The 42,917-nt window shown below is 28.6% G+C and carries 44 protein-coding genes, 1 tRNA gene and 1 pseudogene (1 of these 46 only partly in view); 33 read left to right on the forward strand and 13 right to left on the reverse strand.

The window, feature by feature from the left end; translation table 11 throughout:
* The 25 genes from rplN to EPJ72_RS12005 all read left to right on the forward strand — a co-directional run.
* Nucleotides 1-202, forward strand: the 3' portion of a protein-coding gene (gene rplN, locus EPJ72_RS11885; RefSeq protein WP_014933895.1) for a 50S ribosomal protein L14. 167 nt of this gene lie to the left of the window's left edge; 202 of the gene's 369 nt are visible here — the last part of the coding sequence; its start codon lies beyond the left edge, outside the window; the stop codon is at nucleotides 200-202.
* 2 nt (nucleotides 203-204) lie between these two features.
* Nucleotides 205-546, forward strand: a complete 342-nt coding sequence (rplX, locus tag EPJ72_RS11890) for a 50S ribosomal protein L24 (protein ID WP_013243959.1) — start codon at nucleotides 205-207, stop codon at nucleotides 544-546.
* A gap of 16 nt (nucleotides 547-562) precedes the next feature.
* Complete coding sequence (rplE, locus tag EPJ72_RS11895) at nucleotides 563-1,126, forward strand: 50S ribosomal protein L5 (protein WP_147732341.1); 564 nt, start codon at nucleotides 563-565, stop codon at nucleotides 1,124-1,126.
* Nucleotides 1,126-1,311: a type Z 30S ribosomal protein S14 gene (locus EPJ72_RS11900; protein WP_008723403.1), complete on the forward strand. Its 186-nt coding sequence runs from the start codon at nucleotides 1,126-1,128 to the stop codon at nucleotides 1,309-1,311. Before rplE ends, EPJ72_RS11900 begins: the two co-directional genes overlap by 1 nt.
* An 18-nt stretch (nucleotides 1,312-1,329) precedes the next feature.
* Nucleotides 1,330-1,731, forward strand: a complete 402-nt coding sequence (rpsH, locus tag EPJ72_RS11905; RefSeq protein WP_147732342.1) for a 30S ribosomal protein S8 — start codon at nucleotides 1,330-1,332, stop codon at nucleotides 1,729-1,731.
* Nucleotides 1,732-1,756: 25 nt separating this feature from the next.
* Nucleotides 1,757-2,329 (forward strand): 50S ribosomal protein L6, encoded by a 573-nt coding sequence (gene rplF / locus EPJ72_RS11910; protein ID WP_147732343.1) that lies wholly within the window; start codon nucleotides 1,757-1,759, stop codon nucleotides 2,327-2,329.
* Nucleotides 2,330-2,341: 12 nt separating this feature from the next.
* On the forward strand, nucleotides 2,342-2,698 hold the full coding sequence (rplR, locus tag EPJ72_RS11915; protein WP_147732344.1) for a 50S ribosomal protein L18: 357 nt from the start codon (nucleotides 2,342-2,344) through the stop codon (nucleotides 2,696-2,698).
* Nucleotides 2,699-2,709: 11 nt separating this feature from the next.
* Entirely contained in the window at nucleotides 2,710-3,222 is a 513-nt protein-coding gene (gene rpsE, locus EPJ72_RS11920; RefSeq protein ID WP_147732345.1) for a 30S ribosomal protein S5, read from the forward strand.
* Nucleotides 3,222-3,401 (forward strand): 50S ribosomal protein L30, encoded by a 180-nt coding sequence (gene rpmD / locus EPJ72_RS11925; protein ID WP_013243953.1) that lies wholly within the window; start codon nucleotides 3,222-3,224, stop codon nucleotides 3,399-3,401. The genes rpsE and rpmD overlap by 1 nt, the downstream gene beginning before the upstream one ends.
* Nucleotides 3,402-3,411: 10 nt before the next feature.
* Nucleotides 3,412-3,891 carry a 50S ribosomal protein L15 gene (gene rplO / locus EPJ72_RS11930; RefSeq protein ID WP_147732346.1) on the forward strand — a complete coding sequence of 160 codons (480 nt, stop codon included), beginning with the start codon at nucleotides 3,412-3,414 and terminating at the stop codon, nucleotides 3,889-3,891.
* 12 nt (nucleotides 3,892-3,903) lie between these two features.
* Nucleotides 3,904-5,244: a preprotein translocase subunit SecY gene (gene secY, locus EPJ72_RS11935; RefSeq protein WP_147732347.1), complete on the forward strand. Its 1,341-nt coding sequence runs from the start codon at nucleotides 3,904-3,906 to the stop codon at nucleotides 5,242-5,244.
* Nucleotides 5,245-5,249: 5 nt separating this feature from the next.
* Nucleotides 5,250-5,468: a translation initiation factor IF-1 gene (gene infA / locus EPJ72_RS11940; protein WP_013243950.1), complete on the forward strand. Its 219-nt coding sequence runs from the start codon at nucleotides 5,250-5,252 to the stop codon at nucleotides 5,466-5,468.
* A 20-nt stretch (nucleotides 5,469-5,488) separates the two neighbouring features.
* Complete coding sequence (rpmJ, locus tag EPJ72_RS11945; RefSeq protein ID WP_014933892.1) at nucleotides 5,489-5,605, forward strand: 50S ribosomal protein L36; 117 nt, start codon at nucleotides 5,489-5,491, stop codon at nucleotides 5,603-5,605.
* Nucleotides 5,606-5,627: 22 nt separating this feature from the next.
* Entirely contained in the window at nucleotides 5,628-6,017 is a 390-nt protein-coding gene (rpsM, locus tag EPJ72_RS11950; RefSeq protein WP_013243949.1) for a 30S ribosomal protein S13, read from the forward strand.
* A 26-nt stretch (nucleotides 6,018-6,043) separates the two neighbouring features.
* The gene (gene rpsK / locus EPJ72_RS11955; RefSeq protein ID WP_013243948.1) at nucleotides 6,044-6,454 is read left to right on the forward strand and encodes a 30S ribosomal protein S11; all 411 of its coding nucleotides are present in this window, start codon (nucleotides 6,044-6,046) and stop codon (nucleotides 6,452-6,454) included.
* 21 nt (nucleotides 6,455-6,475) lie between these two features.
* Nucleotides 6,476-7,102, forward strand: coding sequence for a 30S ribosomal protein S4 (rpsD, locus tag EPJ72_RS11960; RefSeq protein WP_147732348.1), 627 nt, complete (start codon nucleotides 6,476-6,478; stop codon nucleotides 7,100-7,102).
* Nucleotides 7,103-7,133: 31 nt separating this feature from the next.
* Nucleotides 7,134-8,111: a DNA-directed RNA polymerase subunit alpha gene (locus EPJ72_RS11965; RefSeq protein ID WP_147732349.1), complete on the forward strand. Its 978-nt coding sequence runs from the start codon at nucleotides 7,134-7,136 to the stop codon at nucleotides 8,109-8,111.
* An 18-nt stretch (nucleotides 8,112-8,129) separates the two neighbouring features.
* Complete coding sequence (rplQ, locus tag EPJ72_RS11970) at nucleotides 8,130-8,519, forward strand: 50S ribosomal protein L17 (protein ID WP_147732350.1); 390 nt, start codon at nucleotides 8,130-8,132, stop codon at nucleotides 8,517-8,519.
* A gap of 126 nt (nucleotides 8,520-8,645) precedes the next feature.
* Nucleotides 8,646-10,118: a transcription termination factor Rho gene (gene rho / locus EPJ72_RS11975; RefSeq protein WP_147732351.1), complete on the forward strand. Its 1,473-nt coding sequence runs from the start codon at nucleotides 8,646-8,648 to the stop codon at nucleotides 10,116-10,118.
* Nucleotides 10,119-10,131: 13 nt separating this feature from the next.
* Entirely contained in the window at nucleotides 10,132-10,716 is a 585-nt protein-coding gene (locus EPJ72_RS11980; protein ID WP_147732352.1) for a Smr/MutS family protein, read from the forward strand.
* Nucleotides 10,717-11,465: 749 nt separating this feature from the next.
* A complete protein-coding gene (dnaX, locus tag EPJ72_RS11985; RefSeq protein WP_147732353.1) occupies nucleotides 11,466-13,031 on the forward strand; it encodes a DNA polymerase III subunit gamma/tau in 1,566 nt (521 codons plus the stop codon).
* A 395-nt stretch (nucleotides 13,032-13,426) separates the two neighbouring features.
* Nucleotides 13,427-14,971 (forward strand): acyl-CoA carboxylase subunit beta, encoded by a 1,545-nt coding sequence (locus EPJ72_RS11990; protein ID WP_147732354.1) that lies wholly within the window; start codon nucleotides 13,427-13,429, stop codon nucleotides 14,969-14,971.
* A gap of 30 nt (nucleotides 14,972-15,001) precedes the next feature.
* A complete protein-coding gene (locus EPJ72_RS11995) occupies nucleotides 15,002-15,307 on the forward strand; it encodes an OadG family protein (RefSeq protein WP_147732355.1) in 306 nt (101 codons plus the stop codon).
* A 37-nt stretch (nucleotides 15,308-15,344) separates the two neighbouring features.
* Nucleotides 15,345-15,749 carry a biotin/lipoyl-containing protein gene (locus EPJ72_RS12000; RefSeq protein WP_147732356.1) on the forward strand — a complete coding sequence of 135 codons (405 nt, stop codon included), beginning with the start codon at nucleotides 15,345-15,347 and terminating at the stop codon, nucleotides 15,747-15,749.
* Nucleotides 15,750-15,769: 20 nt separating this feature from the next.
* Nucleotides 15,770-16,897 carry a sodium ion-translocating decarboxylase subunit beta gene (locus EPJ72_RS12005; protein ID WP_147732357.1) on the forward strand — a complete coding sequence of 376 codons (1,128 nt, stop codon included), beginning with the start codon at nucleotides 15,770-15,772 and terminating at the stop codon, nucleotides 16,895-16,897.
* A gap of 64 nt (nucleotides 16,898-16,961) precedes the next feature.
* On the opposite strand, the gene EPJ72_RS12010 is transcribed toward EPJ72_RS12005, so the two are convergent.
* From EPJ72_RS12010 to EPJ72_RS12045, 8 genes are all read right to left on the reverse strand, one after another.
* Nucleotides 16,962-17,774 carry an amino acid ABC transporter substrate-binding protein gene (locus EPJ72_RS12010; RefSeq protein ID WP_147732358.1) on the reverse strand — a complete coding sequence of 271 codons (813 nt, stop codon included), beginning with the start codon at nucleotides 17,772-17,774 and terminating at the stop codon, nucleotides 16,962-16,964.
* A 67-nt stretch (nucleotides 17,775-17,841) separates the two neighbouring features.
* Nucleotides 17,842-18,663: an amino acid ABC transporter substrate-binding protein gene (locus tag EPJ72_RS12015; RefSeq protein WP_147732359.1), complete on the reverse strand. Its 822-nt coding sequence runs from the start codon at nucleotides 18,661-18,663 to the stop codon at nucleotides 17,842-17,844.
* Nucleotides 18,664-18,953: 290 nt separating this feature from the next.
* Nucleotides 18,954-19,760, reverse strand: coding sequence for an amino acid ABC transporter substrate-binding protein (locus EPJ72_RS12020; RefSeq protein ID WP_147732360.1), 807 nt, complete (start codon nucleotides 19,758-19,760; stop codon nucleotides 18,954-18,956).
* Nucleotides 19,761-20,057: 297 nt separating this feature from the next.
* Nucleotides 20,058-20,879 carry a tetratricopeptide repeat protein gene (locus tag EPJ72_RS12025; protein ID WP_147732361.1) on the reverse strand — a complete coding sequence of 274 codons (822 nt, stop codon included), beginning with the start codon at nucleotides 20,877-20,879 and terminating at the stop codon, nucleotides 20,058-20,060.
* A gap of 35 nt (nucleotides 20,880-20,914) precedes the next feature.
* Nucleotides 20,915-22,042, reverse strand: a complete 1,128-nt coding sequence (gene tgt / locus EPJ72_RS12030) for a tRNA guanosine(34) transglycosylase Tgt (RefSeq protein WP_147732362.1) — start codon at nucleotides 22,040-22,042, stop codon at nucleotides 20,915-20,917.
* 31 nt (nucleotides 22,043-22,073) lie between these two features.
* Complete coding sequence (lgt, locus tag EPJ72_RS12035; protein ID WP_147732363.1) at nucleotides 22,074-22,988, reverse strand: prolipoprotein diacylglyceryl transferase; 915 nt, start codon at nucleotides 22,986-22,988, stop codon at nucleotides 22,074-22,076.
* A gap of 113 nt (nucleotides 22,989-23,101) precedes the next feature.
* Nucleotides 23,102-23,995, reverse strand: a complete 894-nt coding sequence (locus EPJ72_RS12040; RefSeq protein ID WP_147732364.1) for a glycosyltransferase family 2 protein — start codon at nucleotides 23,993-23,995, stop codon at nucleotides 23,102-23,104.
* Complete coding sequence (locus EPJ72_RS12045) at nucleotides 23,992-26,799, reverse strand: hypothetical protein (RefSeq protein ID WP_147732365.1); 2,808 nt, start codon at nucleotides 26,797-26,799, stop codon at nucleotides 23,992-23,994. The genes EPJ72_RS12040 and EPJ72_RS12045 overlap by 4 nt, the downstream gene beginning before the upstream one ends.
* Nucleotides 26,800-27,175: 376 nt before the next feature.
* On the opposite strand from EPJ72_RS12045, the gene EPJ72_RS12050 reads away from it, so the two are divergent.
* A complete protein-coding gene (locus tag EPJ72_RS12050) occupies nucleotides 27,176-28,081 on the forward strand; it encodes an integrase core domain-containing protein (protein WP_147732366.1) in 906 nt (301 codons plus the stop codon).
* 106 nt (nucleotides 28,082-28,187) lie between these two features.
* Here the strand turns inward: EPJ72_RS12050 and gpmA are convergent, their stop codons facing one another.
* On the reverse strand, nucleotides 28,188-28,934 hold the full coding sequence (gene gpmA, locus EPJ72_RS12055; RefSeq protein WP_147732367.1) for a 2,3-diphosphoglycerate-dependent phosphoglycerate mutase: 747 nt from the start codon (nucleotides 28,932-28,934) through the stop codon (nucleotides 28,188-28,190).
* A gap of 234 nt (nucleotides 28,935-29,168) precedes the next feature.
* Here gpmA and EPJ72_RS12060 point away from each other — a divergent pair.
* The 3 genes and pseudogenes from EPJ72_RS12060 to EPJ72_RS12070 all read left to right on the forward strand — a co-directional run bounded on the left by EPJ72_RS12060 (nucleotide 29,169) and on the right by EPJ72_RS12070 (nucleotide 31,489).
* Nucleotides 29,169-29,818 (forward strand): annotated as a pseudogene (locus EPJ72_RS12060) (IS1595 family transposase).
* A gap of 41 nt (nucleotides 29,819-29,859) precedes the next feature.
* Nucleotides 29,860-30,975: a chorismate mutase gene (locus EPJ72_RS12065; protein WP_147732368.1), complete on the forward strand. Its 1,116-nt coding sequence runs from the start codon at nucleotides 29,860-29,862 to the stop codon at nucleotides 30,973-30,975.
* A complete protein-coding gene (locus EPJ72_RS12070; RefSeq protein ID WP_147732369.1) occupies nucleotides 30,968-31,489 on the forward strand; it encodes a shikimate kinase in 522 nt (173 codons plus the stop codon). Before EPJ72_RS12065 ends, EPJ72_RS12070 begins: the two co-directional genes overlap by 8 nt.
* A gap of 454 nt (nucleotides 31,490-31,943) precedes the next feature.
* Here EPJ72_RS12070 and EPJ72_RS12075 read toward each other — a convergent pair whose 3' ends face one another.
* Entirely contained in the window at nucleotides 31,944-32,849 is a 906-nt protein-coding gene (locus EPJ72_RS12075; RefSeq protein ID WP_147732370.1) for an integrase core domain-containing protein, read from the reverse strand.
* Between the two features lie 77 nt (nucleotides 32,850-32,926).
* Here EPJ72_RS12075 and EPJ72_RS12080 point away from each other — a divergent pair, with 77 nt between their 5' ends.
* Both EPJ72_RS12080 and EPJ72_RS12085 read left to right on the forward strand, forming a co-directional pair.
* Nucleotides 32,927-33,583 (forward strand): IS1595 family transposase, encoded by a 657-nt coding sequence (locus EPJ72_RS12080; protein ID WP_147732371.1) that lies wholly within the window; start codon nucleotides 32,927-32,929, stop codon nucleotides 33,581-33,583.
* A gap of 160 nt (nucleotides 33,584-33,743) precedes the next feature.
* A tRNA-Ile gene (locus EPJ72_RS12085) sits at nucleotides 33,744-33,817 on the forward strand.
* 30 nt (nucleotides 33,818-33,847) lie between these two features.
* Here the strand turns inward: EPJ72_RS12085 and EPJ72_RS12090 are convergent.
* Nucleotides 33,848-34,804 (reverse strand): hypothetical protein, encoded by a 957-nt coding sequence (locus EPJ72_RS12090; protein ID WP_242005013.1) that lies wholly within the window; start codon nucleotides 34,802-34,804, stop codon nucleotides 33,848-33,850.
* Between the two features lie 1,253 nt (nucleotides 34,805-36,057).
* On the opposite strand from EPJ72_RS12090, the gene EPJ72_RS12100 reads away from it, so the two are divergent.
* Nucleotides 36,058-38,217: a peptidase U32 family protein gene (locus EPJ72_RS12100; protein ID WP_147732373.1), complete on the forward strand. Its 2,160-nt coding sequence runs from the start codon at nucleotides 36,058-36,060 to the stop codon at nucleotides 38,215-38,217.
* Between the two features lie 57 nt (nucleotides 38,218-38,274).
* On the opposite strand, the gene celB is transcribed toward EPJ72_RS12100, so the two are convergent.
* Complete coding sequence (gene celB / locus EPJ72_RS12105; protein WP_147732374.1) at nucleotides 38,275-39,618, reverse strand: PTS cellobiose transporter subunit IIC; 1,344 nt, start codon at nucleotides 39,616-39,618, stop codon at nucleotides 38,275-38,277.
* A gap of 230 nt (nucleotides 39,619-39,848) precedes the next feature.
* On the opposite strand from celB, the gene EPJ72_RS12110 reads away from it, so the two are divergent.
* The gene (locus EPJ72_RS12110; protein WP_147732375.1) at nucleotides 39,849-41,276 is read left to right on the forward strand and encodes a 6-phospho-beta-glucosidase; all 1,428 of its coding nucleotides are present in this window, start codon (nucleotides 39,849-39,851) and stop codon (nucleotides 41,274-41,276) included.
* Nucleotides 41,277-41,416: 140 nt separating this feature from the next.
* On the opposite strand, the gene EPJ72_RS12115 is transcribed toward EPJ72_RS12110, so the two are convergent.
* Nucleotides 41,417-42,700 carry a galactokinase gene (locus EPJ72_RS12115; protein ID WP_147732376.1) on the reverse strand — a complete coding sequence of 428 codons (1,284 nt, stop codon included), beginning with the start codon at nucleotides 42,698-42,700 and terminating at the stop codon, nucleotides 41,417-41,419.
* Nucleotides 42,701-42,917: the final 217 nt, after the last annotated feature.

Below are 42,917 nucleotides of genomic sequence, written 5' to 3' on the forward strand. Positions count from 1 at the left end.
AGTTGTAAAAGCTGTAATAGTGAGAGTAAAGAAAGAAGTTAGACGCCCTGACGGTTCATACATACGTTTTGATGAGAATGCTGCTGTTATAGTAGACGATAAAAAAGAGCCTCGCGGTAAACGTATATTCGGACCTGTAGCTCGTGAACTTAGGGATAAAGGCTTTATGAAAATCGTATCACTTGCACCAGAGGTAATATAATTATGATAAAGAAAAAAGATTTTAGTAATACAAAATACAAAATAAAAAAAGGCGATACTGTTGAAGTGATAGCTGGAGAGCAGAGCGGAGAACGCGGTGAGGTATTGTCTATAGACAGAGCAAAGGGAAGAGCTTTCGTAAAGAATATTAACATGATTAAAAAAACTATGCCTAAAAGTCAAGAGAATCAAAAAGGCGGTATAGTTGAGAAAGAGGCTTCTATACATATATCTAATCTTATGTTGGTTGACAAAGGCGGTAAAACTACTAGGGTTGGAAGAAAAGAAGTTGATGGAAAATTAAAAAGATATGCTAAAAAATCAGGCGAAGTTCTTGATAAGTAAGTAGGAGTTATTAAATATGTCAGTATTGAAAGATAGATATAAAAATGAAATAAGACAATCTTTATTAAAAGATATGAATTTAAGCTCCTCTATGGCTATACCTAAAATAGAGAAAATTATTATCAATATGGGTATTACTCAAGCTGTAACAGACAAAAAATATGTTGATTCTGCTGTAGAAGAACTAAGTCAAATAGCAGGTCAAAGAGCTGTTATCACTAGAGCTAAAAAGTCTATAGCTAACTTCAAATTAAGACAAGGTATGCCTATAGGTTGTAGAGTAACTTTGAGAGGAGAAAGAATGTATGACTTCTTGGAAAGGTTAATTTTTATAGCTTTACCAAGAGTAAGAGACTTCCAAGGTATTCCTAGAAGAGGTTTTGACGGAAGAGGTAATTACAATTTAGGTATAAAAGAGCATATTATATTCCCAGAAATAAGTTTCGACAAAACAGATGCTGTTAAGGGATTAAATATAACAATAGTAACAACTGCAGATAATGACGATATGGCCCGCACTTTATTAGAACGTATAGGTTTGCCATTTCGTGCTGCACCTAAAAGTCAGGAGAATAAATAATGGCTAGATTGGCACTTAAAGTTAAAGCTACAAAAAAACAAAAATATAAAACAAGACAATATAATCGCTGCCCTATATGTGGAAGACCTCGTGCTTATATAAGACAGTATAAAATGTGTAGAATCTGTTTTAGAGATTTAGCAAATAAAGGTTTAATTCCGGGCGTAACTAAGTCTAGTTGGTAATTTAAGGAGAGTATATAAATGAGCGTACATGATCCAATAGCAGATGCTTTAACTGTGATTAGAAATGGTTGTAGAGCAAAAAAAGAGAATGTAACTATACCTTTTTCTACAAAAATGGAAAATATACTTGCAATTTTGAAAAAAGAAGGGTATATTAATGACTTCAAAAAAATAGAAGTAAAAGATAAAAATTTCTTCCGCATAGAAATAGATTTGAAATATTATGAGGGAAATTCTGTTATAGAAGGTATTCAAAGAGTATCAACTCCTGGTCTTAGAGTTTATACATCAGTAGATACTATTCCTCAAGTAAAAAATGGTTTCGGTATATCTGTAATCTCTACTAGCAAAGGCGTTATGACTGATAAAGAAGCTAGAAAAGAGAAAGTCGGCGGCGAAATTTTATGTTATGTATGGTAATATAAATTGAGAGAGGGTATTTACAATGAGTAGATTATCAAATAAGCCTATGGCGATTCCTCAAGGCGTTGAAGTAAAAATTGACGGTCATAAAGTAATCGTAAAAGGTAAAAGAGGGGAGTTGACAAGAGAGTTTTTTGATTATATAATACTTGAACTTGAAAATAATTCTCTTTGGGTTAAACCTCCTAAGATTGATAGCACTGATGAAAAAGCTATAAAAGAAAATAAAGCTAAGTATTCTGCTAAATTAGGTTTAGTTTGGAAACTTATTTCTAATATGATTGAGGGTGTTAATACTGGTTATAAAAAAGTATTGCAGTTAGAAGGTACAGGTTACCGTTCTAATGTTCAGGGAGATACTTTAACATTACAATTAGGTTTTTCTAGTGATGTAAAAATGAAAATCCCTGAAGGCATCAAAGTAACAGTAGAAAAAGACACTAAAATCATTATAGAAGGTAATGATAAAGAGAAAGTAGGCGAACTCGCTATGAATATTAAAAAGAAAAGACCTGTTGAGCCATATAAAGGTAAAGGTGTAAGATTTGAAGGCGAGTATGTTAAAATGAAAGAAAGTAAAAAAGCTGCTAAGTAAGGGGTAAGCTATATGAGTTTAAGAGAAAAAATTAAAGCTCAACGCGAAAGAAGAAAGAGAAGCATACGTATAAAAATAGAAGGAAGTTCAAAGCGTCCTAGACTTACAGTTTATAAAAGTCTTAAATATGTATCTGCTCAAATAATAGATGATAGTAAAGGTGTAACTTTAGTATCAGCATCTTCTCAAGAGAAAGATTTAAAAAGCGGTAAGAATGTAGATGTAGCTAAAGAGATAGGTAAAGTATTAGCTACAAGAGCGAAAGAAAAAAATATTAGTGAGGTAGTGTTTGATAGAAACGGCTATATATATCATGGAAAAATAAAATCCTTAGCTGACGGTGTTCGTGAAGCAGGATTGAAATTTTAAGGAGTATAACCTTGGCACACGATAATAACGAAGAAAAAAGTATGTTTGAAGAGCGTCTAATAACTCTAAACAGAGTAGCTAAAGTTATGAAAGGTGGCAGACGTTTTAGATTTGCAGCTTTAATGGTTTTAGGTGATAAGAACGGACATGTTGGTTTAGGTTACGGTAAAGCAAACGAAGTACCTGATGCTATAAGAAAAGCTATAGAACAGGCTAAAAAGAATATGATAGAAGTGAACCTTAAAGGTGAAACTATTCCTCATAATACAGTTGGCGTATTTAGAAGCAGCAGAATAATAATGAAACCAGCTTCTAAAGGTACAGGAGTTATTTCAGGCGGTCCTGCTCGTGCTGTATTAGAGTTAGCAGGAGTTAAAAATATTCTTTCAAAATCTTTAGGTAATAACAATTCTATGAACTTAGCTAAAGCTGCTTTTGAAGGTTTAAAATCTTTACAAACAGTTCAAGATATGGCTAACAAAAGAGGACTTAGTGTTGACCAGATTTATGGGAGGGCTGAATAATGGCTAAAGTTGTAATAACATTAGTTAAATCTCCTATAGGCTATGAGAAGTCTCAAAGAGATACTGTTGTAGCTTTAGGTTTCAAAAAGAGAAGAAGAGTTGTAGAACATGAAGCAACTCCTCAAATAAATGGAATGATTAATAAAATATCACATCTTTTAAAAGTAGAGTATAAGTGAGGGCTAGAGAATGGCACAGGAAAATACAAAAATATTAAGAGCTCCAAAAGGATCGAGCAAGAATCGTCATAGAGTAGGACGCGGACAAGGTTCTGGTTGGGGTTGTACTGCAGGAAGAGGTGATAAAGGTGCTCAGTCTCGTGCAGGTTACAGCAGAAGAGCTGGTTTTGAAGGCGGACAGATGCCTTTACATAGAAGAATTCCTAAAAGCGGTTTCACTAATGCTACTTTCAAAAAGTCTGTAGATGTTATCAATGTTGGAGATTTAGATTCATTAGGTTCTAACGAAATATCGAGAGAGGCTTTGGTTAAATTAGGTTATTTATCTTCTACTAAAGATTATATAAAACTTCTTTCTATGGGTGAAGTTAAAGGTGCTATCACTATTACCGTTGATCTTGCTAGCAAAAAAGCTATAGAAAAGATTGAAAAATCTGGCGGTAAAGTTATAATACATGAACGTAAAAAATATATTAGAGAAAAGAAATAAGGTTGTTTATAAATGTTTAAGTCATTAACTAATATATTTAGAGTACCAGAATTAAGAAGCAGGATACTGTTTACAGTTCTTGCTATTTTGGTATATAGAATAGGCAGTCATATTCCAACTCCGGGTATAGACCCAACTGCTCTTTTGGGCTTTTTATCATCAGCTCAAGGCGGCGGCGGTCTTTTAACTATTATGGACTTATTTTCCGGCGGTGCTTTGTTTAGATTTTCTGTATTAGCACTTGGAATTATGCCTTATATATCCGCTTCTATCATCATGCAGCTTTTAGGTGTTGTTATACCTGCACTTGAGAGAATGCAAAAAGAAGGTGAAAGCGGCCGTAAAAAAATTAACCAATATGTTAGATATCTAACACTTGGTCTTTGTGTGGTTCAATCTGCAGCTATGGCTAGCTGGATTCAAAGTATAAATGAAGGTGCTATGATATTTATGAGACCTGGTTTGGGTTTTATACTTCTCGTAGTGATTACAGCTACTACTGGTACCATGTTCTTAATGTGGCTAGGTGACCAAATTACAGAACGCGGCCTTGGTAATGGTATATCTGTAATAATATTCGCTGGTATTGTTGCCCGCATTCCTGCAGGATTCTATGATGTTATACAGAAAAAAGATACTGATTACTTGAACTCATTAGTAATAGTTCTTTTCTTTATAATATTTGCTATAGTTATATTCTGCGTAGTTTATGAAGAAAGCGGACAGAGAAGAATACCAGTTCAATATGCTAAGAGAGTTGTAGGAAGAAGGGTTTTTGGTGCACAATCAACTCATATACCTTTCAAAATTAACCCATCTGGTGTTATACCTATAATATTCGCATCAGCTTTGATGGCTATTCCAGCACAGATTGCTAGTTTAACAAGAGGTGTTCAATGGAGATGGTTGGATGCTTTGCTTAGATTTTTCTCTTATGGAAGTTGGGCTTATATAATTCTTTATTGTCTTTTAGTTATTATGTTTGCCTATGTTTATACATCTGTACAATTTAACCCAGATGATATAGCAGAGAATCTTAAAAAACAAGGCGGATTTATCCCCGGTTACAGACCCGGCACACAAACTGCTGAATATTTAAGAACTGTATTAAGCAGAATAACAATAGGCGGTTCATTATTCTTGGCTGCTATTGCAGTGTTTCCAGATTTAATGTCTAAGATTCCTGTTTTTGCTCCTTTCAAAGGAACTAATAATTCTTTAGTTTATTTGATGGGCGGTACATCTGTAATGATTAGTGTAAGTGTTGCTGTTGAGTTATTAAAGCAAATAGAGTCTTACTTACAGATGCATAATTATGATGGTATATTGAAGAAGTCTAAGGTGAGAAGGTAATTAATATGGCAGAGAAAGAAAATATAGAGGTAGAAGGTACAGTAGTAGAGCCTCTTCCTAATGCTACTTTTAGAGTAGAGTTAGAGAATGGTCATAAGATATTGGCACATATTTCTGGAAAGATGCGTATGAACTTTATTCGTATACTTCCCGGAGATAAAGTAACTATAGAAATGTCGCCCTATGATTTAACAAAGGGTAGAATAATTTATCGTTATAAGTAAAATAATGGAGAACATTTAATATGAAAGTAAAAAGTTCGGTAAAAAAACGTTGTAATGACTGTCAAATAGTAAGAAGAAAAGGCGTAGTTAGAGTCATATGTAAGAAAAACCCAAGACATAAACAAAAACAGAAGTAATTAATTTAAGGAGATAATTAGTATGGCACGTTTAATGGGTGTTGAAATAAGAAATAATAAAAGAATAGAAATCGCCCTAACAGATATATATGGTATAGGACGTACTTTAGCACATGTAATTTGTGATAAGGCTAATATAGATTATTCTATTAAAGCTAAAGACCTTACAGATGCTCAAATTACAGCTTTAAGAGATGCAATAGAAGCCACAACTAAAGTGGAAGGAGATTTGCGTACAGAGCTTTTTAATAATATTAAACGTTTAAAAGATATTCACTCATATCGCGGAATGCGTCATATAAAAAGACTTCCAGTACGCGGACAAAGAACAAGAACTAACTCTCGTAACGCTAGAGGCGGCGGAGCAAGAAAAGCTATAGCTGGTAAGAAAAAAGCACCAGGTAAGAAGTAAAAAATAAACTTTAATGGGGGAGAATAGTGGCTACTCAAAAAGGTAAAAAAACACTAAAAGATAAAAAAATAAAAAAAGATAGAAAAGTAGAAGCTTTTGGTATAGTGCATATAAAAGCTAGCTTTAATAATACAATAGTTACTATCACTGACAGAAACGGTGATACTTTATCTTGGGCTAGTGCTGGCTTAGATGGAGAATATAAAAGCAGTAAGAAATCTACTCCATTTGCTGCACAGGTTGCTAGTGAGAAGGCATCTAAAAAAGCTTATGAGATGGGTGTAAGAGAAGTTGAAGTTTATGTAAAAGGTCCTGGTATGGGCAGAGAAAGCTCAATCAGAGCTGTAGAAGCTGCAGGATTAAAAGTAAAACTTATTAAGGATGTTACACCAATGCCTCATAATGGTTGCCGTCCTCAAAAAAGAAGAAGAATATAATTAATTGGGAGATAAATAATTATGGCTAGATATAGAGATGCAAGCTGCAGATTATGCCGCCGTGAAAAAATGAAACTTATGCTTAAAGGTGATAGATGTCTTACGGCTAAATGTGCTATAACAAAAAAAAGAGAAGTACCGGGTCCTACTAACCGTAAAATGAAACAATTATCAGAATACGGTATTCAGATGAGAGAAAAACAAAAAGTTAAACGTATTTATGGAATATTAGAAAAACAATTCAGAAACTATTATCATGAAGCAAACCGCGTAGCTGGTGTTACTGGTGAAAACTTGCTCAGATTATTAGAACTTCGTCTTGATAATGTAGTTTATAGACTTGGTCTTGCTAGAAGCAGAGCTCAGGCTAGACAATTTGTACAACATGGTTTTATTAATGTTAATGGAAAAACTATGTCTGTGCCTTCTTATAGTATGAAAGTTGGAGATAAGGTTTCTTTCTCTCAGAGAGGAAATTCTATTTCACAAGTGAAAGAAATTCTTGATGGTTTAAAAAGTGAATATGTTCCTGCTTGGTTAAGTTTGGACTTGTCAGCTAAACAAGGCGAGATAGTAACTTTACCAATAAGAGAGCATATAGAGTATCCTATTAATGAACAGCTCATTATTGAGTATTATTCTAAGTAATGGAACTCTTTGATAAGGGAGTATTGAAAGAATGGCATTAAAAGAAATATTAGAATCTATTAGACATCCGCATAGAGTTACATTTGAAGCTAGAGATTTAACTCCTAATTATGGTAAATTTGTAGCACAGCCTTTTGAGAGAGGATATGCCACTACTATTGGAAATGCTCTAAGAAGAGTATTATTATCATCTATACCTGGATATGCTATTACTGCTATTAAAATAGATGGCGTTACTAATGAATTTGAAAATGTTCCAGGTATGAAAGAAGACACAATAGTGATGATTATGCATCTTAAAAATGTTGTGGTAGCCCTTCCTGAAAATGTTGATGCTAAAACTATGCATATTAAAAAAGAAGGTCCTTGTACAGTTACTGCTGGCGACTTTGCTCAAGCTGATTCTGATGTAACAATATTTAATCCAGAACATCATATTGCTACTATAGCTGAGGGTTATACTTTTGAAATGGATGTTCAGATAGAATCAGGTTATAATTATGTGCCTGCTGAAGTGAATATGGAGTTGCTTGAAGATGTGAATGCTATAGCTATAGATGCTATATATTCGCCTATAGTAAGTGTAAAATTTGCTGTTGATGATGTTAGAGTGGGTCAGTGTATAAATTATTATGGTAAACTTACTTTAGAAATAGAAACTAAAGGTAATATTGCCCCTGAAAAAGCTCTATCTTGGGCAGCTAAATTACTTAGAGATAATATTACTCCTTTTATGCTTCCTGAAGAGGCTAATGGAGATGATGAAAAAATAGAAGAAACTCCTAAGGATTCTGTACTTGATTCTTTAAAAGATAAGCATGTTGAGGAAGTTGAGTTTTCTGTTAGAACTGCTAATTTCCTAATATCTTCTGATCTTAAAACTTTAGATAAGGTTGCTCTTAAAACTGATGCTGATTTATTAAGATTAATTGGTGCTAATGAAATGATTATAGAAGAAATTAAAGAAAAGCTTGCAGAATACAATGCTCATCTTGGTATGAGAGGCTAATAAAATTAAGGATAATGTATGAGACATAGAGTTACTGTTAAAAAATTTAATAAAACTACTGCCCACAAAAAGGCTATGTTTAATAATATGATAACTTCTCTTTTTAAATATGAGAAAATTGAAACTACTAAAGAGAAAGGTAGAGCTTTAAAACAATTGGCTGATAAGTTAATTTATAGAGCTAAAGTTGATAATGTTCATAATAGAAGATTAGTTTCTAAACATGTAAAAGATAAAGCAATACTTGCCAAACTTTTTAAATATATTGCTCCTAAGTATGCTAATAAAAATGGCGGATTTGTAAGAAAAATCTTATCATATAAAAGATTTGGTGATGGAGCTGATATGTGTATTGTAATGTTATGCGATTCTGATAGCTCATCTGCTAATAAAACTGAAGCAAAATAATACTGATAATTTAAAATAATAATAAATCGTTTATTAATCTAATTATATATAAACAAAAGTAAATTTTATGTGTTAGTTATAGTTTTATTGACTATAACTTACATATAAGGTTTATGGAGGTTACTTATGTCTGAAGATAACAATTTAGAGTTTTCTGCTGATGAAAATGTTGTGCCTTTGAAAAAGGTAATAAAAGTAAGAAAAGTTGTTAGAAAGGTAGTTGCTAAAGCTCAAGAAGAAGAAAAAGAAGAAATTACTGCTGCTAATAATGAAGATAATAATAAAGAAGAAGAGAATAATAATAAAATTCAAAGACCTTTTGATGTACTTTACATTAGTCAATTAAGTACTTTAACTTTTGATGAATTAATAGATTTTGCTGAAAACTATGGAATTAAAAAAGATACTAATTCTAATTTAAGAAGACAGGAATTAATGCACTTAATAGTAAAATCTCATATTAATTTAGAAGGTAAGGTTATTGCTGAGGGTACATTAGAAACTTTGCAAGATGGGTTTGGTTTTTTACGTTCTAAAAACACAAATTATTTGGCAGGTTCTGATGACATATATATCTCTCCTGCACAAATTAGACTTTTTGGACTTAGAACAGGGGATGTTATTAGCGGGGAGGTAAGACCTCCTAAAGATAATGCAGGCGAGAAGTTTTTTGCTTTGCTTAGAATAGAATCTGTGAATGGCGAGAAACCTGATAATTTACATAGAAGACCTTTATTTGATAAACTTACTCCAATATTTCCTAATGAAAGAATTAATTTAGAGTTTGCTCCGAATAAAATTTCTACTCGTATTATAAACTTAGTATCTCCTATAGGTAAAGGTCAGAGGGGATTAATAGTAGCACCTCCTAAAGCTGGTAAAACTATGATGCTTCAAGAAATTGCTAATGCTATATGTAAAAACTATCCTGATATAAAATTATTCATACTTCTTATAGACGAGCGTCCTGAAGAGGTTACTGATATGAAAAGGCAAGTTCCAGAGGCTGAAGTTATAGCTTCTACTTTTGATGAACTTCCAGAGAAGCACTGTCAAGTTTCAGAGATGGTATTAGAGAAGGCTAAGAGATTAGTTGAAAATAAACATGATGTTGTAATTATATTAGATTCTATAACAAGACTTTCAAGGGCTTATAACTTAGTTGTACCAGCAAGCGGTAAAGTATTAACAGGCGGTGTAGATTCTAATGCACTTCATAAACCTAAAAAATTCTTCGGTGCTGCTCGTAATATAGAAGAGGGCGGTTCTCTAACAATTATTGCTTCTGCTTTGGTTGATACTGGAAGTAAAATGGACGATTATATTTACGAAGAGTTTAAGGGTACTGGTAATATGGAGCTTCATTTAGATAGAAAATTTGCTAATAGAAGACTTTTCCCTGCTATTGATATTGATTCTTCTTCTACTAGAAGAGATGATTTACTTCTTAATGAGGAAGAGCTTGCTAAGATGAATCTTGTTAGAAGTGCTCAGGGTCAGGGTATCAACATTGATGAATATGACTTTATTGAGAAGATGATAGCTAAAATGAAAAATACTAAAGATAATTCTGAGTTTTTAAAATTATTAAACTCATAAGGTTTTAGTATCAATGTCTGACAAATATGATGATGAGAAGTTGTTTAAATTTTTTATAGAGCATGGATATTTTCCTAGAGATTATGAAGAAAGTAAAGTTCTAAAAAAAGAAAGAGAAACATCAAATAAAAATACTCTCAATCATTCAGCTAAAAACGAAGAATATAAAGAAATCACTAAAGATAATATAACTGATAATTATACTGTAAGTGAAGAAGAAAAACTTTTATTTATAAATGCTGTTAAAAATCTTGATTGCAGTAATCATTCAAAAAAAGAGCTTCCAAAAAAGAATATAAAGTTTAAGCCAAATATAAAAAATGCTAATCCAAAAGAAAGAATAGATTTGCATGGTCTTACAGCTGATAGGGCTTTAATTGAGGTAAAGCATTTTATTGGTGAATGCAAAAAAAATAAAATAAGCCCAATACTTATAATACATGGAAAAGGTTTTGGAAGCGAAAATAAAATACCAGTATTAAAAAACATAGTTGAATATTATATTGCTACAGAAGGAAAGCCTTATATAAAATATGCTGATGATGCTCCGAGGGAATTAGGAGGCTCTGGAGCTAAAATAATTTATTTGAATTTGTAATTACTAGTATATACCTAAACAATTATAATTTCTCAAAAAATAAAGTTATATATTATTTTTGATACTGGGCTTTGCCCACCACTCTGTATGCTTACGCAAGACCCCATTTCTTTTATTGGTATAAAAGAAGCAAAAGAACTGCATTGACGAAGTCCACAGCATGTAATACTAAATTCAGGTTTTATACTACATTTAATATATATCCCTAATATATAAAACCAAAAAACTTGCACTTTCGCGAAGCGTGTCCGGAGGGCAAAAACTTTGACGAAGTCCACACCGTGTAGCGGCGGGAAAAAGTTGATAAAACTTTTATAAAAATATATAAATTGACAAATTATAATTATTTAGATATATACTGAAAATTTTTAAATTTGTCAAAATATTGTTTTTATGTTTTTATTTGTGGTGGCTTTGCCCCCACACCCCCACTTCTTTTATTGGTATAAAAGAAGCAAAAGAACTGCATTGACGAAGTCCACAACATGTAATACTAAATTCAGGTTTTATACTACATTTAACATATATCCCTAATATATAAAACCAAAAAACTTGCACTTTCGCGAAGCGTGCCCGAAGGGCGAAAACTTTGACGAAGTCCACACAGTGTAGTGCGGGAAAAAGTTGATAAAACTTTTATAAAAATATATAAATTGATAAAATATAGTTGTTTAGATATATACTAATAAATTGACAAACTAACTCTATTTTGTTAAAATATAAAAACATACATTAATTTGGATTTTTTGATGGATAAAAATTATAAAGTAATAGCAAGAAAATATCGTCCTCAAACTTTTGAAGAGGTAATAGGGCAGGAACATATCACAAAAACAATATCTAAAAGTATAGCACAAAAAAAAATAGCACATGCTTATCTTTTTTCTGGAGCTCATGGTGTAGGTAAAACATCTCTTGCAAGAATTATAGCAAAAGCCTTAAACTGTGTTAATGGTCCTACAGATAAACCATGCGGAGTTTGCCCTTCTTGTACACAAATAGAAAACGGTACTCCTTTAGATGTTATTGAAATAGATGGTGCTAGCAACAGAGGTATAGAAAATATAAGAACAATAATAGAAAATGTGCGTATATCACCTGTTGCAGGTAAATATAAAGTATATATTATAGACGAAGTTCACCAGATTACTAACGAGGCTTTTAATGCTTTACTTAAAACATTAGAAGAACCTCCTTCTCATGTTGTGTTTATACTTGCTACAACTGAAGCAGATAGAGTACTTCCCACAATAAGAAGCCGTTGTCAGCAGTATATTTTTAAGTCTTTAGGTATAGAAGATTTAGAGAAGATTCTTAAAAGTATATTAGACAAAGAAAATATTGCTTATGATGATGAGGCTATATTTTTGATAGCAAAGCAGGCGAGGGGTTCAGTACGCGATAGTGAAACAATATTAGAGAAGATGATAGCCTATACTGCAGACAAAAAGCATATTACTAGTGCCGATGTTATAGCTGTAGTTGGGGGTAATAATTTTTCTTTTGTTAAAGAGTTTTTTGACGTAATGATTTCAAAAGACAAAAAAAATTATTTTCAATTTGTTAAAAAGCTATTTGAAGAGTCTGTTGATCCTAGAACATTTATTAATAATTTAATTGAATATATGCGTGTTGTGCTTATGATAAAGAGCAGTATTGATGATATTAAATTATTAGAGATAACAGAAAATGAGAGAGATGATTTAAAAACTTTTGCCAGCAATTATAGTGATGATGAGATAGAGAGAATACTTGATTATATATTAAATGTAGAAGAGCGTATAAGAAATGCTTCTAATGCGAGAGTTATATTTGAGATGCGTATGCTTTTGCTTCTTGATACAGACAATTTAATTCGCCCTGTAGACATTATCTCTTCAAACAATGTTCAAACTGTTTCTGAGCCTAACGAAGACTATGGTCTTAGTAATGATAATGTTTCAAAACCAAAAGAGAATAATAACGCTCCTAAACCAGCATATGATGTGCCTCTTAGCCCAAATGATAAAAGACACATATTCTACAATAAAATTCTTTCATATGTTGAAACAGAAAGCCCGACAATATATTCTTTATTATCTCAAGGAAACCCAATAGAAAGTAAAGGTGCCACATTAATAGTAGCTATTCCAGAGCATATTTATGATATGGTTCAATCTGACAAAAGAATATCAGCCTTAATAGCAAGTGCCATACCAAGATTCACCAAAAATAAAGATGTAGCAATACAGTTTCAAAAGGCAGTAGAAGGAAATGTTATAGATAAACTAAAAACACGTCTTCAGGCAACAGAAGTGGACGAGAGTTCTTTATAAATAATTTTTAAATTATATATCTTAGTGCATAATATAAAAATATCATAATATAAAAAAATTTAGTTTTATAATTTTGTTCTTTTTCCCGCCTTCGCGGTGCGGACTTCGTCAAAGAACCAAAAAGTGCTAATTATACTAAATTTCTATATACTTATTAATGATTTTATTATATCCATTTTTATTCGATAATTTTAATCCTTTAATTTTTATGATTTTTAGCGATATTTGTTATATTTTTTAGTATAATTAAAAATTAAACTTTCGACTATTTTATTAAAATATACAAAAATGATAAAATATGATTGCAATAAATACTAATTAGTTATATGTTTTAATTTAGCGGAATTAACTTTTAATAAAAAAATACAATCAAATACAAATAAAAGGTTTCAAATATGCAAGAAAAAATAAATGAACTTAAAAAAAGAAAAGAAAAGATAGAGGAAGCTGGCGGCAAAGAAAAAATAGAAGAACGTCATGCTAAAGGCAAATTAACAGCGAGAGAACGTATATTGCATCTTTTAGATGAAGGCACTTTTTGCGAAATTGATGCTTTCATAGAACATAGATGTAGCGATTTTGGTATGGAAAAAAATAAAGTAGCGGGCGAAGGTGTAGTTACAGGATACGGTAAGATTAACGGCAGACAAGTATGCGTATATGCTCAAGATTTTACTGTTATAGGCGGTTCATTAGGACAAATGCATGCTGCTAAAATTTGTAAAGTACAAGATATGGCTATAAAATTAGGCTGCCCTTGTATCGGTATTAATGATTCAGGCGGAGCTAGAATACAAGAGGGTATTGATTCATTAAGAGGCTATGGAGATATTTTTTATAGAAATGTACAGGCTTCTGGAGTAATACCTCAAATATGCGTAATAATGGGACCTTGTGCGGGGGGAGCTGTTTATTCTCCTGCTTTGATGGACTTTATATTTATGACTGATAAAAGTTCAAATATGTTTATTACAGGTCCTCAGGTTGTAAAGGCTGTAACAGGTGAGCAAGTTTCTGCCGAAGATTTGGGGGGGGCTTTTGTTCATAGCAAAACTTCTGGTGTTGCTTCTTTAATGTTCCCTGATGAGATTTCTACTTTAGAAGGTGTTAAAAAACTACTTTCTTATATACCTCAAAATAATTTGGAAGATGTGCCTTTAGAAAATACTAATGATGACCCTAATAGAAATGATGAGGAGTTATCAAACATACTTCCAGACAGTCCTAATAAGCCTTATGATATAAAAGAGATTATAAAAAGAGTAGTTGATAATGGAGAATTTTTTGAGCTTCAGCCTTTATTTGCTACTAATATAGTTATATGTTTTGCTCGTCTTGACGGAAAATCTGTTGGTATAATAGCTAATCAGCCTAATTCTATGGCAGGAGTACTTGATATTAATGCAGCTGACAAAGCTGCTCGTTTCATTCGTTTCTGTGATAGTTTTAATATTCCTTTGGTTACATTAGTTGATACTGCAGGATATTTACCTGGGGTTGGTCAGGAGCATAATGGGGTTATTAGACATGGTGCTAAACTTTTATATGCTTATTCTGAGGCTACTGCTCCAAAGATTACTCTTATAATAAGAAAGTCTTATGGCGGAGCTTATATAGCTATGTGTTCTAAGCATTTAGGTGCTGATATGGTTTATGCTTGGCCTTCTGCTGAGATTGCTGTTATGGGACCTGATGGGGCAGCGAACATTATATTTAAAAAAGACATAGAGAAAGCTGAAGACCCTAAGAAAATGAGAGCTGAAAAAATAGAAGAATATAAAAGAGAGTTTGCTAATCCTTATAGAGCTGCTGTTAGAGGTTATGTTGATGATGTAATAGAGCCTGAATATACTAGAAGCTATCTTATTAATGCACTTCATTTGTTGGTAAGCAAAAGAGAAACTAGACTTCCTCGTAAACATGGTAATATACCTTTGTGATTTTGTATTATAATAAAAGGAGTGAGAATTATGGATCATAATGCTGCTATTACAATATTTGGTATAATATCTGTTTTAATTGTTGCTTTAGTTTTTTATGTTTTGGCTTTAGTTTTAGGTATTATTTTTAAGCCAAGAAACATAAAGAAAGAAGAAGAGATTAGCAAGGTTGTTGAAGAGAGTAAAACTAAAGAAGAGGATTTATTAGATGACAGTGAGCTTGTAGCGGCTATTACTGCTTGTATTACTGCTTATAGCGGTAATTCTAAATTTGTGATAACTTCAATAAAAGAGTCTAAAACTCCTGTATGGGGTATGGCTGATAGAATTAAATAAAATAATAGAAAATAAAAAATAATTTAGGAGATAAATGATGATTAAAAATTATAAAGTAACTGTTAATGGAAAAAGTTATGATGTATCTGTTGAAGAGATAAGAAATGAGTCTGTTGCTTCAAATAAAGTTTTATCTACTCTTGTAAATACTCAAGCAGTTAATGCAAAAGTTTCTGCACCAGCAAAAGAAGCTGCTCCTGCTTTTAAAGCTCCTGCTATAGATGAAAATGCTATATCAGTAAAAGCTACTATGCCAGGCACTATATTATCATTTAATGTTGCTATAGGAGATAAGGTAACAGAGGGTCAGGTTGTTGCTGTATTAGAAGCTATGAAGATGGAAAATGAACTTACTGCTCCTGCTTCTGGAGAGGTTATATCTATACATGTTGAAAAAGGTTCATCTGTTGTAGAAGGTCAAGTGATATTGCAGATTAAGTGATGTAGTTTTGAGAGGTGAATATGAATAATGCTTTAGGGTTGGATTTTAACTATTTATTTGCTGGTTTTTATCCGCCGTCTTTTTCTCAAATAATAATGATATTGATAGGTGCTTATTTAATTTATATGTCTATATATTATAATAAGAAACCTTTACTTCTTTTGCCTATGGGTGTTGCCATACTAGCTGCTAATATGCCTTTGCCAAAAATAACTGAAGATGTTATTAATGGTTTTTTGGGTATGATATATAATGGTGCTAGCAGCGGTGTTTATTCTGTGCTTGTATTTTTCGCTGTTGGAACTATGATAGATTTAGGTCTTGTGCTTGCCGACCCTAAAAACTTTTTTATAGGGGCTAGTTCTCAGATTGGTATATTTGTTGTGTTTTTTATGATTAGCAATTTAATTGGTGCTGATGTGGCAGCTGCTACTTCTATTATAGGGGCTGCTGATGGTTCTTTAGCTATGTATATGACTGCTTTAGTAACTGATGCTAGATATTTTGCTCCTATAGTGATGGCGTCATATCTTTATATGGAACTTTTACCTATACTTCAGACTGGTGTTACTAAATTTTTAACCACAAAAAAAGAAAGAACTATATCTATGTCATATTTAAGGCATGTTTCGAGGGGAGAGAAGATTATATTTGCTGTAATTGCCATGGCTCTTTGCGGTATATTTTTAGCTAACTCATTTCCGCTTATAGCTGCTCTTCTTTTTGGAAGTATTTTAAGAGAATCTGATATTATTAAGAATTTCTCAATTACGCTTCAAAAATCTTTAACAGGTATTCTTACTATGCTTATCGGTATAGCTATAGGTTCTTCTGCTTCTGCTGATACTTTTATATCTATAAGCACAATATTAATATTTGTATTTGGTTTTATATCATTAATATTAAATACTATAATAGGTGTTATAGTTGCTAAGATTATTAATGTAGTTACAGGCGGTAAGGTTAATCCTATAATAGGTTCGGCTGGACTTAGTGCTTTCCCAGTGCCTGCTTGGGGTGCTCATATATATGGACAGGAAAATAGCTCTTCTAACTGCTTGCTTCTTCATGCTATGGCTGTTAATATTTCTGGTATAATTTCTGGTGCTATTACAGTTGGGATACTTCTTACTTTTTTCCATAATTGATATATATTATTTTTTATATAAATTTTTAGAACAGAGGCAAAAAAACCTCTGTTCTAATTTTTTATTAATCTACTCTTACAATGATGTCTTGACCAAACCATTTAGTAGCTATTTCTGAAGCTTTTCCATTTGTTCTAATAGTATCTAAAGCATTATCAATAGCATTCAATAATTCCATATCTCCTTTTCTAAGACCAACGCTAACATATTGAGATGTAAGAGGTTCCTCTTCTAATAGCTCAAAATTAGCATTTTCTTTAGCTATATAATAACGAATTGTTGTTTCGCCTGCTACCACAGCATCTATTCTTTGAGCCTCTAAATCTAAAAAAGCATTAACATAAGTATCATACTGTCTAATCTCTTTAAGTTCTTTACTTATAGGGTCATTTAATAATATTTCATAATTACTGCTTCCTGTTTGTACGCCTACTACTTTTCCTTTTAAATCTTCTTTAGTTTTAATATCATCTCTGCCTGCATATACTGCTACCATAAGTCTATTATAAAGATATGGTTTAGAGAAATTAACCTGTTTTTTTCTAGTTTCATTAACAGCAAATCCGCTCCATATTACATCAATATCTCCTTTTTTTAAACTTAATATAGAACTAGCCCAATCTACTGGTTTAGTTTCTAACTCTACCCCCATAATCTTAGCAACCTCCTTAGCTAAATCAATATCAAAACCAACAATCTCTTCATTTTCATTTATAAAACTCATAGGGGCAAAAGCATCATCTAAACCTAATACCAATTTACCTGATTCTTTTACTTTTTGTAGAGAATTATCTGTTGCATCTTCTCCTGTATTTTCTGTTTTTGAGCAAGATATAGCAAAAATAAATATAAAGAATAAAGTTATTATACGTTTCATTGTTTTTCTCCTATTTTTTTATTTAATTATTTATTTTTTTATTTAGTTTTTGTTATACCGCATTAAATTATCCTCTTACAAATACATCTTTACCAAACCATTTAGTAGATATTTCAGCAGCTTTTCCATCAGCCCTCATATCATCTAAAACTTTATCAATAGCATTTAATAGCTCTGCATCTGTTTTTCTAATTCCAACTCCAAAAGATTTATATGTAATAGGGTATTCTTCTAAAAGTTCAAAATCAGCATTTTCTTTAGATATATAATAACGAGCCACTATTTCATCAACTATTACAGCATCTATTCTTTTAGCCTCTAAATCTAAAAAAGCATTAACATTAAAATCATATTGTCTAATTTCTTTAGCTTCTTTGCTTATAGGGTCAGCTTCTAATGATTCATAGTTACTGCTTCCTGTCTGTACTCCTAATATTTTTCCTTTTAAATCTTCTTTAGTTTTAATATCAGCTCTGTCTGCATTTTTAACTATCATAAGTCTGTTATTAAGATATGGTTTAGTGAAATTAACCTGTTGTTTTCTGCTTTCACTAATAGCAAACCCATTCCATACCACATCAACATCACCTTTCTTTAAGCTCAATACAGCACTAGACCAATCTATAGGTTTGGCCTCTAACTCCACCCCGAGGCGGCTTGCAACCTCTTTGGCTAGGTCTATATCAAAACCAACTATGTTTCCCACTTCATCTCTAAAACCCATAGGTGCAAAAGTGTCATCTAAACCTAATACAAGTTTTCCGCTTTCTTTTACTTTTTGTAAAGAATTATCTGATGCAGAAGATGATTGTGCGGCATTTTGTGTTTGAGTTTTTGAGCAAGATACAGCAAAAATAAATATAAAGAATAAAGTTATTATACGTTTCATAGTTTTCTCCTGTTTTTTAAATTTTTAAATTCATAAATTATAATTTTTAAATAAATTTTTTTTCTTAAGTTAATAAATATAATATTGTTTTAAAATTGATGCTTATATAAGTTTATATAATAAAAAGAAATTATTAATGATGATGATGTTTAGGAGAATATTGTTTTAAGAATTGAACTTTGAAAAAGCATTTGATGTTATTCATTTTTAATCTCCTATTTTTTTGAATTATTTATTATTATTTGTTTAATGGAGGCTTTATATTATTTTTAGCCCCCATTAATTTTTTATTATTTTACAACAATGTCTTTACCAAACCATTTAGTAGAAATCTCTGCTGCTTTTCCATCAGCTCTCATATCATCTAAAGCTTTGTCAACAGCATTTAATAATTCTACATCATTTTTTCTAAAACCTATACCATAAAGCTCTTCAGTTAATGGGCTATTTTCTACAACTTCAAAATTAACATTCTCTTCAGCTATATAATAACGTGCTGCAACTTCATCTATTACAACAACATCTATTCTCTTAGCTTGTAAATCTAAGAAAGCATTAACATTAACATCATAAGGTCTAACCTCTTTAGCTTCTTTGCTTATAGGGTCAGCTTCTAATGCCTCTTGATTGCTTCCAACTTGTACCCCTAAGACTTTTCCTTTCAAATCTTCTTTGCTGTTAATGTCTGTTCTGTCAGAAGATTTTACTATTATTAGTCTGTTATTAAGATATGGCTTAGAGAAATTAATTTGTTGTTTTCTGCTTTCATTAATTGTAAAGCCGTTCCATAACATATCAACATCTCCTTTGTTTAAGCTTAATATACCGCTTGCCCAATCTATAGGCTTAACTTCTAATTTTACTCCCAAGCGATTAGCAACTTCCTGAGCTAAATCAATATCAAAACCAACTACATTTCCAGCTTCATCTCTAAAACCCATAGGTGCAAAAGTGTCATCTAAACCTAATATCAATTTGCCGCTGTCTTTTACTTTTTGTAAAGAATTGTCAACTCCTGCTTGTGTGTTTTGCGTTTCTGTTTTTGAACAAGATATAGCAAAAATAATCATAGAAAATAAAATTAATATACGTTTCATAGTTTTTTCCTCCTAAATTAAATAATTGTTTTTTAAATTAATCTATATAAACGTAATAAAAAAATAATGTTTTTAAAATTATTGTTTATAGTTATTTATAAAAGAAATGATTATTATTGATGGTGATGATGGAATTTAGGAGAGAAAGATTTTGATAATTGAAGTGTAGAAAAATACATCTTATTCATTTTTATCTCCTAACTTGATTTTCTTACTACAAATTATAATACTATTTATAAAAATGTCAATACCCATTATATGTATTTTTTGTTTTTTTTATTAAATTTTTATTAAAAATTATATAGATATTAAATTTTTTGCATCTATTGCTTCAGTATAATTAGAATCAATTTCTATGGCTTTATTAAAGTTTTCTAAAGCTGATTTTATATTTCCAAGTTTATCGTATATAGTTCCTATGTTAAAATATATCAATTTATTATTATCATCTAATGCTTTTGCCCTGTCTAAATATTTTATAGCCATATTATTACTATTTTTTTTTCTGTAACAAGAAGCAATATTACATAGTGCGTATATGTTTGTTTTATTACAATTAAAATTAAGCTCGTGAAAATAGGAAAGTGCTTTGTCATATTCTTCTCTATAAAAACAAATGCATCCGAGTAGGTTTATAATATCATTAGTTTGCTTTATTGAATATGTAAGTTCAGCATAGTATAAAGCAAAATCGTACATTCTCCATTTATAACTTTGATAAGCCATATATGAAATTCTCTCATAATCTTTTCTCTTTAATTTATTTTGATTATGTTTTTCTATTGCTTTATTTAAAAATGTTTCTCTGTTATTATTATCCATTATAGATAAATATTCATATACAAAAGCATTATCTATGCCAAGTTCTATTAATTTAATAAAATTGTCTATTGCCTTTTTATAATTATTTTTTTGCATATTAATAAAACCTATAATATACAAAGCTTCAGTATTATCAGGACTGTTCTCTAATATTTTATTATAATATTTTTCAGCCTCATTCAATTTATTTTCTTTTACATATATTCTTGCCAAAGAAGTGAGGGCATTAATATCATTAGGGTTATTATTTAGTATTTCATTATATTTCTTTATATGTTCACTATAATCTTTTGCCATAATATAATATTTTCCTCCTCCTTTTAAAATTATTATTATTCATTTTCGTAAAATCTTTTCATCATAGTATTTCTATATTCGCTAAAATTATCATTTTCTATACTATTTCTTAAATCCTTCATAAATCTCTGCATAAATCTCATATTATGTATAGTCATAAGTATAGAAAATAGTATTTCATGCGATTTATCAAGATGATTAAGATAAGCCTTAGAGAAGTTTTTACAAGTATAACAGTCGCATCCTTCTTCTAATATGGTATCATCAGTTCTGTATTTTGAGTTTCTAATTCTAATAACCCCATTCATAGTAAAAGCCTCTCCATTTCTAGCATTTCTAGTAGGCATCACGCAGTCAAACATATCAATGCCTTCCATAACAGCATTAAGTATATCACGAGGCTCACTTACCCCCATCAAATAACGAGGCTTTTGCTTGTTGGTATATGTCATAACTTTAGAAAGTACCTCATGCATATTTTCTGGAGTTTCCCCAACAGAAAGCCCTCCTATAGAATAAAAAGGAAAATCCATATTAACCAAAGTTTCAGCACTTTCTTTTCTCAAATCATCAAACATTCCGCCCTGTATTATACCGCCTAAGTATTGATATTCGCTGTTAGGGGTGCTGTCATGATATTCCTTACATTCCCTAGCCCATTTATGAGTTCTTAGCATTGCCTCTTTAGCATAATTATAATCAGCATCAGCCTTACAGCATTCATCAAAACTCATTATAAAGTCAGCTCCTATAATATGTTCTGCTTCCATTACGCTTTTTGGTGTAAAGAAATATTTTGTGCCGTCTATATGCGACCTAAACTCAACTCCTTCATCATTGATTTTTCTTAGCTGAGCAAGCGAAAAAACCTGAAAACCGCCGGAATCTGTAAGCATTGCCCCTTTCCAATTCATAAACTTTTTTACACCGCCGAATTTTTTTATCACTTCTAAACTAGGTCTTAAAACTAAATGATAAGTATTAGCAAGTATTATTTTACTTTCAGTTTCTTCTACCATAGCAGGGGTTAATGCTTTTACAGTAGCTTTAGTTCCTACAGGCATAAAAACAGGCGTATCTATTACAACACCATTAACTTCTATTTTACCAAGTCTTGCATGTGTCTGACTAGAGTTTTTTAATACTTCAAAAGAAAATGACATAATAAACCTTTATTTAATTATTTTTAATTAGTTATTTTTTTGTTTTTGATATTTTTTTATCATCTGGCTTTTTTGTATAAATATATATAAGCATTATTAAAGATACTATCATCATTATTATAGAATATATTGCTCCAGATGTGATAGGACCTATAGTCCATTCTGTAACATCTCTAAAAAACTGCTCTATTACAGCTCTAAAAAGCCCATATAAAAATATCCATACAAATAGCCTTGTACCTTTTCTTATATTCTTATTTTTTTGACTTAATGCCAATATTATATAAGAAACCAAAGCAAGAACTAAACCTTCAAGAAATGCTTCATATAATTGTGAAGGATATCTTAATTCTGTATATGGTCTAATTGCAGGTATCAATTCCTTCCATTTTTCGTATCCTCCAACTGCATCATAATTAGGAAATATCATTCCAAAAGATGAGTTAGTAACTCTTCCGTAAAGCTCTGCATTCATAAAATTACCTATTCTTCCGAAAAACAAAGCAAAACTAGAAGGAAGTGTTGCATGGTCTGCTATATTTAAAAATTCATATTTATATTTTTTGCTGAATATATACCCTCCAATAATCATTCCTATAAGTCCTCCATGAAAAGACATTCCAGCAAAACCTAAAAAAGTAATTCCATTATCAAGGTTAAAGCCCAATATTTCCCAAGGCCTCAAAAAAGAAGAAGGTGAGTAAAGTAAAAAATATCCAACTCTAGCACCAACTATAGCACCAACAGCTGCATAAAAAACCATATCATAAGCTCCGCCGTCTTTTGAGTCGTTAAATTTAATCCAACCTTTTTTTTGTAAATGAGAAAGTATCAAACAAGAAACTACAATTCCAACTATATACATAAGTCCATACCATCTAATAGCACCAAGTACTGGTATGTTCTCTGGAAATACAAATGGAGTAAAAAATTCAGGGTATTTCATCAATATTCCTTATTATTATTTTATATTATTTATAATTTTATATTATATGTTATGCACTAAAAAATCAAGGAGGCATTAATTTTGAATAGCTGCAATTTTTAATATACTTTTTATTATTTTACAGAATTATATTTAAATCTTCTATTTTCTGCTATAGCTCTTCCTATTGCATTCATTATAAGCCCAGTTATAATGCATATTCCAGATAAAAGTATAAAGCCTGTAGCAAGCACCGATGTAGCAATAGGTACAAAACCAATTGTTACAAAAGAATATATAATTGGCAAACCATAATAAAAACCAAATAGAGCAAAGAATGAAGCTATTATCCACCAAAAAACCATAGGCTTTTCTGTCATAAGTAAATATATCATAAGACCAAGTATCCTAAAACCATCTCTAAAAGTATTAAGTTTAGAAAAAGAACCTTCAGGTCTGCTTTTATATTCTGCTTCCATTTCACCTATTTGCATACGCATCTGCATAGCAAATATTGTAAGTTCAGCTTCTATTTCAAAACCCTTTGAAGATGAAGGAAAAGTCTTCACAAATTTACGTGAGAATACTCTATATCCGCTTAATATATCATTAACATTATTTCCAAATAAAAATTTTGCGAAAGAGGTTATCATTTTATTTCCAAAGGAATGACCTTTTCTGTATTTACCCGCTTTTCGTACAACAGTAACCATATCTAAATCATTATCAATTAAATAATTAACTAATCTTGGTATGGCAGACGCATCACATTCATTATCGCCGTCTATTAATATATAAATATCGCTGTCTACACTAGAGAAAGCCTGCCTTACAACTTCACCCTTACCTTGATATATAACTTTTTTAACTATTGCTCCAGATTCTTTAGCAATGTTATATGAATTGTCTGTAGAGTTATTATCAAATACATATACTTCGCATTCTGGATAATATTTTTTTATGTCTTCTATTACTTGTTTTATTGTAAGCTCTTCATTATAACAAGGTATTATTGCTGATACTTTCATTTTTTACTCCTATTATTTTTATTTATTATATATTCATAAATGAACATAATAAAAGATATAGCTGATATTATTGATATTGTTAGAACAGGAAAAATATATCTAACAGATACTACTGGAGAAAATATTGCAACAATAATAGCTGTAGCAAATGCAGAAAAAGAAGTTGAAAAACTAAAAATTAAAATATTATTTATCTTACTTTTATAAATAAAAATAAATAATGTGCTCGATATAAAAATTAGTATTGAAATAATTATAGGAATACTATAATAAATTCTAATAGAATATTTTGATATAATTGTAAATATATCTAATTGAAAATCTGAAAAATTTATGCTTAATTCATTTTTAGGAAACACTGAATAATATTTTTCCAATTCTATATAATAATGTAATGGATATTCTTGAATAATATATTTATCTTCTATATGTCCTCCATATGTTTTTAACCAAATATGATATGTAAAATTTATTATATGTTTTAAATAAAAAAATGGATATTTAATTATATATTTAATCCATGTACCAGCTAATCCATTTAAATGAACAAAATATTTATATGGTGTTATTTCTTTATAATTCCAACTTCCAAAATAATCAGCGTTTAATTGATTTTTGTTATATAATTCTTTTACATCTTCAAAATTTTTACCTTCTACATAATATTCATTTGGGATCATACTAGGATCATCTGCCATAACAGCACAAGCTGATATTTGAATTAAAAATATATGATTTGAAGCATATTTATCAACTTGACCATTATTTTTATATATATATGGATTAATTTTTACTATAGTAATTAAAACAATCGCTGATACAAACATTATGGCAATAAAATATATAATTTTTTTTAATAATTTTATTTCTTTCAATTTAGAAATTATAATATAAGCATATAATATAAAAATTGGATATAAAGTAACGATTGAGTTATGTCTCCATAATAAGGCAAAAATAAATATAATTACTGTGAATATTTTTAATAAAATTTTAGCGTATATATTTTTTATATTAACTATTATTTGAAAAAATACTAATGAATATAATAAAAATACTAATCTGGCCATAACAAAATCTTTATGTGGTATAAAATTTGTTGTAAATATATTTAATATAATACTAGAATTTATTAAATATAAAAATATAAAACATTTATTTCTATATCTTATATATAAAGCTATAATTAATAACATTACAGCTATACCAAAACTAAATATATTAATAAAAAACATATAAAATGTATGGTAGCCAAAAATATTATAAAGAAATTTTAGAAATACTGATATAAATATAGGATTTAAATTTTGATAATATCCAGTTAACGACTCTAATATTATAAATACAGGATCACCAGAATAATTTCCAGGAAAACCTAGATAAAACTGAAATATAGATATGAATAGTCCAACAATTATTATAATACATATAAATATTTTATCAGTAATATATTTATATAAAATATTTTTGTTACAATAGTATAATAATATTAAATAGATTATTATGAAAATAAATAATAGTACATAAATATTATTGCTTATTTTTAATTTATACTCTACATTATCTATTTTATAACCTATTGGAAGTTTTTCAAATGATGTGAAAATACAATACTCATTATTCTTAATATATAGATTTTGACTAATTTCTTTTATTTTAATATATTTTATATTAGAACCATCAGGAATTTTAAATGATATTGTATTATTATATTTATCATCATCAAATGTTTTTTCAATTTGGTTGCTACCTTTATAAAGTATAAAATTTTGATTTGTATTTACAGATGATTTACGAATAACACTTTCTAAATTAATTGGATCCAAAAAATAATATATATTCTCATCATTTGTATTTAATATTTTTTCAGCAAGTAATTCTAATTCATAAATTTCTCCTTTAGAAGTATGTAAATTATATTTAGGATATGATAATAATTCTCTATTATAAATATAAATATCTTTGCTTGTATCTATTTCTATAGCATACCCATAATTTTTTATTTCTGTTGGTATATTATTTAATATTAGAGGTTCATTAGAATATCTATAAAATTTATCATTTAAAAATATTTTATTTGGATATATATTAGATTTATAGACAAAACCCTCTGAAGTTTCATATAATAATTCAAAATTAGATATAACAGCTGTATGCTTGTCATTTGAATAAAAATATAATACAAATATAAAGACTATATATAATATTAATATTGCAGAATATATTTGAATAATTTTTATTTTATTTATTTTTTTAAAAAATATTATAATTTTTTTGATAAAAACAGTAATAAGTAATATTAACATTATAGTTAATATGTAAATATAGATTTTATATTTAACTTTCAAATAATAATTAACATTATCAATATTTTCTAAACTGCTGAGTTCTTTACTAGAAATTAAATTACCAAAAGGTGTACCAAATCTATCATTCATTTTAGCTGATTTTACATAGTTAGTTAAATTATTTAAACGTGGATAAACATCATAAATATCACTGTTTCTAAATATTTTGCTATAGTATTTTATTCTAAAGTTATAACTATAGTTTGTTATAGAAGTATTAGTAAATATATAATTAGCAACAGCTGTGTTATCTAACTTATTATCTATAGTAAATAATTGTTTAGTTTCTTCTTTATCCAATCCATTTATTTCTAAAGTTTTATTAACATTTATATTAAATTCTGATAAATAGCCTGTCCTTTCTTTTTTACCTAAAATAGATAACACTATTACTGAAATAGTTAGTATAACAACAAATACTATGTAAATTTTCAAAAAAATATTCTTATTTTTCATATACTAATCCTTAGAAATGTATAGTTTACTAGAAAAAAAGATTCTAATTGTGTAATAAAAATTTTTGCAACAAAAATAGAGTGTATTAGTAGAATAAAACTTGAGAATATATAGAAATGTTTGTTTGTTTGTTTGTTTGTTTGTTTGTTTGTTTGTTTGTTTGTTTGTTTGTTTGTTTGTTTGTTTGTTTGTTTGTTTGTTTGTTTGTTTCATAATTTTTAACCTATTTTATATATAATATCATATAAAATACAAATAGTCAATTAGACTATGTTAGTTGTAATGTTTAGGAGCCACAGATATTGCACGTTTTTTTAGTTTAAAAAAGTAGGTATTCCTTATAATATATATATAGTTCAAATTAAAAGGAATACCTATGAAAGAATATACTTCAAATCAAAGAAAAAATATAGTTATAAAAATCAATAAAGTTAAAAATAAAGAAGTATTAGCTTTAAAATATAAGATTAGTATTAGAACATATTATTATTGGAAAAGCCAATTAGAAACTTATTCTATTATAAAACCTAAATCTACTGCACCTAAAACTAATAAAAATAAATTGAAAAATAAAAAGATTATTAAAAGAATAATTGAAATAAGAAAATTATATGGTTATGGTAAATTAAAAATAAAAAAACAATTAGAGTTAGAAGACATTAAAGTAGGAACAACAGCTATAGAAACTGTCCTAAAAGAAAATAATTTGTATAGGAGCAAAAAGAAAAAAATTAAGAGAAAGCATAAAGGAAAACATGCGATTTATATCAAGGAAGCAGGGGAAAAAGTACAAATAGATGTTAAATATGCTTTTTTTGGTGAAATATGCTATTATCAATTTACTGCTGTAGATATAGCAACGAGAATGAGCTTTAGATATTTATACGATGAAAAAAGTCCATACAGTACCATTGATTTTATGAAACGACTTATAGATTATTTTCCTTTTAGAGTACATTGTATTCAAACAGACAATGGTACAGAATTTACTTACCGTAAACATTCATTTGATACAATACACCCTTTAGATATATTTTGTAAGAAAAACTATATTAAAAGGGTTTATAGTCCAATTGCATCACCTTGGTACAATGGTGTAGTAGAAAGTACACATAGGCTAGACCAAAAAGAATTTTATGATTTTTGTACTAAAGAATTAACCTTAAAGAAAGCAAATAAAAACATACAAAAATATAATCATTTTTTCAATTATAAACGAATACACTCTGCTTTAAATTATAATACGCCTTTTGTTTACTTTAATAAATTAAGGAATTCCTAACTGCAATATGTTTGGCACCTGTGCACTATGTTAGTTGTAAAAAACAGCTTGTTATTTATATAGAAAATAACAAGCTGCTTATTGAAATATTAATAATTAAAAAAAATTATTTTTTCTTACCTTGATTAGCTACTGCTTCCATAGCTTTTTTAACTGCTTCTGGATCGCCTAAATATTGTTTATTAACTGCTTTGAAATTATCATCAAGTTCATAAACTAAAGGCATTCCAGTAGGTATATTAAGCTCAGTGATATCAGCATCAGAAATGTTGTCTAAATATTTAACTAATGCTCTTAAACTGTTACCATGAGCAGCAATGATGATTTTTTTACCAGCTTTAATATCTGGAAGTATCACATTTTCCCAGAAAGGAACAACTCTTGCAACAGTGTCTTTCAAACATTCTGTGAGAGGAAGTTCTTTTTCAGATAAGTTTTTATAGCGAGGGTCATTTCCAGGATATCTTTCATCAGATTTTTCTAAAGCAGGAGGCGGAGTATCATAACTTCTTCTCCAAATTTTTACTTGCTCCTCACCATATTTTTCAGCAGTTTGAGATTTGTTTAATCCCTGTAAAGCACCATAATGTCTTTCATTAAGCTGCCAGCATTTTTCTACTGGTATCCATAAAAGTCCCATTTCTTCCAACACTAAGTTTAAAGTTTTGATTGCACGAGTAAGAGTAGAAGTATAAGCTTTGTCGAAAGTAAAACCAGCTTTTTTTAGTTCTACACCGCCAGATTTAGCCTCTTCAACCCCTTTTTCTGATAATGTAACATCAGCCCAACCAGTAAAAAGGTTTTCTTTATTCCAAACACTCTCACCATGACGTATTAAAACAACTTTAGTCATTAATAAACTCCTCATTATTTCTATATTTAATTATAATTATATATTAAAAGCGTAAAAAATACATCTTTATATTTATAAAATATATTTTTTTATACTACTATAATATAATTATATGTATAATATGATTATATAAAATTAATAGGTTCTATTATAAACTATATTTTATAATAAATATATAATTTTATAAAATTTATGGGGCTGTCCTAGATAACTAAAATTTGTTAAAATTAAAGTATGAAACGCAGTAAATTAAGTAAAGATAAACAATTAAAATTAGTAGAACATTTTGCAGCAGGAACTACAGCAAGGACAGCTTCAGTTTTAGTTAAAGTTAATAAGACTACAGCTTCGTATTATTTTTTAAGATTAAGAGAATTAATATTTGAATATGAGAAAGAAAAAGAAGAAGAAGTTTTTAATGGAGAAATAGAAGTTGATGAGAGTTATTTTGGAGGCAAAAGAAAAGGAAAAAGAGGGAGAGGAGCTTGCATATAAAATACCAGTGTTTGGTTTATTAAAAAGAGGCGGAAAAGTATATATAAAAATAATAAATAATACTAAAATTAATGCCTATTATTAGGCAAAAAGTACAGCCTGATAGTATAGTTTATTCAGATTATTATCATAGTTATGATGTTTTAGATGTCTCAGAATTCAAGCACTTTAGAATTAATCATAGTGAAAAGTTTGCTGAAGAAAAGAACCATATTAATGGTATAGAGAATTTTTGGAATCAAGCGAAAAGACATCTTCGTAAATTTAATGGAATACCAAAAGAACATTTTCACTTATTTATTAAAGAATGTCAATTTAGATTTAATAATCCAAAAGTTGACAAACAGTTGGAAATTATATACAATTTAGCAAAAAAGGAGCTTTTTTAGTTATCTAGGACAGCCCCAATAATTTTATAAGGGTAAAATAAATGGAAGAGCTAAAAGATTTAAGAAAACAAATTGATGAAATAGACAGAGATATTGTAAAGTTAATAGATGAGAGAATGAAAGTTAGTTTAAAAGTCGGAGAAATTAAAAAAAAGAATAATGCTCCGATATTTGACCCTAAAAGAGAAAAGGAAGTTATAGCAAGTAAAATAAACCTTCTTGAAAACAAGGAATTATCGAATTTAATTACTACTATATATAATGACATAATGTATACATCAAAGCAGATTCAAAAGCATTTGATTGATAATTATAATAATAAAGAAAATAACAATAATAAAAAAATAAAATACGATGCTGTTATAGCATATCAAGGAAGAGAGGGCGGAAATGGTTATGAGGCTGCTAAAAAATTTTTTGGCGATGAGGCTGAATTGATAAAGAAAAAGAGTTTTGAAGAGGTTTTTGAAAGCATAAGAAGCTCTGAGAGTTATTATGGAGTTTTGCCTCTTGAAAACTCTTCTACAGGAATGGTTAATGAGGTTCTTGATATACTTGCTGATTATAATTGTAAAATAGTGGGTGAAGTTTATCTTACAATAGAATATGCACTTATGGCAAATAAAAATACTAATATTAATAACATAAAAAAAGTGATATCACATCATCAGGCATTGAAACAATGTTCTAATTTTATAAAAGAGAATAATTATGAAGAGATTTTCTCTACAAATACCGCAGAGGCCGCTTTTTTTGTATCAAACAGTAATGATGATTCTTTAGCTTCTATATCCAACAAAAATGCTTATAAGATTTATAATTTAAACATATTAAAAGATAATATTGAAAACATAAAAGGAAACACTACAAGGTTTATAATAGTGAGCAATTATGATAATGCTTTAAACTCTGGAAATAAGATGACTATGAGATTTTTACTTCCGCATGAAAATGGTTCTCTTGCTGATGTTTTAGAGAAGTTAAAGATATTTAATTTAACATCTATAGTAAGCAGACCTCACATTGAAAGAAAGTGGCAGTATTATTTTTATATTGATATGGTTGGAGATTTTGAGAGTGATGAGGCTAAGAAAGTTTTCGAAGAGTTTAGGATAAGTGTAGAGAATTTTATAGTGCTTGGGGTTTATGATGAATAATTCAGAAAAAACTATATTTGTTATTGGACTTCCCGGAAGCGGAAAAACGGATTTATCAAAACTTTTGGCAGATTATATCAACTACACTTTTTTTGATATGGATAAGGTTATAGAAGACAAAGAGAAAAAAACTATAAGTAAAATATTTGAAGATAGTGGTGAAGAATATTTTAGAGAAGTAGAAAGCAACGTACTTGAAGAGTTATCTAATATAAAAAATGCTGTTATATCTACCGGCGGCGGAACTGTATTAAAAGACAAAAACCGAACTTTGATGAGAGTGCGAGGCATAGTTATTTTTATAGACAGACCCGCCGATATTATAATAAACAATATAAACGTGTCAGAACGTCCATTACTCGTGCATGATAAAAATAAATTAATTGAATTATCAAAGAAAAGAGATGCTCTATATAGAGAATGTGCTGAAGTAATTTTTAATCATAACACTTGGGATAATGATATAAAAGAAACCTTTAAAAAATTCTATGAATGTATATGTAAGTATATTTGATTTTTTATTGCATTTCATAAATTTATATACTTTTATAAATATATTATCAACTTTTTACCGTAGCAAAAAGTTTTTAGCCTACGGGTACGTTTCTCGAAAAGTACAAATATTTTAGATTTATATAGATGAAATATAGTTGTTCAGCTATACTTTATAAAAATTCACCGCACGGTAAATGAGATTATATATACTATTTAAATGATATTATCATTAATTTTTTTATAATCAATTTTAACCGTGCGATAAACTAGCAATAAATTTAAAAAAAACTAGGGCGGGGCAAAAATAGTAGTGTTGAACAAAATAGAAAAGTAATACAAAAACATCAGATAATGTAAAAAATCTTTTAGGGTGGGGAGTGAGAATAAATTTTATAAAATATTTAAATAATATCCAATAAGTTTTTTATACTAAAAAAAATATTGTTTTTGCACAGGTGCCAAACATATTGCAGTTAGGAATTCCTTAATTTATTAAAGTATAGCATAGGTGTATCATAATTTAAAGCAGAATGTATTCGTTTATAATTGAAAAAATGATTATATTTTTGTATGTTTTTATTTGCTTTCTGTAAAGTTAGTTCTTTAGTACAAAAATCATAAAATTCTTTTTGGTCTAGCCTATGTGTACTCTCTACTACTCCATTATACCAAGGGGATGCGACTGGACTATAAACTCTCTTAATATAGTTCTTCTTACAAAATATATCTAAAGGGTGTATTGTATCAAATGAATGTTTTCGATAAGTAAATTCTGTACCATTGTCTGTTTGAATACAATGTATTCTAAAAGGAAAATAATCTATAAGTCGTTTCATAAAATCAATGGTACTATATGGACTTTTTTCATCGTATAAATATCTAAAGCTCATTCTTGTTGCTAAATCTACAGCAGTAAATTGATAATAACGTATTTCACCAAAAAAAGCATATTTGACATCTATTTGTACCTTTTCTCCTGCTTCTTTAATATAAATAGCATGCTTTCCTTTATGTTTTCTCTTAATTTTTTTCTTTTTGCTCCTATACAAATTATTTTCTTTTAGGACAGTTTCTATAGCTGTTGTTCCTACTTTAATGTCTTCTAACTCTAATTGTTTTTTTATTTTTAATTTACCATAACCATATAATTTTCTTATTTCAATTATTCTTTTAATAATCTTTTTATTTTTCAATTTATTTTTATTATTCTTAGGTTTAGTAGATTTAGGTTTTATAATAGAATAAGTTTCTAATTGGCTTTTCCAATAATAATATGTTCTAATACTAATCTTATATTTTAAAGCTAATACTTCTTTATTCTTAACTTTATTGATTTTTAGAACTATCTTTTTTCTTTGATTTGAAGTATATTCTTTCATAGGTATTCCTTTTGTTTTATTTTAATTAATTTAATTAGGGGCTGTCCTAGATAACTTAAATTTGTTAAAATTAAAGTATGAAACGTAGTAAATTAAGTCAAGATAAACAATTAAAATTAATAGAACATTTTGTAGCAGGAACCACAGCAAGAACTACATCAGTTTTAGTTGGTGTTAATAAAACTACAGCTTCGTATTATTTTTTAAGATTAAGAGAATTAATATTTGAATATGAGAAAGAAAAAGAAGAAGAAATTTTTAACGGCGAAATAGAAGTTGATGAAAGTTATTTTGGCGGTAAAAGAAAAGGAAAAAGAGGCAGAGGAGCTAAAGATAAGATACCAGTGTTTGGTTTGTTAAAAAGAGGCGGAAAAGTATATGTAAAAATGATAAATAATACCCAAATAAGCACTTTAATGCCTATTATTAGGCAAAAAGTACAGCCTGATAGTATAGTTTATTCAGATTATTATCATAGTTATGATGTTTTAGATGTCTCAGAATTCAAGCACTTTAGAATTAATCATAGTGAAAAGTTTGCTGAAGAAAAGAACCATATTAATGGTATAGAGAATTTTTGGAATCAAGCGAAAAGACATCTTCGTAAATTTAATGGAATACCAAAAGAACATTTTCACTTATTTATTAAAGAATGTCAATTTAGATTTAATAATCCAAAAGTTGACAAACAGTTGGAAATTATATATAATATAGCAAGAAAGGAGCTTTTTTAGTTATCTAGGACAGCCCCTTAAATTATAAGGAATACCTGCTTTTTTTATACTAAAAAATGTCCAATATCTCATACTCCTAAACAAAAAAATATTGTTTTTACTCTTGACTTTTTTAATATACTACTATAAAATAGCAAAATCAAAACAAATAAAAATATAGGGGCCAGTAGCTCAGTCGGTTAGAGCAGATGACTCATAATCATCGGGTCCGGGGTTCAAGTCCCTGCTGGCCCACTTATTTCCCCTTAAAAATCTCATTTAATCTTACATACTAACAAAGAAAAACGGTAAAATAAAACATATAATCATAAACCATACTAAATAAATGTAAATAAATATCATATGCTTACTATTGTCTATACATATATCTTTCATCACAATGCACTCTTCAAATGATTTTATAAATGTCTTCACAACATTAATAGCAATATAAATAAGATGTGACAAAAATAAAATACAGTTTACTAAAAGTATAAGTTTACTCATAGAAAAACCATAAGTTACTATTCTATATAAAACACTGCTAAATACAATTAAATCTAATAATGATATAGAAATTACTGCCAAACAATATATTATCTTAGTTAAGATAGTAGCTTTTTTATCTAATCTCGTAAACAAAAGATTTATCATCATAATAGAAAGTATTATATTATAACCAACAAAACTAACAGTATTAGTATATGGTCTAAACTCTGCAGATAATAGTAAAATAAAAAGTATAAATATAACTATCAAACTAAATATCATAATCATTCTTGATAAATATATTGATATGATAGACTTAGTTTTTTTGTATAAAAAATAAGATATAAATAAAGCCAAGCTATACAAAAATATTATTAAAGAAATAGCAATTTTTGCAAATATAAATCCAACCTCATCATAAGAATAAACTAATGAAGCTAAAGAAGCACCTACTATAAAAATAGAAAAATATGCTATTGAGATTAAAACACTGCTTGCAGTATTAATAATAAAAAGCCAAGAGAGAGTTTCACCAATCATAGTAAAAAACTCAGAAATCTTATTTGTATCTTTCAAATCAAAATTAATGTAAGAAATCATCATTATAATAAAAAATATAAAAGGAATGAATATTAAATTATTTATAATGACATAAAAATCTTCAGAATCATATGGAGGCATTGTAATATAATTGAATATAAAATGAAAAGAAAATAAAAGCAGACTTATTAGCAAAAAAGATAAAAATGTCATTACTATTACTCTAATTTTTAACAGATTAGTATGAAATAATATAGTAAAGCAAAACAAATAAAAAAATGAAAATGGATAGCTTTTTATAATAAATAAGAGTAATGTTTTTGATTCTATTATATCAATAGTAAAAAAATATATGTATAATGGTATATTTGAAAATAGTATTGCAAATATACTAAGTAATATTTGTAAGTTTTTATTTAGGGTGATATCAGTATTTATTATATTTAAAAATTTTTTATATATTTCTTCCATAATCGAATATATTATATTATAAATAAAAAAATTCAATTAATAATAACAGCTAGTATTTCAAAAATTATAATAGAAAATCATATGCAAATAAGCGAAACATATTGGATTTAAGTATTCCTTAATTTTTTAAATTAAAATATATGCGTATAATAATTTAAACAGTATTTTGATAAAGTAGTGCTTATGTATATTCAAAAATACATATTGTAGACATAGCAATTTTAAATATGCTTTCTAAGCCTAAATGTCCTAAATGCGGAAGCATAAATACAAAATCAATTGATTATATGATAAGAAAATAAAGTTATTTTAATCTAAAATATAGATATTATTTTTTATTTTAATATATATTACAAACATATAGAGTTAAAACATTTGCACTTTTTGCAACTTTTTGCGGCGGGAAAAAGTTGAATAAAACAAAAATTCACATTATAAAATATAGTAGTTTAAATATACACTAAAAAAATTTTAAGTTTTTTATTTATTGTGGCTTTTCCCATATACCTTATTTCTTTTACGGCCGTAGGAAGTGCCTGCGACTGAAAGAAGTACCTTTAGTTATGGTATTGGTATAAAAGAACCTTATATCCTACGGATACGCTTCGCGAAGAACTGCATTTTTATTATAAATTTTATAATTTAATTGTATATTAAAAGGCACTCCCCCGCACGACTAAGAAGTTATAATTAAAGCATAGCATTACCGTGCGGAAAACTCATATGGCGAATACTTCAAAGAAAAAATAATTGTAAATAAAAAAGCACTCCTCCGCACGCGTAGAAGGTTATGATTAAAACAGAGTATTGTCGTGCGGCAAGCCGCCGACCGTAGGGAGTGCACAGCTAGGAGAGTAGTGGTACAGCTCGTACGCGGGAAAAAGTTGAATAAACTATAAAATATATTTTCAATATAAAATATAATTATCAAAAATCTACTTAGCACTTGAATTCATTTACTTATATGCTATAGTTTAAATATTAATTAAAATAAGATGGAAAATAATTTGAATAATAAAAAAATAGAACTGCTCGCACCTGTTGGAGATGAAAGAGGGTTAAAGGCTGCTGTTAATGCGGGGGCTGATGCCGTGTATTTTGGCACTAAAAGTTTTAATGCGAGAGTAGGAGCTGCAGAAAACTTTGATGAAAAGGCTTTAGAAAATAATATAAAATTCGCAAAATTAAGAAATGTAAATGTTTATATTACAGTTAATACTTTAGTTTATAATGATGAGATTGATAAAGTGCTTCCTCTCATAAAAAGAGTTTCTGATTTTGGAGCCGATGCTATTATAGTGCAAGATTTGGGAATTACAGATATTGTAAGAAATAATTTAAATATTGCTATGCATGCAAGTACACAGATGTCTTGTAATAATTTAGATAGTGTAAAACTGCTTAAAAGTATTGGTATTGATAGGGTAGTGTTAGCACGTGAGATGAGTTTGGAAAATATAAAATATATCAGAGATAATACAGATATAGAGCTTGAAACTTTTGTACATGGTTCCTTATGTGCTAGTTTTTCAGGTCAATGTGCCTATTCCTATTTGCATGGAGGGCGAAGTGCAAATCGAGGAGCATGTGCACAGCCTTGCAGAATGGAATACACAGGAGGAAAAACCGATTATCCTTTAAGCACTAAAGATTTAATGACTATTGATATAATTCCAAACTTACTTGAAAGCGGTATAACTTCTTTTAAAATTGAGGGCAGAGCAAAAAGAAGCGAATATGCAGCAATCACTACTTCGATATATAGACATGCAATTGATTTAGCTTTAGAAAATAAAGATATACCAATTGAGAAATACAGAGAAAGTTTAATGAAGATTTTTAATAGAGGCGGATTTTCTCAAGGTTATTATTATAATTCAAAGGATATATTTGAAAATTATAAACCAAGTCATGACGGAGAATATATAGGAGAAGTTGTAGCATATAAGAAAAATAAAATATATATAAAAGCAGAGAAAGAATTAAATGTTTATGATGGACTTTCATTTGGTGAAAGCGGACAGATAGGAATGCAGATTTCTGATTTGTATAAAGATAATGTGAGGGTAAAAAGAGCAAAAGGAAATTTAAGTTTCTCAGCTGTTATAAAAAATGTAAATGTGGGCGATGAGGTTTATAGAACAACTGATAAATTGCAGATGGACGAGGCAGAGAAAATAATTGAAAGTGATAATTTTAAGCATTTACTTGATTTAAATTGTATTATTGGATTTAATAATAAAAAAATTAAATTGATAGTTAGTAGTAGAGATGATGAGAGATTAAATAATATAGAATACATCAGCGATTATATAATTCAGGAAGCTAAAACTAAAGCAACAACTAAAGAAGATATTTTTAATTCTCTTTCAAAAACAGGCGGCACTGTATTTGAATTTGAAAATATTAATATTGAAGATAATTTTCAAAATCCTTTTATACCTATAAAAATTTTAAATGAAGCAAGAAGAGCATTAATTGAAAAATTAGAAAATGTTTTAATGCAGTCTAAAGAAATTAACTATAGTAAAAATATATACACAAATATTAATTATCCAAACACAAATATAAAAGTTTTAATTGCAGGAAGCGAAGAGAAAATTAATTTATACTCTGATATTCATTATGATAAGAAAATATTGTTTCCAAATGTTTATGATGAAAATATAATTAAGCTTTTTGAAGATAAAAAAATAGATGGAATAATTCTTCCCCATGTAACATTTGATAAAGATATAGAAGTTATAAAAAACATAGTAGAGAAAACAAGCGGCATGATTGTAATATGCAATAACTTAGGGCATATTGAAGCACTTAAAGGAAAAGCTATATTGTGGGCTGGTATCGGTCTTAATGCAATTAATAATTACACTGTAGAGTTTTTATACAAATTAGGTGTTGACGTTGTTATATCGGGCATTGAGGCAGGCAAAAATTTAAAACATACATTATCTATAAAAGAAGGTTTAATTCCTGCCATGAACTTTGCCTTTTGTCCAAAAAGTATGTCTGTGGGCTGTTCTAAATGCAAAGAAGAAGATATTATAGACCATAAAAGAAATATTGTAATATTTGATTGTGTGAAGATATATAACAAAACAAGTTTTATTTTAGAGAATATAAAAAATAAAACAGGCGAAGTTTATATAAAATAAAAAGAGGCAAAATATTATTTAATATCTCGCCTCTTAGTAGTATATATATTTTTTTATTTATTGATTTTCTGCAGCACTTTCTTCTTTTTCTAATTCTTTTAAATACATATTAAGGAAAGGTTTATATATAAAATAATCCAAAATTATTAAAGCAATAACTAGTATAGGTGCAACAAAATTTAAATTAGTAGATATAAATGAACCTAATATAGAAGGAGTAGTCCAAGGCACTAATGCTACAACCTTACCTATTATATTAAGCTTCATAAATATATAACTTATAGTTGCATTAATTATAGGTGTTAAAAGGAAAGGAATAACAAATATAGGATTCATTACTATAGGAGCACCAAACATTATAGGCTCATTAATATTAAAGAAACCAGGAACTATAGAAAGTTTACCAATATATTTCATATGAGCATTTTTAGTCATAATCATAGCAATACATAAACCTAAAGTAGCACCAGCACCTCCAAGATATACGAAACTATTCATAAACTCACCAGATAAAACTTTCGGTATCTGTTCGCCTGCAGCAAGAGCAGCCTGATTAATAGCTAAATTAGTTAAAATAATAGGCGTTAAAACAGCATTAACTACATTAGCACCATGTATACCGCAGAACCATAATATATGTATCAATAACAATATAATTATTATAGATACTAAACCATCAGACATATTTAATAATGGCTGTAAAATTTTCGTAATTAAATCTGGAACCATAATTTTCATATTATTTTGTATAAGCATATTTACAGTTTGGAATAAGAAAGAAATAACAGCTACAGGAATTAATATTTCAAAAGATTTAGATATAGCAGGAGGAACTGACTCAGGAAGTTTTATAGTTATTTTTCTTTTAGATAAAAATCTTGCTATCTCTACAGATAATAAAGCAGCAATAATAGCGACAAAAAGCCCCTTAGCATCTAAATATCTTGCATCTAATACACCAACATTAACATTTTCTGCTACATGCAATAACTCAGCAGCAGCACCTATTACTGTTACTGCCAAAGATTTTGCAGACAATAGTAAGAATGCATACATAGACAACAATCCGTTTGTAATTTGATCTTGTCCATAATATCCAGCTAAAGAGTATCCTATACCAAATGAAACGAATAATGACAATATACCCATACTAACATTAAATATTTGTATATAATTTCCTGAAAATGCTTGCACAAAATTTTCATAAGGTGCAAAATACATAAAATTAGTCTTATCACTCAAAGGTAAATTAAATAACAATAATACAAAAGAACCTATAATAATAAACGGCGTTGCAAATACAAAACCATCTTTAATAGCGTTCAAATATCTGTTCATAGCAATTTTTGACATTATTGGAAGAAATTTGCTTTCCATAAAAGCATTGAATTTTTCTTTCATTTTTATCTCCTTAAATTTTTTAAATTTTAAATTTTCTTTTCACCATTATAGTATAATTGTCAAATTTTATAATTTCAATAAAAGTTATATTAATTAATTACCAGATTAATATGGAAAAAATCTTGTTTGAGTTTTTATGTTTTCCGTATTATTTTTATATTATTTTTATATTATTTTTATATTATTTTTATATTATTTTTATATTATTTTTAGTATATAAGGAGTCATTTATGCCATTTAAAGAAGGTTTTTTATGGGGCGGGGCTACCGCAGCAAATCAATGCGAAGGCGGATTTAATGAAGGCGGAAGAGGTTTAGCCAATGTAGATGTTGCTCCGCATGGTAAAGATAGGGTTGCTGTTATTAAAGGAAAGATGAAAATGTTTGATTTTGATAATGAACATTTTTATCCTTCAAAAGATGCTATAGAAATGTATACTCATTATAAAGAGGATATAAAGCTTTTTGCTGAGATGGGTTTTAAAGTTTACAGAATGTCTATTGCTTGGAGCAGGATATTCCCAAAAGGCGATGAAGATAAGCCTAATGAAGAAGGATTAAAATTTTATGAAGATGTATTTAAAGAGTGTTTAAAATACAATATAAAACCTTTAGTAACTATCACACATTTTGACTGCCCTATGCATTTAATTACAAAATACGGCGGTTGGAAAAATAGAATAATGATAAAATTCTATGAGAATCTTTGCAATGTTATATTTAATAGATATAAAGGTTTAGTTGAATATTGGCTTACTTTCAACGAAATAAATATGATTTTGCATGCACCTTTTATGGGAGCTGGTCTTTATTTTGAAGATGGTGAAAATGAAGAAGAAATGAAATATCAGGCAAGCCATCATGAATTAGTTGCCAGTGCAATAGCCACTAAAATAGCTCATGAAGTAGACCCTAACAATAAAGTTGGATGTATGTTGGCAGCTGGAGTTTATTATCCTTACTCTTCAAAACCTGAAGATGTATTAGCTGCTCAGCAGAAAAATGATGAGATGTATTTCTTTGTTGATGTGCAGTCAAGAGGAAAATATCCTAATTATGCTTTGAAAAAAATTGAAAGAGAAAAATTAAATATAAAAATGGAAAAAGAAGATTTAGAGTTATTAGCTAAATACACAGTTGATTTTATTTCTTTTTCTTATTATTCAACAAGATGTGCTACTGCTGATAAGAGTAAATATACAATAACAAAAGATAATTTGGAAGGCGATATAAAAAACTCAGAATTAAAACAAACTGATTGGGGTTGGACTGTTGATCCGCTTGGCATAAGGATAACTTTAAATGATATTTATGATAGATATCAAAAGCCTATGTTTATAGTAGAAAATGGACTTGGTGCTTATGATAAAGCTGATGAAAATGGATATGTGGAAGATGATTATAGAATAGAGTATTTAAGAGAGCATATCAAAAACATGAAAGATGCTGTTGAAATTGATGGGGTTGATTTGATAGGATATACTACTTGGGGTCCTATAGATTTGGTTTCTGCTGGTACGGGTGAAATGTCTAAAAGATACGGCTTTATATATGTAGACAGAGATGACTTTGGTAATGGTACTTTAAAAAGAAGTAAGAAAAAATCATTTTACTGGTATAAAAAAGTTATAGATAGTAATGGGGAAAATTTAGAATAGAGCTATTTTTTATTTTATTGTTAAGGCTTTTAGTGGTTTCTCAGCTAAAAGCCTTTATTTTTTATTATAAAAAATTATTATACAACTTTATATAAAATATCATTGGAATTATATTAAATATATTTTTTATATTAAAAATTTTAAATTTCACAAACAGGACTTTGCCTTACTCTGATTTTCATTGCAGAGCCTTTGCCAAATATACTATTCATAAAGTCTGTATATTCTTTTACTTTATCTAATGGTATTAAAGCTTGAATAGTACCAGCAAAACCTCCACCATGTACCCTCACAGCACCATCGCCTTGTAAAAAATCTTTTGTCATAGCAATAGCTAAAGCAACTCCCATATCTTTTGTACTTGTAATAGAATAACAGTTTTGAAGATACATAAAGCTAGAAAGTCCAGATTCATTCATAAGATTAATATATTTTTTTATATTATTTTCTTTAAGGGCATTTATTTGTTCTATTACTCTTTCATTTTCTGTGATAAAGTGATAAGCTCTTAAAAATGCCCTATCTCCAATTTCTTTTCTGATATTTGAAGCATTTTCTAATAATTGTTTTTTTGTAATATCACGGCATACTTCTTTAGAGAAATATTTAGCTACAGAATTCATCTCTTCTCTTATAGCAGCATATTCATTAGTAAGTGAACTATGATCCCCCTTAGCATCAACTATCATAAGAGCATATCCAACCTTTTCAAAATCATATTCCACTTTGTCTAATTTCGGATTATTATTATCTTTAAAATCTATAGCCATAATACCGCCAATAGAACATCCCATCTGATCCATAAGTCCGCAAGGTTTTCCAAAATATTTATTTTCAGCAAACTGACCAATTTTGGCAATGTCTACTTTTGATATCTTCTCTTCATTATAAAGAGCATTTACTATCTCTCCAACCAAAGATTCAAAACTAGCAGAAGAACTAAGTCCGCTTCCTATTAAAACTTTATTTGTAATATAGGCAGTAAAACCTCCTAATTTATACCCCTTTTCTTTTATACTAGCACATACACCTCTAATTAAAGCACTAGATTTACCATATTCTTTTTTATTTATGTTTAATTCATTTATATTTATATAGTTAGGATTATCAGAATAGTCTGTATAAATAACTATTTTTTCATCATTTCTTTTTGATACCACAGCTAATTTATCTAAATTAATAGAAGCAGTTAATACACAACCATTATTATGATCAGTATGATTTCCAGATAACTCAGTCCTTCCTGAGGCACTAAATACATGAATATCTTGAGTATTATCTATATTTTTAAAATGATTTAATGCAGAAGTTAATCTTATATAAGCCTCTTTTATAGTGTTATCATCAGCACCATATATTTTAGAAAATTGCTCATCAAGTTTATTGTTTTTTAATAGCTCTTCTAATTGTGATATCTTATACATAAAAAATTAATCCTTAAAAAAAATTATATTTATATGATAATATTTTTTTTATCAAAAATCAAATTGTTATTTAATAAAAAAATTATATTTTGTCATGGAGCCATAGATATTGTACTTTTACTTGCTATAATATTTTTGATTCTTTCTTTGATTGTAATATACAATAACGAAGAAATCAATCTTTGATTGTTATAAAAATGTGTATATTCTTTTAATT

The organism is Brachyspira pilosicoli, from assembly GCF_008016535.1.
GTDB classification, from domain to species: Bacteria; Spirochaetota; Brachyspiria; order Brachyspirales; family Brachyspiraceae; genus Brachyspira; species Brachyspira pilosicoli_A.

Bases quoted from the DNA above. Each gene is read 5' to 3' on its own strand.
- celB (WP_147732374.1), bottom strand. From the start codon at position 39,618: ATGAAAGAAAAATTCAATGCTTTTATGGAAAGCAAATTTCTTCCAATA.
- EPJ72_RS12050 (WP_147732366.1), top strand. From the start codon at position 27,176: ATGAAAGAATATACTTCAAATCAAAGAAAAAATATAGTTATAAAAATC.
- lgt (WP_147732363.1), bottom strand. From the start codon at position 22,988: ATGAAATACCCTGAATTTTTTACTCCATTTGTATTTCCAGAGAACATA.
- rpsD (WP_147732348.1), top strand. From the start codon at position 6,476: ATGGCTAGATATAGAGATGCAAGCTGCAGATTATGCCGCCGTGAAAAA.
- rpmD (WP_013243953.1), top strand. From the start codon at position 3,222: ATGGCTAAAGTTGTAATAACATTAGTTAAATCTCCTATAGGCTATGAG.
- EPJ72_RS12090 (WP_242005013.1), bottom strand. From the start codon at position 34,804: ATGACATTTTTATCTTTTTTGCTAATAAGTCTGCTTTTATTTTCTTTT.
- EPJ72_RS12015 (WP_147732359.1), bottom strand. From the start codon at position 18,663: ATGAAACGTATAATAACTTTATTCTTTATATTTATTTTTGCTGTATCT.
- EPJ72_RS12110 (WP_147732375.1), top strand. From the start codon at position 39,849: ATGCCATTTAAAGAAGGTTTTTTATGGGGCGGGGCTACCGCAGCAAAT.
- EPJ72_RS12020 (WP_147732360.1), bottom strand. From the start codon at position 19,760: ATGAAACGTATATTAATTTTATTTTCTATGATTATTTTTGCTATATCT.
- EPJ72_RS12115 (WP_147732376.1), bottom strand. From the start codon at position 42,700: ATGTATAAGATATCACAATTAGAAGAGCTATTAAAAAACAATAAACTT.
- tgt (WP_147732362.1), bottom strand. From the start codon at position 22,042: ATGTCATTTTCTTTTGAAGTATTAAAAAACTCTAGTCAGACACATGCA.
- EPJ72_RS12070 (WP_147732369.1), top strand. From the start codon at position 30,968: ATGAATAATTCAGAAAAAACTATATTTGTTATTGGACTTCCCGGAAGC.
- rplX (WP_013243959.1), top strand. From the start codon at position 205: ATGATAAAGAAAAAAGATTTTAGTAATACAAAATACAAAATAAAAAAA.
- EPJ72_RS12005 (WP_147732357.1), top strand. From the start codon at position 15,770: ATGAATAATGCTTTAGGGTTGGATTTTAACTATTTATTTGCTGGTTTT.
- dnaX (WP_147732353.1), top strand. From the start codon at position 11,466: ATGGATAAAAATTATAAAGTAATAGCAAGAAAATATCGTCCTCAAACT.
- rplR (WP_147732344.1), top strand. From the start codon at position 2,342: ATGAGTTTAAGAGAAAAAATTAAAGCTCAACGCGAAAGAAGAAAGAGA.
- gpmA (WP_147732367.1), bottom strand. From the start codon at position 28,934: ATGACTAAAGTTGTTTTAATACGTCATGGTGAGAGTGTTTGGAATAAA.
- EPJ72_RS11995 (WP_147732355.1), top strand. From the start codon at position 15,002: ATGGATCATAATGCTGCTATTACAATATTTGGTATAATATCTGTTTTA.
- secY (WP_147732347.1), top strand. From the start codon at position 3,904: ATGTTTAAGTCATTAACTAATATATTTAGAGTACCAGAATTAAGAAGC.
- rho (WP_147732351.1), top strand. From the start codon at position 8,646: ATGTCTGAAGATAACAATTTAGAGTTTTCTGCTGATGAAAATGTTGTG.
- EPJ72_RS12045 (WP_147732365.1), bottom strand. From the start codon at position 26,799: ATGAAAAATAAGAATATTTTTTTGAAAATTTACATAGTATTTGTTGTT.
- rplE (WP_147732341.1), top strand. From the start codon at position 563: ATGTCAGTATTGAAAGATAGATATAAAAATGAAATAAGACAATCTTTA.
- rplO (WP_147732346.1), top strand. From the start codon at position 3,412: ATGGCACAGGAAAATACAAAAATATTAAGAGCTCCAAAAGGATCGAGC.
- EPJ72_RS12100 (WP_147732373.1), top strand. From the start codon at position 36,058: ATGGAAAATAATTTGAATAATAAAAAAATAGAACTGCTCGCACCTGTT.
- EPJ72_RS12065 (WP_147732368.1), top strand. From the start codon at position 29,860: ATGGAAGAGCTAAAAGATTTAAGAAAACAAATTGATGAAATAGACAGA.
- EPJ72_RS12025 (WP_147732361.1), bottom strand. From the start codon at position 20,879: ATGGCAAAAGATTATAGTGAACATATAAAGAAATATAATGAAATACTA.
- rpmJ (WP_014933892.1), top strand. From the start codon at position 5,489: ATGAAAGTAAAAAGTTCGGTAAAAAAACGTTGTAATGACTGTCAAATA.
- EPJ72_RS11990 (WP_147732354.1), top strand. From the start codon at position 13,427: ATGCAAGAAAAAATAAATGAACTTAAAAAAAGAAAAGAAAAGATAGAG.
- EPJ72_RS12075 (WP_147732370.1), bottom strand. From the start codon at position 32,849: ATGAAAGAATATACTTCAAATCAAAGAAAAAAGATAGTTCTAAAAATC.
- EPJ72_RS12080 (WP_147732371.1), top strand. From the start codon at position 32,927: ATGAAACGTAGTAAATTAAGTCAAGATAAACAATTAAAATTAATAGAA.
- EPJ72_RS11980 (WP_147732352.1), top strand. From the start codon at position 10,132: ATGTCTGACAAATATGATGATGAGAAGTTGTTTAAATTTTTTATAGAG.
- EPJ72_RS11900 (WP_008723403.1), top strand. From the start codon at position 1,126: ATGGCTAGATTGGCACTTAAAGTTAAAGCTACAAAAAAACAAAAATAT.
- rpsH (WP_147732342.1), top strand. From the start codon at position 1,330: ATGAGCGTACATGATCCAATAGCAGATGCTTTAACTGTGATTAGAAAT.
- EPJ72_RS11965 (WP_147732349.1), top strand. From the start codon at position 7,134: ATGGCATTAAAAGAAATATTAGAATCTATTAGACATCCGCATAGAGTT.
- EPJ72_RS12000 (WP_147732356.1), top strand. From the start codon at position 15,345: ATGATTAAAAATTATAAAGTAACTGTTAATGGAAAAAGTTATGATGTA.
- infA (WP_013243950.1), top strand. From the start codon at position 5,250: ATGGCAGAGAAAGAAAATATAGAGGTAGAAGGTACAGTAGTAGAGCCT.
- EPJ72_RS12010 (WP_147732358.1), bottom strand. From the start codon at position 17,774: ATGAAACGTATAATAACTTTATTCTTTATATTTATTTTTGCTATATCT.
- rplF (WP_147732343.1), top strand. From the start codon at position 1,757: ATGAGTAGATTATCAAATAAGCCTATGGCGATTCCTCAAGGCGTTGAA.
- rpsM (WP_013243949.1), top strand. From the start codon at position 5,628: ATGGCACGTTTAATGGGTGTTGAAATAAGAAATAATAAAAGAATAGAA.
- rplQ (WP_147732350.1), top strand. From the start codon at position 8,130: ATGAGACATAGAGTTACTGTTAAAAAATTTAATAAAACTACTGCCCAC.
- EPJ72_RS12040 (WP_147732364.1), bottom strand. From the start codon at position 23,995: ATGAAAGTATCAGCAATAATACCTTGTTATAATGAAGAGCTTACAATA.